We start from the raw sequence: 57,671 nt of genomic DNA, 5'->3' as shown, positions 1-57,671 counted from the left end.
AGATCGGCTCGCATTGGCAAGCGATTTGGAATGGTCAGTACGATAAAGGCAATACCCAATATGATGATATCTATGCATCGGGTTCTGCCGATGAGTCTGACTATGAAAATTACCTGTGGAACCTAGCGGGTCAGTACAACAATGACAAATTTACCAGTAAGTTAGCCCTGAGTCAGTCTCGGGATTATAACGAAAACTTCCGTGGTGACGATGCAAGCGTTGCCATTGCAGAATTCGAAACTACGCGGGATCAAGTTAACTGGAGTAACCAGTATTTAGCGGCCGATGACCTTACCTTAACTGGCGGCATCGATTGGTCTAGCGAGCAGGTAAAAGGCGATTATGCTCAAGATCAGCGCGATATCTTCGCAGCCTATGCATTAGTCCAAAAGCAGTGGAGTAAGCTGCTAGCCGAAGTCGCTGTGCGTTACGATGACGTGGAAAACATCGATAGCGAAGTTTCCTATAATGCCAGCCTAGCCTATCAGTTTAATGAGCAATGGCGTCTAGCTGCGACAACGGGCACAGCATTTAAAGCGCCAACCTTTAACGATCTGTATTGGCCTGATTCAGGTAATCCAGATCTGATCTCGGAAACCGCTGAAAGTTACGACTTAACTCTGCATTTTGATAGCCAAGCAGTTCGTGCCTATATCAGTGTGTTCCAAAATAAGATTGATAATTTGATCGCCTGGGCTCCAACGGGTGAAAAAGATGACTTTGGTTGGGATATTTGGAAGCCAGCCAACATCAATGAAGCTAAGATCACTGGCGTAGAATTGTCGGCTCATTATCAGCTTTTAGGGCTTGATCATCAGCTTGGCTATACCTATCTGGATGCCGAGAACACCCAGACAGGAGAGCAATTAATTGGTCGCAGTGAGAACGAGTTTAGCTATTTATTGAGCTATACTTGGCAGCAGTTCGATCTGCTCGCTAACTATCATTATCAGGGCAAACGCTATGCTGGTAGTGAGCAGTTCTTAGAGGCTTACCATAAGTTAGATCTAAGCCTTGGCTACCAAATTGATGACGCTTGGAGTCTAAGGTTAAAAGCTAACAACCTGTTTGACGAAGAGATTATCTCGGATCAAAACTACTTTAGCCCAGGTCGAGAGCTGTTCTTTAGTGTTAGCTACCAAGCATTTTAACTTAATGGATTAACACGTTAAGCCAGACCTTGAGTCTGGCTTTTTTTATGCTATTTTGGCTAATACCAATTTGAACTTTAAGCGATAAGGATGACTCATGAAGCCGCTTTTCTCCAATAGTCGTGCAGTTGGCTTATTACGCCTATTGGTTATTGTGCCTTTTCTATTGTTGCAAGCTTGTTCAGGACCTAGCCTTCCACCGTTAACTGAAAATGCGCGGGTGCTGGCCTTTGGCGATAGCCTGACCTACGGCGTTGGGGCTAGCAAGGGGTTGGATTACCCGAGTCAGCTTGCGGGGATCAGTGGTTATGAGGTGATAAATGCCGGGATCTCAGGGGAAACCACATCCGCTGGCAAGCAGCGCTTAGGTGCATTGTTGGAACGCCATGATCCAGAGCTATTGATCTTACTTGAAGGCGGCAATGACTTTCTTCGCAATCAGCCACAGGATAAGACTAAGGCGAATTTGGCTAATATGATTGAACAGGCTCAGGCAAAGCAGATCCCTGTGTTACTGGTGGCAGTACCACAAAAGAGTTTGTTCCTCTCTCCCTCCCCCATTTACGCCGAATTAGCCGAAGAGTATGAGCTGGTTTTAATAGAGGATACCTTAAGTAGTCTGTTGAAGAGCCCTAGCAAAAAGTCTGACGCAATACACTTAAATGATGCTGGTTATTTGGAGCTCGCTCAGGCAATTTACCAAGCGATATAGTTACAGTCGTTACTGATAGCGCGTGAGGTAAAGGGCTATTTCTATGGTTAGTTTGTAGGCTTAATCACAGTTTTGTTTGACTTAGTTAAATTAATACGCCGAAAACATTAGAAACTTGATAAGGTAATGGCGTATATGGCTTGACCTTTAGCCTCAAATTATGGGTTAATTTATACAGAGTTGGTTCAGATAAAACCAAGCTACTTTTGTCGTCCCCTGTAAGGAGCGTTAAGTAGTTTGCGGATCATTATTAGAAGAATAAGGTTTAACGTTTCCCATGACAGATCTTGAGCAGCAGGTATTTACTCAAGTACGTGCCATTATCAGCAATGAAGAGCAGGTAATTGGTCGTAGAGGGATCCTTATCCCTTTGAAGAAGGCTATCATCGCAGACGGCGACATTCGCAATGTTATCGACATCGTCTCGTCAGACCCCGCCTTATCTGCTCACCTGTTATGGCGTAGCAGCAGCGCAGATCACGCGACGCCTCAGTCGACAAAAAATCGTTCATTAAAAGATGCTCTAGTGCGATTAGGGCAGGTCAATATCTACCGTTATGCGTTTACTTTTTACTTGAAAGAGCGCCTAGATGAGTTGGAGCAGCCTTATAAGAAGCTGGTTCAGGGATATTGGACATTAACCGAGTCGATTGCTGTCGATGCTGTCGATGAACTTCATCAATTGAACAATGTACAGGTTAACCCAGATGAGGTGCAGACCTTAGCGCTGTTTAGTGTATTTGGTGAGATTATCGCCCTTACGGCATTTGCTTATCTCAACGCTGAGCTTAAAGAGCCTTATCCGTTAAGCGTGCTCAAGTCTGTGATTGAAGATAAGCAGCTGACGCTCACCGTTGAAGCGTTCGAGTCTCTAGGGTTAGATGAAGAGCTACGCGATGAGTTTATGGTGGCCCATAACTTACGCCAATCCCATGACATTAATTCTCCCGGTCTGGTACTAAGAGGCGTGTTGGCTAAGAAGAATTTGCTGCTTAGAGCTGCATAAATTTAACCTATCCAAGAAAGGGACAGGAATGTCATATAAAAAGCCTGCAAATCTGCAGGCTTTGTTGTTTCATTTAGGTCAGTTCAGCCTCTGCTTTGCTAAACCTTCCTTTGCTACCAACTCCAGCCAGTGCTGAGCTAGACGTGCATTAGCACCATTACGACGATAGGCACCAAACAGTGGGCGTTTGAGTCCTTCAGGCCCGAGTTTTACACTAGTTAGACTTAAGCCATGGGCTTCGCTAATCGACCAGCTTGGTAGCGCGGCTATACCATCTTTACAGGCGATTCGTTGTAGTAACATCATGGTCAGATCGCACTTTACTTGCGGCCCTGCTTGTATGCCCGCAGGCTCTAAGAAGTGACGATAGAGATCTAAGCGCTCAAGCGATACTGGATAGCTTAAAATAGATAAGTTTTCCAGCTGCTTAGGGGTAACGTATTCCTGCTGCGCTAAAGGGTGATCACTGGCGATCACTAATCTCACTTCAAAATCGAATAGGTGCTGGTAGGCAATCGATTGACCCGGTACGGGATCGGACGTTAGCACCACATCGAGTTCACCTTGCTCAAGGGCATTGATAGAATCGAAAAGGTGGCGGCTAGAGAGATCTAGATCGGCTTGAGGGTATTGCTGCCTAAACTCTTCCATCACTGGCATTAACCAACGAAAACAGCTGTGACATTCGATGCCTACGCCTAGGTGGTTGTCACCATCCTCTAAGCCTCTTTTCAGATCAAATTCGGTTTCGATCACTTTTGGCAGAATATCTTCAGCAAGGTTGAGTAGTCTTGTGCCTTCTTGTGTGAAAGAGAGCGGTTTGCTCTTACGCACAAAAATAGCTGAGTTAATACGGGTCTCTAATTCCTTGATCTGATGCGACAGTGCCGACTGAGTGACGAAGCGTTTTTTTGCAGCCCCAGCGAGGCTGCCGCTTTCCTTTAGGGCAACTAACGTACGTAAATGTCTAAGCTCTATCATATTATCCTCACATGAAATTCGCTCATGTAGCGCTTGAATTCGTTTCGATTGCGAATACTAAGGCTATCACAATAAACTTCTAGACGTCCAGACGCCCATTGTTATGTTTCGTTATATGTCATTCAGAAGGGCGCCAACTCTGAATTTTACTCATCTTAACATCAAAAGGTATACAATATGCAATTAAATAATTTAGGTTTTCCACGAATAGGTCGTCAACGAGAGCTAAAGTTTGCCCTAGAGAAGTATTGGCGTGGTGAGATTACTCAGGCTCAGCTTATTGATATATCAAGAGAGTTACGTCAAACACACTGGCGCTGGCAGGCCAATGCTGGGGTGGCGTTACTGCCTGTTGGCGACTTTGCTTTCTATGATCAGGTGCTGACCTTGAGCGCAACCCTAGATGTGATCCCTAAGCGTCACCGTGGAGAGACGCCAACGGATCTTGATACTCTATTCCGTATCGGCCGTGGCCGAGCACCGAGTGGCCAAGATGCACCAGCCGCCGAGATGACCAAATTTTTCAATACAAATTACCACTATATCGTTCCGGAGCTCACCGAAGACCAGCGTTTCGACATAGGTTATCAGCAGCTGTTTGATGAAGTGAGTGAAGCCCAGAGTTTAGGCTATCAGCCAAAGCCGGTGCTCTTAGGGCCAGTCTCTTTTCTGTATCTGTCTAAAACGGTTGAGAGTGAATTTGATAAGTTAAGCTTACTGCCAAGACTGATTAAGGCGTATCAAAAACTGTTGCAGCGTTTTGTTAGCCAAGGGGTCGAGTGGGTGCAGCTCGATGAACCCGTTTTGGCATTGGAGCTAGAGGAAGATTGGCAAGCGGCGATTAGCCAAGCCTATCGTGAGCTTGAACACAGTAACATAAGGATATTGCTAGCCAGTTATTACGGAAGCATAGCTCACCATCATCATCTCGTGGCCAACTTACCCGTTGCAGGCCTGCATTTAGACTTAGTGACGGCCCCGGAGCAGTTGCAAACCTTTCTCCCCAGTTTAGGTGAAGAGCAAGTATTATCGGCGGGCGTGATAAACGGCCGTAATGTATGGGCTGCAGAGCTTGACGAGCTCGCCGAGGCATTATCGAGTGTCGCGGGGGATCTTAAGCAGCGCTTATGGTTGTCACCATCTTGTTCTTTACTGCATAGCCCAGTGGACTTAGAGATAGAAACGAACCTTGCACCAGAGATTAAGCAGCAACTTTCTTTTGCCAAACAAAAGCTGGTTGAACTCACTAAGCTCAAACTGTTACTCACAGAGCCTAATTCAGCCGAGGCCAATGCCATTGTTCTCGAGTGCCAAGCAAGGCGTGATGCTCGTGCTAATGCGGCGAATCAACAGGTGATCGCTCGTGTCGATGCACTAACAGAGCAAGATTATCAACGCGATGATACTTTTGCTGTCAGACAAGCTGCTCAACGAAACAAGTATCGTCTGCCCTTGCTGCCAACCACTACCATAGGCAGTTTTCCCCAAACTCCTGCCATTCGTGGTTTGCGCAGTCGCTGGCGCAGAGGGGAAATGAGCCTTGAGCAGTATGAGCAGCAGTTGCGTCTGGTGACACAAGACACTATTGAACGTCAATTAAAGTTGGGGATCGATGTTTTGGTTCATGGTGAAGCTGAGCGCAACGATATGGTGGAATACTTTGGTGAGCAGTTAGAAGGGGTTGGGTTTACTCAATTTGGTTGGGTACAGAGTTATGGCTCTCGCTGCGTTAAACCGCCGCTAATTTATGGTGATGTATCACGACCAACTGCCATGACGGTCAAGTGGGCTAAGTTTGCGCAGAGCCTTACCGAGAAACCAGTTAAAGGCATGCTCACAGGGCCTGTGACGATCCTGCATTGGTCATTTGCCCGCGAAGATATTAGCCGTGAGCAGATAGCTACTCAAATCGCGCTCGCCATTCGTGATGAGGTCGTGGAACTGCAAGATGCAGGTATTGGGATCATTCAAATCGACGAGCCAGCCTTTCGAGAAGGCTTGCCGCTAAAAAAGAGCGATTGGCAGCATTATCTTAGCTGGGCGGTTAATGGGTTTAAGCTCAGCGCTGCTGGGGCCACCAACGAAACGCAGATCCACACTCATATGTGCTACAGCGAGTTTAATGAGACCATATCGGCGATTGCCGCGATGGACGCCGATGTGATCACCATAGAGACCTCGCGATCTAGGATGGAGCTGCTTAATGCATTTGAAGACTTTAATTACCCTAACGAGATAGGGCCTGGGGTGTATGATATTCATTCACCTAATACGCCAACGGTGGAGGAGATCCTAGACTTGATGCAAAAGGCCGCGACCAAGCTCCCTGTTAAGCAACTATGGGTGAATCCAGACTGTGGCCTTAAAACCCGCACATGGGATGAAGTTGAGCCTGCGCTAGTTAACTTAGTTGAGGCGACAAAGCAGTTAAGGCGCACGCTAGGTTAGGGGCGGCTTGCTATGAGTGATAAGCTCTGCTGCGAGTGATGAACTATTTTGTCATTTCTCCGGTCTTACTCTGTTTATAGGTATGACATATTCATCTTAGGTTCGCGATATGATTCGCGTAATGAAGGCAGCGATGACAGAAAAACAGCCCACATTTAAACAACGTCTTGGCTATTGGCTCAAGCAGTTATTGATTTTGCTTGTCTTGGTGAGCAGCGTCGCTTGGGTGATGGACAAGTGGCGCAGCCGAAACTTAGAGGTCGACAATTTTCCTGCCATTAGTGGTGTGGCTCTCGGTGGCGAGAAAATTGATGTCTCCACCTTGAGTGCTAATGAGCCTGTTTTGGTTTATTTCTGGGGCACATGGTGCCCAGTTTGTCGCTCGGTGAGTCCGTCAGTTGAGTCGATTTCGGCATCATTTCCGGTGGTGAGCGTTGCGATAGCATCGGGTTCTAATACTGAAATTGGCGAATATATGCAGGAATATGGTTATCACTTTTCGGTGATTAATGATGCCGATAATCGCAGCGCACGCGACTGGTCGGTACATGTCACACCAACCTTGATGATCATCAAAGAGGGAAAGGTGGTGTCCTATACCACAGGCTTTACCAGTTTGCCGGGGATCTGGTGGCGTATGTTATGGGCCTCTTAGTGGCGATTGGCCATGCTTGTTGACATGGATGCTGGTCATAAAGTTAGAGAGATAAGACCAGATAGTCGATAAACGCACGGACGGCAGGGCGCATATGTTTTCCTCCACGGTAAAGGGCATAGATATCGCCGCTCGAGTGTTCAGATAGTGACGGCGTCCATTCGGGTAAGCAGCGGACTAAATTCCCCTTTTGGATTAAATCATCCATCATCCAGCTCGACAGTTGCACTATGCCGCCATGATGTATGGCGGCTTCTAATATTGGTGTTCCGCCTCTTGAGGTTAAGTTGCCGGATACTGGAACTTTTTTGTATTGTTTTTCTTTACGAAAATGCCAGTAGGTACGTTGTCGGTCGCGATCCAGTAGCAGGCAGTTGTGTCGCTGTAGATCTTCAGGTTTTTTGGGCGTACCAAACTGTTTTAAATAGTTGGCGCTAGCACAGAGCGAAGTCTGGTTTGCCATCAACATTCTGCCATGTAAGCTAGAGTCGGCGGGCTTACCAATACGAATTGCGATATCGACGTTTTCCGAGTGAAGGTCAACCAGTCGATTGTCGAGATCTATCTCAATCTTCACCTTAGGATATTGGGTTAGAAACCTAGGCAGGATCGGGCAGATTTTGACTCGACCAAAACCTTCGAATACAGAAATCCTTAATGTACCTTCGGGCTGCTTATCTTGCTCTGAGAGCGATATCTTTAATCTCTCTTCATCATCAACCAGCTTACGTGCGCCCTCTAAGAATTGCTCCCCGGCTTCGGTGAGTAGCAGTTGTCGGGTGCTACGCTTTAACAGCAGGGCATTGAAGTCCTGCTCTAGAGCATCGATATTTCGTGCAACGCTCGATGGTGCCATATTGAGTACGTTAGCGGCTTTGGAGAAGCTACCTAGCTCAACAACTTTGATGAAGATCCGCATCGCATTTAGCATGGTGAGTCTCAAATCTATCTTTGCATTTTATGCAAAGGTAAAGCAGTTTTGATGGGGATTCCAGCTTTTTTGTGGCTATGGATAATAGGTGTTGTTCCACTAACTTACTTTATCCAGAAGGTACATAAGATGACTCAGGCAACTAATCAAAAGCTTTCAATTACCGCAGCCCTAGGCAGTAGCGATATCGCTAGCGGCGTGATGGGCTGTATGCTAAAGACCGAAAATCATGTCAACAGTTGTGGTATTGACCTCACTCTACTCGAGCTTATTCGTTACCGAGTATCACTAATCAACGGCTGTGCATATTGTATCGATATGCACTTTAAAGAAGCACTGGCAGCAGGCGAAACCGCCCAGAGAATGACCTCCTTATCTATCTGGCGTGAAGCGCCTTATTACACAGATAAAGAGCGAGTTGTCCTTAATTGGGCCGAAGCGCTGACGGATCTACCTCATGCAGGGCTGACCCATGAAGAGAACCGTTTAGTTGAGGCGACAAAAGCGCTGAAGGATTATTTCTCGGCTAAAGAGATAAGTGAGCTGACACTGGTGGTGATTCAAATTAATGCTTGGAATCGCTTGGCGAAGACCTTTGATTTTGGTGTGGGTAGTTTCCAAGTGACTAACTAAATGGGCCGCTAAATGAGTCACTGAGTCAGCCGAGTTTTCAAGCTGACTTCAGCTTATCGTCTTGGTGATTAGCACTCGATAAGCGAGGCGCAAACAGCCAGTCTATTAGATTAACAGTTTACTCTGTCATAGCATCCGACTAATCCAGATGTTGTTCTATACTGATTAAGATCACCCTTAAACACAATTGGAGTCACTATGAGCCACACCTATAAGATTATTGAACTAACGGGATCGTCTCCAATCAGCTCAGATGAAGCCATTAAAAATGCAATCGCAACGGCCAATGAGTCTTTGAAGCACCTTAGGTGGTTTCAAGTGGTGGAAACTCGAGGGCACTTAGAGGAGGGCTTAATCGCTCACTGGCAGGTAACAGTGAAGGTAGGCTTCACCCTAGATCAACATGCATAACGATTACTAATAATGGGTTATACAGATTGTAATGATTAGGCCTACGCGTCCCGCGGTAGGCCTTTTTCTACGCTGCGAATAATTCTTTGAGTCTTGCGGCTGAGGCTTTGGTCAAGAGTATGACCATTTTGCGGAGTCCGTTTCTGATGTTGCTGACTAAGAGCCCAGTCGATATGTTCGCTTACCATCTCATCCACTTCACTTGATGACTTACGTGCTTCAAGCGCTTCGATGATCGCTTCATTATAGGGCGCATTGCCTAATGCCACGGCGATATTCCTTAACCAGCGACTATGGCCGATCCGGCGAATAGGGCTACCCTCGGTGAGCTTTAAGAACTCGGCTTCACTCCAGTTAAATAGTTCGAGTAACTGCGGTTGCTTGAGTGACGGACGAGTATGGAAGTCGCTTTCTTCGGTCAGAGGTGCCTTAGCATTAACCGGGCAAACCAGTTGGCAATCATCACAACCGTAGATCCGATTGCCGATAGCCTGTCTAAACTCCACAGGGATAGCGCCCTGCAGCTCAATGGTTAAATAGGAGATGCAGCGACTGCCGTCAACCACATAAGGCTCGACGATAGCATTGGTTGGGCACGACTTAATGCAGGCCACGCAGGTGTTACAACCTTCGGCAACAGGAATATCTACGGGCAGTGGCAGATCAATTAACAGCTCGCCTAAGAAGAACCAACTGCCAGCGTCTTGGTTGAGCAATAAGCTGTGTTTGCCAGTCCAGCCCAGACCCGCCTTATCGGCTAAGGGACGCTCTAAAATTGGTGCCGAGTCGACAAAGGGACGTGAGTTAGGTTTATCGATGCCAAGCTGTTTTAACTCTGCTTCGATTCTATCACCCAGTTTCTTAAGACGATTACGGATCATTTTATGATAATCACGGCCGCCTGCGTAACGGGAGATGTAGCCAAGATAGGGATCTTTTAGATTACAGGCAAACCCAGCCTCTGGTGGCAGATAATTCATCCGTGCTGTGATGACCCGTACAGTGCCAGGATGCAGCTCATGGGGACGAGCTCGCATCATGCCATGGTTGGCCATGTAGCCCATCTCACCGTGATACCCCATCTCTAACCACTGCTGCAGCTTAGGTTCTTCTGCACTTAAGTCTGTATCGCAAATGCCTATTTGCGCGAAGCCGAGCTCCTGACCCCAAGTTTTAATGTTGAGGGCTAATTCACCAAGTTGAGTTGGCGTTAAGCTATCGATTGCAGCGAGTTGTGAAGGAGTGTCAGACATAGATCTTATAAAGGTTTAAGGTAAGATTTAATGATACCAGCAATTGGTAGTAAATAGGTATGTCTCTAACCTTAAGGTTTAACTTCCCTTGGCCTGATTGCGTCCTTGGCTCTTAGCTTGGTAGAGGGCGTCATCGGCTCTTTTGAGCAGTTGCGATAGTTTACTGTCTTCAGCTCTCATGCTGGCAACGCCGGCGCTGATGGTCATAGTAAAACCCTGTGGGAAAGCGCTAAAGTTACTCTCGCTTACCCTTTTTACCAAGGCCTGTGCAATCTCATAGGCCTGCGCCATATCTGAATCGGCTAGCAGAATTAAAAACTCTTCACCGCCTACCCTCGCTGCTTGATGCTTGTGGCTAAGTAAATTGCGGCAAGTCTGTGCTAATAGCACAAGAGCCTGATCGCCAACTTCGTGACCATGTTTGTCATTAATCAGTTTAAAGTAGTCGGCATCGAACAGTATGACCGACAGAGGCTGCTGCGTTCTTTGAGCCTCTTCGAAACGACTCTGAGCCTTGGCATAGATGTAACGGCGGTTGGGCAGTTGGGTGAGATCATCGGTGAGGGCTAAGGCCGACAGTAAGCGGTTTTTTTGGATCTGCTTATAGGCAAATACCGAAATGATAAGCATCAAAAAGCTGCCAAGTATAATAATGATCCATTGCTGTAGCTTGTTTTGCTCAAGCATCGCCAGCTCTAATTCTTTAAGCTGCTGGTTTTCAATCAGGTGACGGTTTTCCTCTTCGATCTGATTGGCATTGAAGCGAGTACGCATCTCGGTGGTGTAACTCGAGAGCTGCTTGGCATCTAACTCGTTACGCAGTTTCACATATTCACTCAACGCATAGTAAGCTTGTTTCCATCGACCTTCTTGAAGAAAGGCTTGGCTCTCAACCAGTTGCAGCTGAGCCAATCCCCTTAAGTTTTTCACACGACTAAAGGCGCTGCGTGCATAGGCGATGCTCTTATGAGTTTGCGGCAGTAGGCCATAGCCGAGATAGATCTGTGCTCGAAACAGATGCATAAAGCTATAGAAGGCTTCATCTGTTGGCAGGATAAAAGGCTCTGCCTCATCAAGATATTGACTGGCTTGCTTAAACTCGCCAAGTTTGATTAAGGTGCCAGCGATATTGACTGCCACCGTCGCTTGCTCTAATTCTCGGTTATTGTTTTTCCAATGGTGATAACCTTGCTCGAATAGGAGTTTGGCGCGGTCTAAATTCCCCAGCTCCTCTTCGGCAATGGCGATGGCAACAGTTATTGCGTTAGCACCATCTAAGTTGTTGCTCTTAAGATAACTTTTTTCCAGCTTCTTAAAATAACGAATCGCACTTTTTTGATCGCCAAGGCGACGATAAATGGTGGCGATCTCATACAGGCTGGTACGAGCCCAAGCCGATAAGTCAAGGCTCTGATATAGTGCGTGAGAGGTGAGTAAGTCCTCTAGCCCTTGAGTGAAGTTGCCTTGATAGGAGTGTAGGTAGCCGCGCATGCCTCTCGCATCGGCGACTAAGCGCAAGTCCTCTAATGCATAGGCTTGAGTAATCGCTGCGTTATAACCTGCGAGCGCTAAATCCACATCGCCGTCTTGTTCGGTCAGCCAAGCTTGGCAAAGCTCGAGATCTAACTTGTCATTAGGGGAATTGGCTAAATTTGGATTGTTCAATGCCTGCTGCGCAAATGCCAATCCCTTACTCACTTGCCCTTCTTCGAACACATTAAACGCCCAGCAACGAGCTCGAGTTAATCGCAACTGTCTTTGAATATCTGTAGCGGAAATGAGTGAGTTGAGTTCATCTAAGTAGGCTTGGGTGGTTGCGTTTTTCTCAATGGTGCCGCTATCAAGCAGTTTAAAAATTGCATCGGCCTTATCATTATAACTTTGTTCTGCGTAGCCTAAGGCGCTTACCGAAGGTAAGCCTAGCAATAGAATGATTTTTATTAACAAAAACGGCTTGGGCATTTAGCGTTAGCTTTGTCTTAAAGTCATTAAAATTCATGCACAAGCATACACTATAAACTATTTTTTTTACGCTATTTTTTACCCGCACGAGATATGCCGTAAAAGTTAGTCTAGACAAGTCTTTGCATTTGTTTCGAGGTGTCTGTATAACAACGCCCTTTAAAGGGCTCATGATAAAGGTCACTGGAATGAAAAAGTTTTTTGCCTGTTTGCTTTTGCTGACAACTTGGCCAACTTATGCGACATCGAACTTGGAAGAATCTGGCGATGTGTTGCACCTTTTACTGCCTGCAGCTGCTCTGGGTGGAAGCCTTATCTATGAAGATGGTTACGAAGGTGCATGGCAGCTAGCTAAAACCGGCGTGGTGTCGCGTCTTGTGGTCGAAGGGCTTAAGTACACGGTTGATAAAGACAGACCCGATGGTTCAGGTGATGATTCGTTTCCATCAGGCCATACCGCCGACAGCTTTGCTGCAGCGACTTTTGTGCAGCAAAGATACGGTTGGGAGTGGGCTATCCCTGCTTATATTGGTGCCGCTTACGTGGGTTACACCCGGGTTGAAAGCGACAAGCACCATGTTGAAGACGTACTCGCTGGCGCAGCAATCGGTATTCTATCTGGGCTATACTTTACCGATCCCTATAAAGGCATCACCGTTACGCCGATCGCAGGCAATGGCAATTATGGCCTCTATGTTAGCGGCAAATTCTAACGCGCGAGTTAACCGTTAACGTTAATAAAATCGAATCAGTAACAAGATTGACAGTAATTTTAGAGAGAAACAGATGACAGAAGTAACCCAAGCTTACAAAGAGCGCGCCGAGCAAGTGGCACTGAACGTATGCAACACCGTTATGCCGATGAACGACATTCCTAAGGATTTGTTTGAAGCCTATGCAAACCTTTGCAATGAGCTAATCGAAGACACAGATCTTAAGTTCAGCTCAGGTTGGGACGCACTGCCAGCCAGTGCTAAGAGCCTACTGCCTAAAGAGGACTTCCACGGCTTCTACATCGCTAATGCTTGGTTCCAACTCAGCCGCGTAGCACAAGACATCGCAGAGATGGCGGATACCGATGATGAGATCGCCGAGAAAGAGTACAACGGTATCTTCACCCGTTTGTCTGACGCTTCGCTTAAAGAGAGTGTTCGTAAGTTGAAGAAAGCCCGAACAGACCGTTCGATGCTTAATAGCATCAAGTCTGTGATTGCTGGCAAGTAATCATTGAGGTTTAGGCTGTTATAACAGGCTAAAAGAGAAGGCTATGGGAAACCATAGCCTTTTTTATTGCAGTGCAGAACCTTGGTAATACTAATAAGGTCAAACTTTGGTGACGGCGATGACGTGACTTTGTCGCGTTAACCCTAGGTTGGCGGGGGAATTGTGACCATTTACCAGAAAATAATATTTTTTACGTGATATATGTCTAAAAGATAGGTGATTTCACCTTCTAAATTTTCCGAGTCACGACAATAATATAACTCAAAGAAAATGTCTTAATTTTGTTAAGCTTTATCTTAAATCTGCTCGTTTATATCGATGAGTCCACAGGGGTTAACTCCCCTGAAAAGCGACGTTAAATATTAGGCCTCATCTACAACTCAGTGCTGTAAGCACTTGCCAGTGCGTTATATCAAAACGACTAAGTGAGATAATGATTATCTTGCGAAGTCAGGGAGCAATGATTCCACCTCTGTAGCGATCAACTTATTTGCTACATACCTTTTCGATCACAAATTTTAGTTGTGATCGGATCTAAATCACAACTCGTCACATGTGATTCACATCTAAATACATCTGATTTATTGATCTTAATCATGCTTTGTTTGATTGGCGCAGGCGTAGTATGCGTACAGCCGGCTTCTCTTCGTATAAAAAATAATTTCTTTTAAATCTGATGTTTACAAGTGTGGAAAGAGAGGTAAGAACATGTTGTCTCGCCGCGATTTTTTGGCAAAAGGTAGCGCCTTTTGCGCTATAACAGTTTATGCCCCCGGAACGTTAGGGGCGCAAAGTAAAATATTAACACCAGCGACGCCATTTATTAAAGAAATAAACAGTATCTGCGAAATGTGTTCAACTCGGTGTCCCATTACCGTTGAAAGCAGACTGGACAAGTTGTTCATTCGGGGGAACCTGAATGCCAAGAGCTTTGGCGGTAAGGTATGCGCAAGAGGCACATCAGGTAGCAAGCTCCTATATGATCCTCACCGGTTGGTAAAACCGATTAAGCGAACCGGACCTCGAGGCTCGGGCCAGTGGCAGGAAATTGAGTGGGAAGAAGCATATCAACTTATTGCGGATAACCTAAACCAAGTGCGTGACCAATACGGGCCAGAAGCAATCGCAGTCTCGAGTAAATCTGGCTCATTATCAAATCATGCCTTTCACTTTGGTAAAGCCATTGGCACCCCAAATATTTTTTCACATGGCTCAACATGCCCAATCTCCTATGCTGTTGCAGCTAGGGTGATGTTCGGCAATGAGCTTAAACTCGATTTAGAAAACAGCAAATACATACTCAACTTCGGTCATAACCTGTACGAAGGGGTCAATATGTCAATGACTCGCGCCCTGTTGGCGGCACAGGAGAAAGGGACTGTTAAGGTTGTGGTGTTTGAGCCCAGGTTATCGGTGATGGCAGACAAAGCGGATGAGTGGCATGCCATTAAACCCGGCACAGACATTGCCGTTGTACTTGCTCTAAGTCATGTATTAATAGAAGAGCAGTTGTACGATAAATCTTTTGTTCAGCAATATGTGAGTGGATTTGAGGATTTTTCGGCTTCGATGGCACAATACAGCCCTGAATGGGCAAGTGAGGTGTGCGGGATTTCAGCAGGCGACATTCGTCGTATCGCTCGAGAACTCGCCGCAGCCGCCCCTGCTGCAATAGCCGACCATGGCCATCGCTGTACCTTTACACCTGAAGAGTTTGATCTCCGGCGCGGTATTTATGCCATAAACGTGCTGCTGGGTAACATTGAACGTAAAGGAGGAGTGTACTTTGCTAAGAACTCTAAGCTGTACAACAAACTCGCCGGCAAAGTGGTAGCCCCTTCACTGGAAAAAATAAAAGTAGAAGGTTTACCAACCCCAGTCTTGCCGCGTATCGATTTAGCCGATCCTCAATTTAAGTATGCTGCCAAAGCGGGAGGGCTTTATCACTCCATTATCCCAGCAGCCTTGCTGCAACACCCCTACGCGATAAAGGCATGGGTGATGTCACGTTCCAACCCAATGCAAACCGTTACAGATAGAAGCCAAGTTCAAAAAGCATTTGAGGCGATGGATTTTGTTGTTGCCTGTGACGTATATATCAGCGAGAGTGCGGCCTATGCTGATGTTGTTCTGCCTGAGTCCACTTATCTTGAGCGTGACGAAGACATCAGTGATTACTCCGCCAAGAATCCTGCCTATGCCTTGCGTCAGCGAGTAACTGATACCATAGGTGACACACGACCAAGTTGGCAAATATTTAAAGAGATGGCTGACGCAATGTCGCTGGGGCACTATTTCCCTTGGCGAGATATTTCTGATTATCAACAGCGCCAGGTTAAAACAAATCCCGAATTATTGTCGCAATTAAAAGGTGATGGCTTCCTCTCTTTTGGTGTGCCGTTGTTGATGCGAGAACCTGAGATGGTTGCGAAGTTTTGCCAGAATTACCCGAATGCATTGCCTGTCTCAGAGCGTGGCGACTACGGTCATCAGCTTCAATTCATGACTCCCAGTGGCAAGATTGAATTGAGCTCTCCTAGTATCGAGAAAATTGCCCCAGGTCGCAGTGTGATTCGCTACCGTCCCGTGGTGTTAAAGCAGCGAGGTGAGCTGTACTTCATTCAGGGAAAGTCTGCATTGCACACCAATGCTGCTACTCAAAATATTCCGCTGCTTTACGATTTGCAGCCGGATAACCCAGTCTGGATCCATCCAGACACAGCTGCCGAACTTGGGATAAATGATGGTGAAGCAATCTTCATAACTAGCCTAGTGGGAGAGGAGCAAGGCACTGCTAAGGTAACGCCTGGGATCCGCAAAGATACCGTTTTCGCACATATGGGATTTGGCAGTAAGAACCAAGAACTCACACGGGCTTTCGGTAAAGGAGTGCATTGTGGCGCCTTGTTACCCCATGCTACCGCAGCCATTACAGGCAGTAATATTCATACCACGGGCGTCACTATCAGACCTGTGTGATGTGTAACTAGTTTAACTAACAAGGAGCTACTTTACTTCAACAAAGGCAACGGCAGGTGTTGTTGTAGAGTAGGGAACACCTAATGAACGAAAAATATGTACTCATTCATGATGAAAATCGCTGTATAGGCTGTCATGCCTGTACCGCCGCTTGTAATACATCTAACGAGTTGGCCGACTATCAAAACAGAGCCTCAATTGATGTAAAAGGCCCCTATTTTATCGATGGTGAACTGCACTATCGTTATCTGCGAGTATCTTGTGAACAGTGTGACAGACCTGCCTGTATCAGGGCTTGCCCTTATGGGGCCATCAGCCAAACAACTGATGGTGTTGTGTCATTTAATCATGACCGCTGCAAAGGTTGCTTAATGTGTGTTGCGGCCTGTCCGTTGGGAGGGTGTTTCTATAACAAACAAGTTAAAGCCACTGATAACTGCGATTTCTGCATGAAAAGCCGTGTTGCAGAGGGATTACAGCCAGCCTGTGTTACGGTATGTCCAGCCGATGCACTTATTTTTGGTAATGCCAATGATCCTAGCAGTGAAGTACATAAGCACCTGTCAACGGTACTCACTTATAACCGTTCCATTGGCTATAACAATAAACCTAAGCTCTACCGAGTAGCCAGCCAAGTTGCAAGTGAGCGAAGACCAGTTTAGCTTAGTTGTTGAGGTTTAGTGTAGACACCAAAGCAAAAGGCTATGGGAGTGTTCCCATAGCCTTTTTTGTTTGGTTTTGATGGTGTTAGTAGATATCGCAATTATCTATCCAGCGTAGGGCAATCAAACTTCGTTTGATAAAGGTCGTGAGCTTCCAGCTCACACTCGGCCAAAAGGGGGTCAACAGCAACCCCCTCTTGGATCACCCTGCCGCCCCAGACGAAGTTGTCATCCTCATGCTTATGGATAAATTGCTAACGCTTCCGATGGGGCATCCTGCCCCGCGAAAGCTACGCCGACATCCATGTCGGCATCACGCAATTGATTCCAACGCACTTCGGCAACTCCGATGGGGAACAGGTATTTTCTGTCAGCCAGAGTTGTCGGTTAGTTTTAACGTTATGGTTAAAGGGAAACGTGTTTAGTTTACTCTGACCCCACATATTGTAGTTTGATGAAGGTCGTGAGCTTCCAGCTCACACTTGGCCAAGAGGGGGACAAGCGCTTTCCCCCTTGGCTCGGGTGCGGGCGAAGCGCCGCGACGTTAGTCAAGCGCAGCTTAATATGTGGCATAGCCACTGATGTTAACTGTTAGACGAAGTCTCACCTAAATTTCAGGCGTAGCCTGATAGCAAACCAACTATTGGATAACGCTAAAGCTCAAAAACAAAAAAGCAGCCAAATATGACTGCTTTTGATTTAGACCGTTAGCGAAGCGCTCGTCTTTGCTTGAACCGTCTATGCTTTTCCGTTTTAGCTTTATCGAAAAAACTAGAAAGAAGTTCGTTTATAACGTCGATACTCTGCTGTCCAGAAATTATCCTCAATCGACTGATTGAGCAGCTCCTCGGTTGTCGGCAAGGCATGACCTTCCTCAATCGCCACTTTCGCCACGGCAAAGGCAATATGCTTACTCACCTTATGGATATCTTCAAGCTTAGGCAGCAAAGACCCTTCGCCATTTACCGCAAGCGGTGAACACTCGGCCAGTGCGCGGCTCGATGCCATCAACATGGCGTCGCTGACACGCTTGGCACCTGAGGCAAGCACGCCAAGGCCGATGCCAGGGAAAATATAACTGTTGTTACACTGGGCGATTTCATAAGTAGTGTCATCGACAACCACTGGCTCAAACGGGCTACCGGTTGCCACAAGGGCTTGGCCTTGAGTCCAGTGCAGAATATCTTTCGGTGTGGCTTCGACGCGACTGGTTGGGTTCGACAGTGGGAACACAATAGGGCGCTTACAATGGCTGTGCATCGCCTTGATGATCTCTTCGGTAAACAGCCCCGGCGCGCCTGATACGCCAATCAATACTGTTGGCTTGGCATTGTTGACCACATCGAGTAGTGAGATGTTGTCACTGAAGTTATCCCAGTTGGCGACATCTTCACACTGCTGAGCTAGCTTTTGCTGGAATGGCAGTAGATTTGGCATATTCGCCTGCAACATGCCCCAGCGGTCAACCATGAATACTTGCTTACGGGCCTGAGTCTCACTAATGCCCTCAGACACCATCTGCGCCACGATAGCCTCGGCGATACCGCAGCCTGCAGAGCCAGCTCCTAAGAAGGTGATGCGTTGTTCGCTCAGCTTAGTATTGGCTGCCTTACACGCTGCCAATAATGAGCCTACGGTGACTGCAGCCGTGCCTTGAATGTCATCGTTAAAGCAGCAGTATTGATCTTTATAGCGCTCTAGCAGTGGCATGGCGTTCTTCTGGGCGAAGTCTTCAAACTGAATGAGTGCATCGGGCCAGCGGCGGTGAACTGCCTGCATAAAGGCTTCGACAAATTCTGTGTACTCTTCGCCGCCAATGCGCTGGTTACGCCAGCCCATATACATAGGATCTTCTAGCAGGTGTGGGTTATCGGTACCCACATCTAAGGTTATCGGCAGGGTATAGGCTGGGCTGATGCCACCACAGCTGGTGTAAAGTGACAGCTTACCAATTGGGATCCCCATGCCGCCGATGCCCTGATCGCCAAGGCCTAAAATGCGTTCACCATCGGTGACTACGATGATCTTCACTTTTTGGCGGGTGGAGTTGTTGAGGATGTCGTCGATACGGTCTTTATTGGCGTAGGAGATAAATAGACCACGGTTACGGCGATAATCCTTGGAGAAGCGCTCACATGCCATGCCCACAGTTGGGGTGTAGATGATGGGCATCATCTCGGTGATATGGTTCTGCACTAGGCGGTAATAAAGCGTCTCGTTGGTATCTTGAATGTTTCTTAAGTAGATATGCTTATCGAGATCGTTGGTGAAGTTTTTGTATTGATCGTAAGCCCGTGAGGCTTGCTCTTCGATAGTCTCGATAACGTGGGGCAGTAGGCCTTCAAGATTGAAAAAGATCCTTTCCTCTTCGGTAAAAGCACTGCCTTTGTTGATCAAAGGGGCTTCTAGAATCGCGGGACCAGCAAAAGGAAGATAGAGCGGGCGTTTGTTATCGTCCATTGGAAACCTTTACGTTATTTTTGTTAGTTAGGATTACAGGTGATGCTAATCACGGAAGACTAACATAAAGCGTGATCTTTGTTTTGCTTTGTCGGAGGATTTTTTTATTGAGATGGGAAAAGAAGGTGCTAGTTGCTAGGCAAAGAAGGTGCTAGGAAAGGCAAAAAGCCAAGACGATTAAAGCCGAGACGAGAAAAGCCGATTAAAAGCAGGGAGAAGCGGTGTTTGTTGTAGGTCGGGCTTTAGCCCGTCTAGCTTTTGCTTTTCCTAGCAGGGCGTAGCCCGCTCTAGAAGCGCAGCGCCCTAGGATCTAGCCGCTTCTTTTAAAGCCAAGACGATTAAAGCCGGTTAAAAGCAGGAAGAAGTGGTGTTTGTAGTAGCCCGTCATGCTTTTGCTTTTCTTAGCAGGGCCTCTCTGCACAAGCAGGCCGTCCTAGAAGCGTAGCGCCCTAGAATCTAGAGCCCTCTTTTTGACCTAGCACCTTCTTTTAAAAAAAGCACCGCCATTGGCAGTGCTTTTATCACTTACATATAAAATGCGGGTGAGAGTTAGTTCGCGTTTTCTGGACGGTGCTTAATTGACAAACCCATCAGGAAGTTACGTAGAACTTGGTCGCCACAAGGCTTGTAATGCTTATGGCCAGGTTTTCTAAATAGTGCGCCTAGCTCAGACTTGCTCATGTTGAACTCAGCAAGCTCTAACGCCTCAATAATATCTTCTTCGCGTAACTCAAATGCCACCCTTAGCTTCTTGAAGATAAGGTTGTTGGTCAGTTGAGATAGTGGCTCTGGCGCTTCTGCGCCTGGCTTTAGGCCGCGCTTGTAGATCACTAGACCGTCCAAGAAACGACACATATTTTTGTCGTTAAGCGGTGCGTAACCTTCTTCATGCTCTTTCTTTAGCATGTTGATGATCTGCTCTTGAGTCACTTCGTGCTTAGTTTTAGCAAAAATGCGGATCATTTTTGCGTTGCTTAAGTCGAGGATATAGCGAACTTTACGTAAAATATCATTGTTAATCATGAGTTTGATTTCTTCTAACTATAGGACCGCGCGGCTGCGCGATCATCGAAAGCGATTATAGCAGAAGTTAGCGTTTGAGTAGTAATTACTCTGTTACCTTAGATACCGCATTAGTCGGTGCCATTGCACTCTCTACGGCGCTGACTCCAGCCTGATATAACTTAGCTACAGGGCGGTCTTCGAGCGCAATCAGTCTGCTGCGAATACTGCTGCGTATGGCGTCATGCAGTCCAAATGTGCGTTCGCGGTCGCTAAGATCCCAAGAGGTATTTTCTAAAATCACTAAGCTGACTTTAGACTTTGGATAATATGCCGCTAGGCTCACGTAACCGGGTAGGTAGCCACTGTGGCTGTATTCAACTAATTGTTCATCTCGGCTGATCTGCGTGCCATAGCCATATTCTAATGCTCCCCACCTATGTTCACGGGTGGCATGTGGTGAGATCATTAAGCTTAAACTCTTAGGGGTTAATAGCTTGCCGTTATAGAGCGAATCTTGAAAGCGGCCATAAGCTTCAACCGATGCAGCCATACCGCCAAACGCGATCATAGATTTATCAATGCTGAGCTCCACAGGACTTAGGTGTGATTGATTGTGACCTTCAGAGTCTTGGACTAAGGTTTCGGTATTGCCTAGGATGAAATTGTTATGGGCTGATTTGATACTCGCTATGTTGCCTGTTTGCGCATATAAACCATCGAGCTGATTTTGTTGGTTTAATCGCTTAACTTGCTCGTCAATGGGGAGTTGGTAAACCACTTCGAGTATGTCACCGAGTAGCGCATAGCCATAATTTGAATATTGAAATTGACTGCCAGGTTTAAAAAGTGGCGTTTCGCCCATTTTGACTAAACCTGAGGTGTGGCTCAGCAATTGCGATACGGTCACGCTTGGTGGCACATAAGCACGGGGTTTATTGCCATCTTTTAGTAAGTAATGACTCACACTTTTATCTAAATCGATTAGGCCTTCATCGACGGCTCTCAAGATAAGGGTAGCGGTCACTTGTTTTGACAGTGACCCAATTAAAAAGCTGGAGTTTTTGTCAATATTGTTGCCTGAGATATAAGCAAACACAGGTTGGTTATCTTGCTTAACCATTACCACGCCACTAAAGGGGCGCTTAGCTTGATTGATAATGGTGGGAAGCTGTTTGGCTATGTCACTGTTTGCGACCCTATTAGCACTGGCTTTGTTTGCAGCCCAAAGGCAACAGCCAACAACGACTGAGCCTATAAGCGTTTTTGTTATTAGGTGCATTGAGATCTAGGTGTCCGTTTACGTTATTTTTTCGCATCCAATAGGTAAAGAGCGTGGTAAAACTCATTAGGTTAGTTATTCCTAACCACTACAGGCCCTTATGGCGCTACCATACTCGCCTGCCGACAAGAGTGCTGTGCTGAGCATCAACTTATTGTTAAGCCAAGTAATAATCATTGTCATCATGAGGCGATAATCATAACAAATTCAAGCGGGATAACTAGCACTTTAAAAAATCTATATGCTAGTTAATACAGGAGCCGCCTAGTGTTCATTGTTGGCCTCGCGGTGATTTTAGTGCTGATATTGTCAATATAGCGATGAGTGAAGCGGCGGCCTATTGGGAAATATAGCTGAAATCGGACAATCGCTGAGATAGAGAGTTGCAGGCGATGGAAAAGGAAGCCTGCTTGAAAGCGTTATGTTTTGAAACAATGTGATGCTTTTAATTGTTGGCTCTTCACAGTAGCTTATGGGGTTAGCTAATTCATGTTAAGTAAGGAAGCGTCAGATGATTACATTATTTGGGATCCCTCGCAGTCGCTCATTGCGAGTGTCATGGACTTTAGAAGAGCTTGGACTCGATTGGCAATATCGCTATATCAATTTTGCGAAGGGTGATGGACGAGATCCTGCGTTTTTAGCGGTTAACCCTTGTGGCAAGGTGCCTGCACTAGTGGAGGATGGTTTTGCCATTACTGAGTCTGCAGCCATAGTGTTATATCTCGCCGAGAAATATGGCGCAGGTAAGCTATTGCCAAAGGTGGGAAGTCATGAGTCGGCACTGCATCATAAGTGGGTCAGCTTCATCACCTGTGAGCTTGAGCAGCCGCTGTGGAGCATAGGTAAACATAAATTTGCCTTGCCAGAGGAGCAGCGTCTGCCTGAGATGTTATCGGTGGCTAAGTGGGAATTTGATAAAGCTGCCGCGATAGCGGAGCAATGGTTACCCGACAGTGAGTTTTTGCTCGGTGATGAACTGACTATTGCTGATATTTTACTGGGGCACACCTTGCTGTGGGCAACACGATTTGAGCAAGATATTCCACCAAAACTGACGGCTTACCGCGATCGAATTACCGCTCGGCCAGCCATGGCTAGGGGCCTTGCTAAAGAGGAAGCGGGGGCGGCTTAATACAGGAGCTAGGTTCTAGATGCTAGAGCGCTTCGCTTCGAGGGCGGGCTTCGCCCTGCGAGGAAAAGCAACAGCGTGACGGGCTAAAGCCCGACCTACAACAATAGAGCCGCTTTTCCGTTATTTTCCGTAAGCGCAGCGTTCTATAGTGACCTAGTCACGTTCGTAAGGCCGTAGGCCGTTCGGCTCTTACCGTCTTAGCTTTAAAAGAAGGACCTAGGCCCTTTCTTTGCCTTTCCTAGAGCCTAGAACCTAGGGGCTAGGATCTAGGATCTAGAACTTATAACTGGGCTTTAGCCCATTTCGCGCGGTTTTCGCGGCTCTCTTTCAAGCCCTCTTTTTCGCGGAATGCTTTGTAAGATTCAGAGTCTAGCGCGACCAGTACCACGTCAACCTCAAGCATTAGCTTACACTCTTTCTTGATGCGGTATGCTGAAACGTTATAAAGCTCTGCTAGTGGCAGTGTGCCTAGAAACTCTGGATTGTACTGAGCGTATAGCGCTTGAGTTGGGTAAACTACAAAGCTAAGAGTGCGCTTTGGTTCAGTTTTAAATAGCTCTTCGATGCCATCACAAGTGTTTAGTACCTGCATCTCAATCGCTTCATCGATCTCAAGTAGTTTCTTCTGTACTGGCATGTGCGCTGGCTTCTCGCCTGCTTCCCAAGCGATAACATCGGCTTCGCTCACTTTACCAATTTCGGCAACTTGGGCTGTGGTTAACGCCAATGAGTGACGAAGGTACTGCATTTCAATGGCATTCAAACCAAGTTCTTTAGACATGATATTTCCTTAGTAAATTTTGTTGTGACGGCGTGTGCTTATACCTAAGGTATTAGCTGCGCATCCACACATCTTCAGCCCAATCCCAGAAAGACTCCCATGAGTCATCCTCGTAGATCTCATCATCTTGCCAAAGCTGAATTTGACCTTCTTGGCTAATGAAGAAAAAGCTATCGCCTTGCTGACAGATTGGAATGAACTCACGTGGCAGGCCAATTGACCAAGCATAGGCCGCTACCTCTGGTAGATAGGTATGCGAGTTAGGATCGCTGGCGGTCACAGGCTCAAGGCTGCCACAAATAACATCACTGGCGTAAAGTAAGTATTCTTTGAGCTCCATAGGTAGCGGAATAAGGATCTCCTCTTCCACTTCAACAATTTGTTCAAAGGTTGCTAGCTCTAACGGTACTGGAACCGTCTCGCTCATTTCTTGGAGTTGCTCAATGACATCATTCATAATTTGGCTGGATCTGGCTATATAGACTATTGGGCGGGAGTATAGACAATTATTGCTTAAGTCACAAAAGGCTTTGTGGTGGTATGAGGTAAAAAGTCGTAATAAAAAAGGACCCAATAAAATGGGTCCTTTAAACATGCTTTGTCTGTATTAAGCTACGGCGCTAAAAGTATTTTCTTGATCACTGCGTTTATATTTTAGCCACGCTTTGTGGTACAGCTTATGGGACTCTTGGCGGAGCCGAGTGATTTTAGCTGTTTCAATGTCGCTTAAGTCTCGTTGTTCCTGCATCGCTGAGGCCTGAATCGTTTGTACCTGTTCATACACTTGGTGTTCGGCGCCACTTTTAATCTCGGCGATATCGGCAAGGTGCAACTGCACTTCGGCGATCATCTGTGATTGAGGTAGTTTGACCAAAAGGTTTAGATCGCGATATCCCGATTCTTTGGGGGCGGCAAAGCGGTTCTTAACTTGGATCAATTCGCTGTCAGACTTAAGCAAGGCAAAGGCCTGCATCAAGTTGTGAATATCGTGGCTAACGATACTGGCTCTGACGATGTCGGTCAGTTGGCTGGCATCATTATCAAGTTTATTCTGCACTTTAGCCTGCGCTCTTTCACGACTCTTAATGTCGGCTAATACAGATTGAGTATGAGACTGGGCTGTGATCCTGCTTAGCAGCTCGGCTAACTCTTGTTGTGCATCGTTGGCTTGGCTATAGAGAGTATCGAGATCGGCACTGGTCTGTCTCGGCACCTGATATTGCATAGACTGAATGGCTGTCAGGCCATCGAGATTTTTGGAGAAGGCCTGTTTGGCGGCGTAACTGCCGTTATTCTTAGTATTGCTTTGTCCATGATCGACATTATGGGCAAAGGCTGAACGGGTCGACAGTAACAGTAAGAAAATGAAAAATGTCCGTAATATCCGGTTCATAGCAGTCCTAGTTTGTGGCTGTGACTGTAATCTAACTGGGAAATGCTTAAGCTAGGCTGAATGACAAATTAACATTTGTTCATAGTGTGAGCTGTAGTGCGCGAAGGGCTGTAATAAACAAAAAGCCGTTGATGAAATGAGACATCAACGGCTTTTTAGATTTTTAATTTTAAGGAACTAGGAACTAGGAACTAGGTACTAGGTACTAGGGCGCTACGCTGCGAGGACGGGCTGCGCCCTGCTAGGAAAACCAAAAGCGTGACGGACTAAAGTCCGACCTACAACAAACACAGCTTTCCGGCTTTTCCCGTCTCGGCTTTAATCGTCTTTGCTTTTTGCATTTCCTAGAACCTAGAACCTAGAACCTAGGGCCTAACGTTTGATTACCAGATCTTTACGCGCTTCTCTGGTGCGATGTACATGGCATCGCCAGGTTTAACATCGTAAGTGCTGTAAAACTCAGGCATGTTTGATAACGCACCAACTGCACGGAACTCAGCAGGAGAGTGTGGATCGGTAGCTACGCGGTTACGCATAGACTCTTCCTTGATCTTTGCACGCCAGATCTGAGTGAATCCGATGAAGAAACGTTGATCGCCCGTTAGGCCGTCGATAACTGGCGCCTCTTTACCGTTAAGTGACTTCTTATACGCACGGTAGGCAATAGTGACACCAGAAAGGTCGCCAATGTTTTCGCCAAGAGTTAGCTCACCGTTTACGTTGAGGTCATCAAATACGGCGTAGTCGTTGTATTGGTCGACTAATGCCTTACCACGTGCGGCAAACTCAGTTAAGTCTTGTTCGGTCCACCAGTCACGCATGTTACCTTCGCCATCAAACTTCGCGCCTTGGTCGTCAAAACCATGGCCCATTTCGTGGCCGATTACCGCACCAATGCCGCCATAGTTTACGGCATCGTCAGCAGCCATATTAAAGAATGGTGGCTGTAAAATTGCTGCAGGGAACACGATCTCATTCATAGTTGGGTTGTAGTACGCGTTCACGGTCTGTGGCGTCATGTGCCACTCCCACTTACGGATTGGGCTACCGAGTTTTTCCAACTCTTTTGCATGGCTCAGTTCGCTTGCGCGTAGGTTGTTACCATATAGGTCATCGGCTTTGATGGTGAGTTTGCTGTAGTCTTCCCAGCGATCAGGATAACCAATCTTTGGATCAAACTTGGCAAGCTTATCTTTGGCCGCGACTTTAGTGTCTGCGCTCATCCACTCCAGTGAGTCGATACTATCGCCATAGGCACCACGTAGGTTTTCAACCAGTACCTGCATGCGCTCTTTTGCTTCAGGCTTGAAGTGACGTTTAACGTACACCTTACCAACAACTTCACCCAAGAGTCCGTTTACCGTTGATACGCCGCGCTTCCAACGTGGCTGCTGCTCTTGTTGGCCGTTTAGTGTCTTGGCAAAAAACTCGAAGTTTTCGGTATCCAGAGCTTCGCTCAAGCTGCCTGCTGCATGGGTAAGGACTTGCCACTGCATATAGGTTTTCCAAGTCGCAAGGTCGGTATCTTTTATGACCTCGTTGAGCCCTTGAATATAGCTAGGTTGGTTGATGATGATGTCGGCTTGCTTGTCGGCATCGAGGGCGGCTAAGTAACCAGCCCAGTTAATGTCTGGTGCCAGTGTCGGTAAATCTTTTACTTGGTACTTATTGTAAGTTTTAGTGCTGTCGCGAGTTTCCACTACGTCCCAGTGCTTTTTAGCTATCTCAGTTTCCAATGCCAGAATCGCCTCTGCGCTGGCTTTTGGATTCGGCAGGCCTGCTAAGGTGTACATCTTTTCGATGTGCTCAACATAGGCCTTACGAATATTAACGAAGCGCTCATCTTGGTTCAGGTAGTAGTCTTTTTCAGGCAGGCTAAGGCCGTATTGCCAGATATGGGTTGCATAGCGGCTTGAGTCTTTGGCATCGACATTGATGTAAAACGCCATAGGCGTGCCGCTGCCGATAATTTGGCTGCGAGCGAAGTAAGTCACTAGTTCATCTTTAGAGTTAATCGCATTAACACGTTCGAGTTCGCTCTGGATCGGCGTTACACCCAATTTGTTGAGGGTGTCAACATCCATGAATGAGTTGTATAGGTCGGCCACCTTCTGCTCATCGGTTCCGGTTTTTAAGTTGGGGGTGGCTGCTACTTCTTCGATAATGGCTTTAACATCGTCTCGTGATTTTTCACGTAGGTCGTAAAATGCACCTGTGCTGGTGCGATCGCCTGGAATAACCGTGTCTTTAATCCAAGTGCCGTTCACATAAGAGTAGAAGTTATCTTGTGGACGAACTGATTTGTCGAAATTAGCAAAGTCGATACCTGAAGTCAGTGCTTTTTCAACGGCAACGGCGGCTTCGGTTTTATCTGTGACAGGCTGTTTTACGTCAGTCGGTTCGCTGTTACATGCACTGAGGCCAACGATAAGGGAAGCGCATAAGCCCCCAACGAGTACTTTTTTCATTTTTCTTCCTTAATCTATATCGTCAATTTATTCTTGCTTTTGAGTCGAGCGAGTTGTTTTTTCTTAAAGTTCAATTGGCGTATTTATACTTTATACCTAGGCAGGTATAGAGAACGCATAAATTACATTGAGATACGCATGTTAAGGTTTTTGATGTGCTGTGAACAAGTCTGGTGCGTAAACTTATCTGTATATTCCCCCTTTCATGTGTAAGAAAAGGTTTCCTTAACTAAAAAGTGAGCAATCTTTAGTTAAAAGTGACATCGACTATAGGCTTTTTATCACTTTGGCAGGATTGCCTGCTACCACTTGTCTTGCGCTAACATCCTTAGTGACTACTGAGCCTGCTGCTATCACTGCTTCATCACCAATGGTGACGCCGGGTAAAATGATGGCGCCACCGCCTATCCAAGCTCGGTTACCGATTGTCACGGCTTTGGCGGTTTCTATGCCTCGGCAGCGTTCATCGGCATCCAATGGATGACTTGCTGTGTAGATTTGTACGTTTGGCCCAAGCATGGTTTGCGAGCCTATATTAATCGGGGCATTGTCGTGCAAAGTTGAGTTGGCATTAATAAAGGCTTTTTCGCCTAGCTTGATATTGATGCCATAACTCACGTTAAAAGGTTGCACAATGACAGCGCTTTTAGCGATATGGGGCAGTAACTCATAATCGATTTGGCCGTTAATATTCATTTTCTGGTTACGCATTTGCTGCTGATGCCAGAACTGATTGAGGGCTGGATCTAGACATTGGTAAGGAACACCTGACAGCATTTTGGCATATTCATCAATTTGTTGCGCCTTGGCTTCTAACGCACTTTTTGCTACTTGGCCTGTGCTAGGTGATTGATTCATATCTTATCTCCATGAAAATGGCTTTCCACGATACGCTTGGGGTTGCTGTTGATTCAAGCAAAACTTTGCCCTTTGGCGGCACTGGCCTCATAATGTCGTCCATTATGGTTATATAAGCTGAGTTCCTCCTGTGCGTTTAGATAAATTTATTTGTGAATCAACTTCACACTCTCGGGTTTCTGCCAAGAAAGCCCTACATCGTGGTGATGTGACTTGTAATGGCGAAGTGGTTAAAAACTCGGGCTTTAAAGTCACCGATGAGCATGAGATCCGTCTCGATGGTGAGGTGCTAACGATAATCGGCCCGCGCTTTATCATGCTAAACAAACCAGTCGATACTATCTGTTCAACCATAGATGAAGAGTATCCATCGGTGATCAGCTTGCTGGATGTGATTCGTCCTGAAGACTTACATATTGCTGGTCGTTTAGATGCCGATACCACAGGTCTGGTGTTGATCACCACTGATGGCCAATGGTCCCACAAGATCACCTCGCCTAAGAAAGAGTGTGGTAAGCGGTACCTACTGGAAACGGCAGACCCATTGAGCGAAGAGCTAGTGCAGCAATTTGCCGATGGTCTACAGCTCAATAATGAAGATGGTTTAACCAAACCGGCAGAGCTTGAGATTTTAGGCTCGAACCAAGCACGTTTGACGATTACCGAAGGTAAGTATCATCAAGTTAAGCGTATGCTGGCCGCGGTTGGTAACAAGGTCACTAAGCTTCATCGTGAGAGCGTGGGTGCGATAGAACTCGACCCTAGCCTAGAGTTGGGTGAGTGGCGATACCTTACCGATGCCGAAATTAAGTCGGTTAAGTAAATCTGTTAAATAAAGTCATGCTGATTTAAATACTGCAAAAAAAGGGCCCTCATATGAGGGCCCAAAAACAAGGTTAAGCGTTGTGAAAACAATTGGAGCAGTTACTTAACCTCAATGCTCGTTAAAGCGTTTGGTCTAACTGCGATTTTAGTGCAGCTTTCTACGACCAGCTGCGAATAAGCCTAGTAGTGCAAGACCTAGGAAGCCTAAGCTACCACCGCTCGAGTCGGTATCTTGCTCTTCAACATCTGGAGTCTCTTCCGCTGGTGGCGGAGTCGGCTCTGTGCCATCTGAGTTTACCGTGAGAGTGAAGCTAGTTTGCACTGCGTCATTAGGGAAGGCTAAGTCATGGGCCGTTACGGTCACCGTGGTGTCGCCATGCCAATCTGCGTCAGGAGTCAGTGTCACCATACTGCCTTCAACTACTGCAGTTACATGCTCTGCAGACACTTGAATGCCGTTGGCTGTGTTTTCTTTATCCTGAACCATCACTTCAAAGCTGATGCTTTCATTCTCATCAACACTCATGTCATTTAAGGCACCAATCGCAAGATTTGAAGGCACTTTTAGCACTGATGTTGTGGTGATGCTGTCGCTGCCTGTGTAATCACTGTCTACAGAGATCTGTAGATCTTGGCCTACACCCGCCGCGGCAACACGTGCAGAGAATGACACTTCAATAGCTGATTGCTCGGGGCCAAAGTAGTTAGCACAAACCACTAGACCCTCAGAGACTTTCTCATCAACATCGTTGAAGGAGTAGCTGTCACCGGTGTAGCCATAAGCTGGACCGAAGGTGCCACGTGGGCCATGGAAACCATGCAGACCAATAGAACCTAAGTGCGACTTCTTACCTGTGATCTTATCGTAAGCGAAGATAAACTCATGTTCGCCTGCAGAGAAGTTCAGCTCAGTTGATGCAATAAGCTCGAAGCTATAGCGTGCATCGTAGTCAGGGTCAAAGTTAACACCGAAGGCAAACTCTTGGCGCATGTTATCCCACTCGACAATCAGGTAGCGACCATCTGTGGTCGATGCGAGAGATACACCATCATAAGCTTCTGTCTCCATATCGAAGCCCGGTAGCATAAATCCATCACCACGCCAAAGCGGTGCAATCACTGTATCTGGGAAGAACTGTTCATCCATTGGGAAGTGCAGGGGCCAGAATAGCGGCATACTATCAAGTTGAATGAAACCCGCTGGCGAGATAGTCAGCGTGTCTTTCTCCATGTAGTCTGGATTGTTGTTGTAAAGTGGGATCCTATCGACACCGAAGATACTTAATGGCACGGTAATGGTTTCATTCGCGCGGCCACCAATGGCAAATTCAGGCTCGATGTAGGCTTCGCCATATAGGTCGAGGTAGTATGGGTTTGAACCAACAGGAACACGACAAGTCATATCATCTTCACTGGTCGTAAACTGATACTCACGTGCCTGGCTATTGCTGGCCTGCTGCATTGTAGCAAGACTGATTTGATTGCCTTCAACGGTAAGTGCATCGGCCAAGTCTTGGTTGCTGCTGCTTGCCGTTACTGAGTCAGCAATAAGCTGTAAACCTTCTGGCAGGTTTAGCTGCATGTTCACATCACGTTCTAGGCCAACCATGTTAGGTGCCATCTGAACATTAACTTGAACAATATCACCCTCTTTAGCTTGCTGCTGACTGGTGTTAATCATCACATCGTCACCAGCATGGACTAAGTTGAGCGCCATCTTGCCAAGGTTGCCCACATTGTCAGCACTATTTCCGACTTCGACTAATCCATAGAAACGATCGCCTTTAGCTGCGCCTTCTAGAGACCAGTTCATGGCTAAGTTATAGGGCTCTAAACCGTTAGTCGTTTGCGGACCAGTCACGCTTAAGTCACCATTATCCATACTTGGAATAATCGCTAAGCTTGTGGTGATGGTATCTAGTGTATCTTCTTCATCGCCCCAAGGACGTTTAAAGTTACCTAGCATCGCCCAGTAGCGACCTGGAACAGGGTTGTTGATTGCACAGTAGTCTTGTACATCGGTAAACGAATAACAGATCGCCTCGTCATACCATTCAACTAGACCATTTTCATTAAGATCCATACCGATATCGAGGGATGAAGCTGCCGCTTTATCTTCTGATACCTGCTCCCAAACGATACGTGCTGTACCTTCTGGTACGTCAAAAAAGTGCACTTTGATACCAGGGTTATCTACCATGGTTTCAGGATCTTCGAAGTTGACATAGGCCGCGCTTAGCTGGCTTTCAACCACATCACCTGCCGTTAAGCCGTGAACTTTAACATTGAGTTCTGCAATCTCTTTTGTCATTAGCTCTGGTGTCAACAAGGTACCGTTATCACGGTGGATAAGGCCCGATACGATTTCAGGAAGGTTTGAACCGCTAAAGCTTGCGATAACCGGTAGGTATTGATTCGGAACCGATTTATCTGCAGGTGTTAGGTGAACCTTACCGAACAGATCAAGGTTAGCTGAACTCGCGTTCACCGAGGTCACATCTAGCACTTTGGCCGTTACCATGATGCTTTGAGTTTCACCGGCTTTAACCATAAAGGTCTTTGGATGCACGTCTAGCTCTAAGAACGGTGCGCCGTCCATTTCAAGTACTTCTGAATCAACGGTCCACTCACCATCTTGTGTTGCGGTAAAGGTACGCATCCAAGTACAGGTGCTTTTACACTCAGCATTGACTAGATAAGGTACGTTAAGCGCTGTTACATCACCGCCTTCCATTGGGTTAGCTGCGCGGTAGTTGTCACCGTTCTCATCCATGACAAGACCCGCTTTTACCGCTCTAGCCACATTGATGACGCCGCTACCCATTTGATGGAAACTGGCAGTTTCCAGTGTTGGTGGATAATCATTGTTATAGGCTTTGCCTGATTGTGCCGTCATCATCAATGCTGACTGGATCATCGCTGGCGTCCATTGTGGATGCGCCTGTGTTAGCAAGGCCAGTGCACCCGCAACATGAGGACCTGACATCGAGGTACCGCTGATTGCCACATAGTCGCTTGGTGCTGGATACAGGCTAAATGGCATTTCATCTGAGTAGGCGGCAAAAACATCGACACCCGGCGCAGATACGTTAGGCACCATAGTATTTGGGTTCGTTGTGCTTGGCCCACGAGATGAGAAGTTAGCTAAGATATCGGCTTCACGTTCTGTGGTGGTGATTTCAGATGCGTAGATACTGAGCTGAGGTGCTGTCTCTGAGTTTGCTACCCAGTCCACAAGCGCATTACCCGATGCCATATCGATGTGCATACCTGGGATTGGGAATGGGTTTAAGTTAAGACTATTACCGCCTCGACCATCATCCCAAGAGATAGCGTTATAAAGGATTACACCGCCAGCGCCGCCTTCGGCAACGTTAACGCCTTTTTGTACGCGGGCAATATCACCACGCTTACATAGGACAATATCGTCACTTTCAAAGGTGCCTTCTGCAAACGGCTCTAAACACAGTTCATCGCCAAAATCTGCTGCATCGACTAAATTACCGGTAAAGTCGCCTGTGATCCCGTAACCTTCGATATCTTCAGGTGCATTGGCACCCACATAGTCACTGATGCGACCCGCAACAGGCTCAATTTGACGGCCATGGGTACTTGCAGCAACAGAGGTTAACCAAGGTGATACGTGGTCGATATAAGATGGACCATATTGGCCCCAGTTACCTGCCGATGCAGCAACTGAAATACCGGCTTCACGTGCAGATAGGAATGCCATTTCAATGGCATCGTACCAAGGTAAGCTTTCAAGACCACCAATTGAGAAGTTAATAACGTCCACGCCATCAACAATCGCATCTTCAATTGCCGCAACAAGTGCATCACCAGGACAACCACCATAGGTCTCACCAAATGAGCCACCACCAGGGTAACAGACTTGGTAGGCAATAATGTTGGCGCGAGGGGCAACACCAGAGATCTCTGGGAAGACTAATGGGGTATCGAAACCATCAGACTTCTCTGTGATCCCTGCTAGCTGAAAGGCGACATCGTGTAGAACGTTACCGGCAACAGTACCTGCAGTGTGTGAGCCGTGGCCGTTGTAATCTTCACCGTTTGGTGCTCGTTTATAATCAACTTCCCACTCTGGAATATCGGGTTGGAATACTGGGTCTTTAAAGGTATCAGTAATGATATCGTATGAGCGTACACCGATAAGTTTGCTATTACACATGTTTGGATATTCAACACAGTCACCGACGAAATTGCCTTCGCCGAGTGGATTGCTATGAACGTAACCATCGCCAGAAACGGCCGCAAAAGAAGGGTGATCTGAGTTAATACCGGTATCGATAATACCGGCAACGATACCTTCACCGCGCATCTCTACGCCATCGGGTACTCCGTTACCTTGCCAAACCATATCTGCGCCAATGTGCTTAGGGCCGACATCGGTAAAGAGTTTGTATTCTTTAGCGCGAGTCACAGCTTTCACACCAGCCAGCTCGGCAACTTTAGCTGCTTCTTGTTGGCTTAGAGTCATAGTCATGCCGTTTAGCGCAACGTTAAAGCGGCGCTTGATCTCGGCACGTGGTGCGACCGCTCTGATCTTGCTTGCGGTTAAGTCTTGAGTCTCAGTTAAGAAGTTACGGTAGCTCTTAACGGCTTGGCTCTTAACATCGAGTGTACCGAAGCGCTCACTGCTACGCATCGATGGTTGCTGACTACGTGGAGAGGTTGCTGCAAACTCAGGTCGCTCACCTTGATACAGTGCAATAGGCGCATCCATTAACTGAATAATGTAGGTGTGTTCGCCTTCAATTTCATCTTCCCATACAAACGGGGCTTTATGGCTGCTGCCTTTGGCGGCACGGTGCACGTTCATACCGACTTGGCCTGGACGGTTTGCTTGATTGACACCAGGGTGTTTTGGCTTGTTTTTATATTGTTCGATTTGCTCTGGTGTAAGCTTTATGCCGATGAGTTCACTATTACCACCATTGGTGGTGTCTATGGATAGAGGGTTCGCGACTAGCGTCCCTAACCCAGTAGCATATAACGCAGCCATGGTGACTACGCTAATTTTCTTGAGTTTCATGTTCCATTCCTTGTTGTTTGTTGTTGCAAAGTTGTTAATTTTGCACTTTGTTTTTACGGTAGCTAGCTGTTAACGGCTAATGTGTTATACGTATGCTTCGATACGCATTCTGTATACATCTATGAGGGAGCCATTCTTTATTTTATGTATAACAACGGGTTATGTTTTTTATGGTTGTTTGCTTTTTTTAGGCTTATCGATACAAGTTGTAACAGCCGCTTACTTGTCCATTATTTTTAACCTGAGTATGTTGTTAATCTGTTAATGGATGACTTTCGGATGAGTCTTGATTGAATTTAGACATTTAAAAAATTTTACTGTGTTAGCCAGAGAGGGGAATTACCAAAAGGCGGCGCAGCGACTGAACCTAGCACAGCCGTCACTGACTCGGAGTATTCAGCGTTTGGAAGGGTTGCTTGGGACAGAGCTGTTAATCCGTGGTCATCAAGCGATGTCGTTGACGCCATCGGGTGAGCTGGTGCTCAATCATAGTGAAAGCATCATTCAAGGTGTCGACACCTTGCGAAAAGAGTTGCAGTACCTGCAGGGAAAAAGCAGTGGACACCTTGCGATAGGGACGAGTCCAGTTCCTGCGAACACCATACTTGGGCCTGCCATAGGCCGTTTTATCGATCGCTACCCCGATGTGCATGTTGAATTGGGAGAGGGGACTTGGCAGGCTAACTTAGTCAAATTGCTTCAGGGAAAATTATCTCTGTTGGTGACAGATGTTAGAGGAGAGGAGATAGGCCACGAAGCCTTAGTTCAATGTTTTAACCTACCCACCTATAACGCCGTTTTCTGTGCCAGAAAAGATCACCCCCTTGCACAGCGTGATAGCTTGAGTTTAGAGGATATTCGCCAATACCCCATCGCCATACCGAGGAATTTACCCGCAGGCGTTGTTGATATGTTTGGTGATCTCTTGTTTGAGTATCGAAGTGATTTTGCAGGGCTTTTACATTATGACGCTTTTCCGCCGATTAAGGCGGCCATGCAGCATTCGCAGATGTTAGCCCTAACCCCTCAGGTGGCGTTATTCGATGAAGCGGTAGCGGATGAGTTACATATTTTTAAACCCGTCGATATGCCACAGTTGGATGTGTGTTTTAGTGTGGTGATGCTACGAAGTCAGGCGAGCGTTGCGGCTAAGCGTTTTTTACAGTTGATGCTTGAGAATGGAAATGGGTATATAAAAAAACAAAGTAACCCGTTTTGTAACCAGCCTTAGGTCAATATTCATAATTAGATATTTCGAAAAAAGGGCCCGCAAGGGCCCTTTTGATGACTTCCATTTATTTTTATTACGTAAGCCTATTGATACTTTCTGCGACCCGCAGCTAGCACTCCGAGTAAGGCTAGCGCTAAGAAGCCTAAGCTACCACCACTTGAATCTGACTCTGGTTGCTCATCTGGCGACTCTTCTGCTGGTGGCGGAGTAGGCTCTACCCCATCAGAATTTACCGTTAGCATAAAGCGGGTTGACGCTTGATCCGAAGGGTAAGCCATATCATGCACCGTAACGGTAACTTCAGTTGTGCCATGCCAATCGTTGTCAGGCGTGATAGCAAAGCTGTCACCGTTAATCGTTGCTGTGATATTTTCACCGCTAACTATGATGCCGTTTGCAGTTCCTTTCACATCGTTGTACATCACGGTTATGCCTTCAAGCGTGGTATTTTCCTCCATTGTCATATCAGCTATAGGTGCAAGTGTAATATTACTTGGCGCAGCCAAGTTATGGGTGATAGTGAGTAACTCCGAGTCTGCATATTGGCTTGCGACTATCAGTGAGTTTTCGTTACCAATAGCGGATGCCGATACACGAGCAGAGAACTTAAGTGATACAGCTGTCTGCTCTGGACCACGGTAGTCGGCGCAGACAACCGTGCCCGCCGACACTTTTTCGTTTACATCTTTGTAGGCAAACCCATCGTTAAGCCATCCAAAGGCAGGCCCCATGCTTGCGCGCTCGCCCCAATATCCGTGCAGACCGATAGAGCCGAGGTGATCGTTGTTAGACTCTAGTGTCTTGTATGCAAAAATAATTTCAGGGGTTTCAGCATCGAAGCTGATATCTGTTGCAATAATGGTTTGCACATTGAACTTGGCATCAGGATCCGGGTTCGAGTTTCCGCTCAAGAATGCGCTCCATTCTTCACCACCATCCCACTGGAAAATATAGTGCTTATCTGTAATGGCACCATAAACGACATGCTCATAGCGGAAAGTCTCCCAGTTTAATCTTGGCTCGGGCATTCTCACATCACCACGCCACAGAGGAGCGACCATGGTATCGGGGAAGGTTTGGAAATCGTCATCGAACGGCAGATTCATATTCCAGAAGTCAGGCATAGGATCAAACTGTACATAACCAAAGGGCGAAATCGCGAGAATATCTTGACCAAACACTTCTGGATTACCGTAAAGCGGTACATGGGGTAAGCCGCTCTCACTCAGTGGGATGAATACCGTTTGATTCGACAGGCCTGAAATTCCCATATGATTGAAACCCTGCATAGGCAGATCATAGAAGGTCTCATCGTCACCATAAGGTACCTTACAGGTGGCATCGCTAAGGTTAGTGGTAAACACATAGTGGCGTGGCATGTCACTTGATGAAGGTTGAGTGGCATTCACGCTAATGTCATTGCCTTCGACCATGAGTCCATCTGTGTAGTTACCGACACCACCCACACTGACTGAGTCTGTGATCAGTTGCATGCCATCACTTAAGCTCGCATTTAGACTAAACTCCCTTTCTCCTGCCAGTAAGTTGGGGGCTAAATTAACCACAAAGTCGACAATATCCCCTTCTTTAGCGGCAGTTTGCGAGGCGCTAACTTCTGTGTCCGTACCAAAGTGTTGTAGCTTAACGGCAAAGTCACCCAAGTTTGTGGCGTTGTACTCGTCACTGCCCATCGCAACCACGCCGTAGTAGGTATCGCCTTCAACGGCTCCTGGGAGGTTATAGTTGAGCTTGACTTGATAGGGCGTTAAGCCATCGTTGGTTGCAGGACCTTCGGCACTAAGGTTGCCGTCATCTTCTCCTCCAACTATGCCTAAGCTTAGTGCAAACTCATCGGCAAGATTTTTTTCATCCTCATAGTCAAACTTCCAGTTTGCGGCAATGGCCCAGTATCTGCCAGGAACTGGGTTGTTGATGGCACAGAAGTCACCATTATCGGTCCATGAATAACATAGAGCTTCATCTAGCCATTGAATATCTTCGTCGCCATTTACATCCATACCTAAGTCAATAGAGGTATAGGCATGTTTAGGCGCTGAAAGCACTTCCCAGACGACACGTTTTGTCCCTTCTGGCACATCGAAGAATATGACTTTAGCACCACCATCTTCGATCTCTTGGCGTGTGAAACCGTCTGAGTACATTCTGACTTCGGCACGTTGAAGCTCTGCATCGTGACGCTCACCTTTACTTAGACCAAAGACTTGGGAATTAAATGACTGGATTTCTGCGGTATTAAGCATTGGCGTTAGGGTGTGCCCTTGTTCTCTATGGATAATGCCTGAAACCTCAGAGGGAAGGGTGTCGCCGCTATAACGCACACCGACAGGAAGGTGCTGATTAGGTAAGGCGCTATTACTCGGTGTCAAGGATACAGCCCCTGATAGCTGAATGACTGAGGAGTTAGCTCCGATAGCTTCAATTTGTAACACTTTTGCTTTTAAGCTGATTGTCTGAGACTCGCCGGCTTGCAGAGTAAATTGCTTTGGCGAAACCTCGAGCTCTAGCATTGGTGCGCCGTCGATTTCAAGTGGGTTGGCATCCACACTCCAAGTACCGTCTTGGGTTGCGGTAACCGTCCGCATCCAACTACAAGTGCCTGGGCAGCTATCATGATAGAAGTAAGGCAGGTTGAGAGTATGGATGTTACCGCCATTATTTGGATTCGCAGCGCGGTAATTTTCGGCTGTCTCATCGAGTAGTAATCCAGCTTGATTAGCTCGTGAAACATTAATGACGCCGCTACCAGCATCGCTATGACCTGCATCGACAGGATCGAATGGGTAGCCATCACGTGAACGGGTTACTCCTTCTAGTGAGGCGGTCGTCATTAGAGCGGACTGGATCTGAGCGGGTGTCCAATTAGGATGTGATTGACTTAGTAATGCCATAGCGCCGGCAACATGTGGCGCAGCCATCGAGGTACCGCTAATGGCGGCGTAATCGGCTGGCATACCATACATGCTAAAGGGCATTTCATCGGCCCATGCGGCATACACATCGACACCGGGTGCAGCTACGTTGGGTGACATGACATCGGGCGCTTCTAGGTTAGGGCCACGGGATGAGAAATCGGCCACATAGTCGGCATTCCGCTGACTAAGGAACACTTCAGAAGCGGTAATCGTTAACGAGTGATCGCTTCCAGAGGCTAGCCAATCCTGTAGTCCAAAATAACCATTAGCATAGTTACCAGCGTAATTACCGTTATCTATGTTAATGCCTGGGATTGCGTAAGGGTCGTTATGAACGGGATCTGCGTAACTCGCATTCCAGAGAATAAAGCCTCCTGCACCACCGGATTGAACATTAGTCGCCTTGGTCACCCGGGGGATATCACCGCGCTTACACACAACGATAGGGGCTGTTGAGAAAGGTGTGCCTTGTGGATCGGTGTCGAAGAAACCTTCTGGGAAGGGATCATTACACTTTTCATATTCGTTGCCGTAGGCTTTAGCTTCTATCACTGGGCCTGTATATTCCCCAGAGATCCCCGCCCCCTCTAGATCTGGAAGAGGCTGGTCGCCCCCCGTAGCAGCAGTAATCATCTTGCCTTCAACGCTAATCTCTCGCCCGTGGGTACTTGCGGCGACAGAGGTTAACCAAGGAGAGAAGTGATCGATTGCGCCACGTGCTTGGCTAGCATATTGTGGTGCGTAGGAGTTCCCCGCCGATGCGGAAACAGAGATTCCCGCTTCACGAGCCGCAAGAAAACCAAGCTCCATAGGATCATCCCACGGGAAAGTACCAAAGGTGCTGCCTATCGAGTAGTTAATAACGTCAACACCATCAGCTACCGCATCTTCAATACCTGCAAGTAGTGCAGAGCCCGGACAACCGCCATAGCCATCACCATAGCTGCCATCGCCTGGATAGCAGACTTGATACATGATGATATTCGCTCTTGGAGCCACCCCTGAAAGATGCTCAAATTGCAAGCCGGTTGAGACCCCATCTCCTGTCTCACCTGGTGTTCCTAAGACATGGTCAACATTAAATAGCTCGTTACCCGCTGCGGTCGATGCGGTATGAGAACCATGGCCATTGTAGTCTTCACCATTTTGCGGACGCTTAGGTTCGGTAATATTCCAAGAGGGTTGATCTGGCTGGAATGCGCCGTCCATGTAACTGTCGGTGATACTTTCATAGGAGCGAATGCCGATAAGCTTGTCGTTACACATGTTAACAAACTCGGCTTTCTCACAATCGCCTAAATAGTGGTTATAACGTGTAGGCATTTGATGGATGTAACCGTCACCAGCCACCGCTGCAAAGGAGGGATGGTCACTATTGATACCCGTATCGAGGACGCCGATAACTATGCCTTCACCTTTGTATTTATCATCTGCAGCAGAGCCCGTCCACAATCCATCTGCTGCGATATGCTTTGGCCCTGTATCACTATGAAGTTCATAGCGCTTTTCTAGACTCACATTACGTACACCTGGCTCCTGAGCTAGTCTTGCCGCTTGCTCTTGCGTCATTTTTATGGCCATACCGTTAAAGGCCAAGGTATAGCGGTTTTTGAGTTCTGCCTGCCCAGATATCAAGGCTAAAACAGAGTCTTGCTTTTCGGTGAGGTAACGACTGTAGCTCTTAACTGCACTGCTTTGTACATCTAGCTTATTGTGTGCTCTGGCATTAAGCATGACTGGCACACTATTCATCGTGGGAGAGGTTGCTTGATAATGTGCAGTCCCTCCTCGATATAGAGAGACGGGTTTATCGCTTAGCTCTACAATGTAGGTTTGTTCGCCGATTAGCCCGGCTTGGTATTGAAACGGAACCTTCCTATCTGTCGATGTTGCTATGGCACGATGAACGTTTTTGCCCATGTTGTTTCTGGCTGCATCGATACTGCCATTACGTTGCTTACGGTTTTTTATATCCTCATTATATTTAAGTATCGCATCGGTGATCTCGATACTGCGTATATTGTCATCAGTGCTTGAGCTGGCCGCCGCCCCAGCACTGGCGGCATAAATCGCCGCTAGGGTCATCAAACTTATTTTTTTTATTTTCATTGTTCTGCCTTTTGGTTGTATTTGTGCAACCCAATTGTTAATCGTTTGTTGTTTTTATGGCCAATAGTCAGAATGAATGCAGTGATAGCTAATAGGTATTTCAGTTTTTTTTATGAAGAATATGTTCAGTTTTTGGTTGAGTTATCTTCGCCTGTGTTTGCAAAAACGTCTCGCTATCGAGTTTGTGGTATTGAAATATCGATGTTTTATGCCGTTGAAATGGCCTAAGTCTGGGATGGTTACAATTGATACAAGTTGTAACACTTTGGCGAGGCAAAGCTTGAGTTGATGTTATATCTGGAATAGTTTGTTAGGGCTGCTGGGTTAAGTTGGCTTAATCGAGGGTTAACCTTCAACTGGTATGATCTATTTATTAGCTGAAGCTAATGACGCGTTTGAGTTTATTTAGATTAACGAATTTTTGTTGGGTGAGTATATGGAGTTAAGGCATATAAAACACTTTGTGGCGCTGGCTGAATGTAAGAGCTTCAGTGTTGCTGCAGATAAGTTAGCCATTACTCAACCCTCTTTGACACGCAGTATTCAGAAGATGGAGCAGAACCTTGGGGTGCAGCTATTTACTCGTGACTCACGTCATGTCAAGTTAACCTTTCATGGGGATCTAGTCTTAAAGCATAGTGATAAGATATTGAGTGGTGTACACCTACTTGAATCTGATATTAGAGTTAATAGTGGTAAATCAATCGGTAAGTTGGTTATTGGTGGTGGCACGCTAGCTTCAAGTAATATATTGAGTGAGATCCTTAGTGAGTTTTCAAGATACTCTCCGTCGATCAGTGTTGAGTTACGAACGAGAGACGTTAGTGAGTTGAGTGAATTGCTTTCTAGAGGGGAGTTGGACCTGTTTGTTTCTGAAACTAAAGTTACAGGCTTCGATAAACGAGATGATTTAGAAGTGATTAACTATTGTCACTCTCACGGTGTTTTTTGTTGTAGGCCTGAGCACCCACTCATTAGAGAGGTGAACCTTTATACACCGAGATTAAAAGACTTCCCAATTGCCTTGCCTCGCTCTACCACCCATGAAATAGAAAACCAGTTTGGCGATCTATTTGATTCAAGTCGGCAGGCTTTCTCTGGTCTACTGAGATTCGAGATGTTTCAATCTATACGGTTGCTGCTTTATAACAGCGATATGATAGGTCTTTTACCTCAAGTGACTATTGAGGACGAGTTAGAAGCTGGACGGTTAGTGCTATTAAACGTCAAAGATATGCCTCATATAAATGTGGATTATGGTGCCGTTTATTTAAAGTCTCGTGCTTTAACTCCTGCAGCAAAGGAATTTCTCTCCTTTATTGGCACCGCGGCCAGTTAGACTAGGCGCCTCTTTTCTGGCAAAGCTCTAAAGAAAAAAAAGGCTGCAACTCATAGTGGTTGCAGCCTTTGTTATTTGCATGAAGAAGTAAAGCTTGTATTTATTGGAACCTGTATAACTTTAATCGTTTACTTCAGTAACTCAATTTTACCGCTAATAGTAGAAGCATTGAGTTCGGCACGAGCATCACCGGTTTGGAACTTTAAGTAGCTTTGGGGCGAGTATTTCTCTTTTGTCACCTTATCGTCGGTTAACTTATTATTGATCTTGCCACTGGGGCCGCCGTTAATATTGAAGCTCACATCGATATCGCCAAGAAATCGCATTTCGATATCACCACTGACACTGCCCAATTTGGCGCGGTTTTGTAAGCTTTTGAGTGAGAGTTCTAAATCCCCGCTTACAGTCTTGACTGATAGTGTATCAACACTGCCTAGTGCAATAGTCGCATCCCCTGAAACAGATTCAATTGTCACTTTATTTGCCTTAGTGTCTGCTGTTAGCTCACCGCTTACCATTTGATAGCTTAATGTGCCTGTGCTTTGGGTATCTTTGATGTCACCAGAAACCGTTTGCAGCTGACTCTTGCCTGTTAAACCTCGAGTCAAAATATCACCAGATACGGTTTGCAACATGGTCTTGTCACTAAGAGTTGTGGCTTTGATATTGCCGCTGACGGAGCTTACCTCTAATGCGCCTTGGAGGTTATCTAGACTGTAGTTTGCCGATACGCCCTCTGCTTCAAGCTTAAGCTTACGAGGAAGAGTGATGACTAACTCTGAGCCCTGCTTGTTATTGCCACTGTATTGACGGGGCAGGGTGTCCTCAATGGTGACATTGTTACCTTTGACTGAAAAGGTGAAGCCTTCGCTGAGGTCGTCCAGTGTACCTTTTACGGTGATCTCATTTTTGTCCCAAGATTTAAAGCTGACGTTACCTCGCTGCACTTTTACTTTTACTTTTGGATTCGCCTCGACCGTTTGCTGTTGCTCGATGGCCTCTCCAGCAATGGCGATATGACTTAATAAAAGTGCACCTGCCATCAGCGTGCTGTTCAATAATGGTTTCATAATTAAGCTCCTTGGGGAAATGGGTTAACTGGTAGAGTCTGGCCTTGTTGGAGTAACTCAATTTCTCGCTGTTGAGTCCAAAGCCATAGCTGCCAAAGTTCCTTGTCATTAGGGGTTTGCTGCAGGGCTTGATAGATCTGCTCTGCGGCTTTTCTGAGTTGTTCGATACCTTTGTCTAGCGGTAAGCCCAACTCGCTGGCTTGCCAGTTGGTAAGGTGTTGCTGCTGGCTTAACAGTTCGACCTGTAGCTGATGTTGCTGCTTTATCTCTGTTAATGTGGCTAATAGGGGCGATGGCTTGGTCGACGTTGAAAACTCACCATTGTGTTGCCAAATATTCATGCCTAATAACCCCACTAGCAGAACGATGCTGGCAACAGCAAGACGACTAAATACCGATGTTTTCGGGCTGTGAGTCTGCTCAAGCTCGGCTTTATCTAGCTGACGTTCAATGCCGTCCCACAGATCTTTTTGTGGTGCGAGCTCTTGCGGTGCCTGATTAATTAACTGGGTCAGTTTAGCGTTAGCATCATTCATTACGGCCTCCTATATCGACTTGGCCTTGCTCTATAAGTGCCTCAAGTAACTTTTGCGCTCTGTGGTATTGCGCCTTACTTGTACCGGGCGCGATCCCCATCAGTTGAGCGACCTCTTCATGCTTGTAACCTTCTAGCGCGTGGAGGACAAAGACGATACGCGCCCTTTCTGGCAGTTTGAGTAAAATTTTATCTAAGTCTTCATATTCATCACTGACACTTTGCAGATCGGTATCACTGCTAACAAACCGTGACCAGAATGAGCGGTGCTTCTTCAGGCATGATAAGGCTTGATTGACACTCAGGCTGTGTAGCCAAGTAGTGAATTGACTCTCACCACGAAATAGCGGCAACTTCTGCCAAAGCCTGACAAAGCAGTCTTGGGTTGCTTCCTCGGCCAGTGATACCTGGCCAGTGATCCTTAGGCAAAGCGCATATACACGCTGGTGGTGTAGCTGATAGAGCTGCTTAAAAGCGGACTTATCACCTAGCTTTGCCTTATCTATAAGTTCAGGTTCTAGAAGCGGCCTTGGCTCCATTACCCGTATTTTTGCCGTCACTCAACTTTCCTTGTGCGCTTGTGATACTAATAAGACATAGCCAACAGATAAAAAGGTTTAAATGCAATAGAAATTATTTTTCGCAGAAAACGAGTAGAGGATTTTGAAGGCGGGTTTAATAAAGGTGTGAAGTGTAAGAGTAATAAGAAAGAGGAGCCTCATTGGCTCCTCTTCTTTAAGGCTAAACCGCTGTTACTTTAGCTTAGAGAAGACCAGTTGGGCGCCGACAAGATCGGCCAATGCTGTACCGACAGTCTTGAAGATGGTGATTTCATCATTGCTAGTACGACCTTTAATTTGTGCGGTACAAAGCTGGCCCAACTCCCCCTTAACTTGATCGAGAGAGAAGGCCCCCTCTTCAATTGGCAGGAGCAGTTCGCCCGCTTCCGCAAACACGTTGATTTTTGAATCGACAAATACCGAAGACTTGCAGATCAACTTGGTGTCGAACTCACGTCTGTCATGGTTATGGTTACCCACAAAGTCGGTATGGGTGCCCGGTTGTACCCAATCACCATCAAACAGCGGAGTCGGGCTTCCTGTTGCGCAGCTAATGATATCGGCCTCACGTACGCTCTGCTCAAGATCTGTGCATAGCATGACTTCGATATCTGGGCGTTTATTGCGGATAAGTTCTATCGTCTTACGCGCCTTTTCATCACTGCGTCCCCAAACACTGATTTGAGTGATTGGGCGCACGCTAGCATGAGCAAGTGCCATAAAGGAGGCTAAGTTACCTGTGCCGCAAACCAGCAGTTTGCTTGAGTCCTCTCGGGAGAGATATCTGCTGCCTAATGCCGAGATGGCCGCTGTGCGCCAAAAGGTGACGCTGGTGCCATCGACCAGCGCTTGTGGCTCACCAGTTTCACGGCTAAAGATTAAAATTTTGGAATATAAGCTAGCAAGTGCTGGGTCTTTTTTCGGGTTGCCAGGGAAGTAAGTAAAGGCTTTTACGGCTATCGCCTTGTCATTCCAAGAGGGTAATACCGCAAATGCATCATGGTGCTCACCTGAGTCATCAAGACCGAAGACTTGACGCTGTGGCATGCCTGCGGGACGAGAGAATGTCTCATCTAGGGCATTGATTAGATCGGGAAAATTAAGTGATTGATGAACTGACTCTGCATTGATGACTAACATGAAAACCTCCATTTAAGTATATTTTATACTATTTACAGGTTTTGTTTGAGTCAATGGGCTTTTAGTTGTTGAACTATATTTCAACTTAATAATTAGAATGTTAGTTATAGTTTGCTGTTTTTGGCCTTTTTTGTAGCTAAATCTACTATATAATCGGCCGATAAGCTAAGTGACAGCCTTGGTCAAACGCTGCTTGCGTTAGCTAAGGGAGGCAAGTTGATAATAAATAGAGATGTAAAATGCTAATACGTTACAAGTTACTGTTAAGTGCTGGAGTGTCGATTACGGCGTTAGGCGCTATGTTTGGTCTTCAAGTTTATTTTAGTCAAGTGCAAACGGAATTAGCACAAGCATCGCAAGATATCTCGGGGCTTAAAAATGAGATTTTAATGCTACGTAAAGATGAAAAGGATTTTCTGGCAAGAAAGGATCTTAAGTATGTCGAGCAGCATATCTCTGACAATCGAGAGGCTCAGGAAAGAGTCGCCAAGTTAACGGAAGTATTCGATAAATACTCTATTCCAACAGCAAGCTTAAGCCAGTTCAGCCAAGAACTCGGCCGTTATGAATCTGCTTTCAGCAATGTGGTTAGTCTAAATAAGCAGATAGGTCTCACGCCTAAAACCGGTTTATATGGCACTTTACGAAGCGCGGTGCATCAAGTTGAAAGTTTGGTTGAGCAATATGATGAACCACAACTGATGGCTCAGATGCTGCAGCTCAGACGTGCCGAGAAAGACTTTATGCTGAGACGTAGCGAACGCTATGTGGCTAAATTTGATAATAATCTTGAGAAGTTTATCGATATAACGAATATGTCTCAGCTAGATGGACAAGCTAAGCTGCAGGTATTGAATAATATCCAACAATATAACGCTGACTTTAAAGCCTTAGTACAGAAGGAGAAGCAACTTGGCCTCACGATTTCTGAAGGTGAGCGAGGCCTATTGCGCCAAGCGGTTGCTAATACCGATAGTGCACTCAAGCAGCTTGAGTCTTTAGCCATAGAGGCGATTAGCGATAAAGAGAGTTCGGCATTTATTTTTGGCCTTGCGCTTGCCGTCTTAATTGCTTTCGCGCTGGCGATAACGACCTTGATGATTATTCGTAGCATCATTGAACCGGTTAAACGTATAACCGATGTGATTACGCATATTGAGGAAAACAAAGATCTTTCGATGCGTTGTGATGCCAGCAGCGACGATGAGCTTGGTCAGATCGCCAAGCACTTCAACAGCATGGTAGAAAGTTTCCAGCAGCTTATCCACCAGGTGACGCAGTCGGTTGAGACCATGAACCAATCTTGCCAAGAGCTTTCTGGCAATGTGGCACGGGCCTCACAGGGCGCGGAAAATCAGCTAAATGAAACTGACATGGTGGCAACGGCGATCACAGAGATGGGAGCAACCATCGATGAGATTGCCAAGAACACTGAACTTGCAGCCAATAAAGCCAATATGACCCACGAAAATGCTCAGACCGGGCAAGTTGGTGTGCAGCAGACAATTGATAAAATTGAGTTGCTGGCCCAGCAGATCAATGAGTCTGCAGCCGTAGTGGCCGATCTTGAACAAGATAGTGAAACTATAGGCAGTGTACTCGATGTGATCCGTGGTATTGCCGAGCAGACAAATTTATTGGCATTAAATGCAGCGATTGAAGCGGCTCGAGCAGGGGAACAGGGGAGAGGTTTCGCCGTTGTTGCCGATGAGGTACGGAGTTTGGCAATGCGAACTCAAGAATCGACAGAAGAAATTGCTGCGATCATTCAGACACTACAGTCTCGTACTCACTCAATCGTTAAGTTGATGCAATCTAGTCGTGAGCAGGGTAACGAAAGTGCTGAACAAGCAGCATCGGCTGGTACACTGCTGGAGCAGATCAACGGTGACGTGACCAATATTATGGATATGAGCACGCAAATAGCTGCTGCCATTGAAGAGCAGAGTATGGTGGCCGCTGAGGTGAATCAAAATGTGGTGGTGATCCGTGATATCGCTCAGGAGACTGCAGAGGTTGCGACTCAGAACTCCAGCGCGACCGAAGAGGTCCGTGAGCGTGCCGAGTATCTGCAAGATGCGGTGAGTAAGTTTAAGGTCTAGCTCAAAAAACCAGGCTTTAGGCCTCGAGTTTTCTCGGGGCTTTTTAGTTTGCTAGTGAGCGTATTGATTGGCATTAAATTTCAGGCATAAAAAAACCTCGCAGTGCGAGGTTTAGTATAGTGACTTAAGGTCTTAATTTGCCTTGTCACTGGTTTAGCTGTTGCAACACCTAAACTGAATATTGGTGCCCGAACCCGGAATCGAACCAGGGACACGAGGATTTTCAATCCTCTGCTCTACCGACTGAGCTATTCGGGCAACGGGCGCTATTAAAAGGCTTTTACGGTTTTGAGTCAACCCATTTCTGCAAATAAGTGAGTTTTTTTGCTTGTCCGTTGAATAATTAGACATTTAGCTATAGAAGTAAGCAATAATAGTAAATCAATAACTTAATCTTGGAGCCTTGCGTCGAATATCGCGAGGGGCTTGGTTCGAGGCTCAGATTCATTCGCCGCATATTGAAGGAGTAAGTGGTTGGATTATCTGCTTAGGAGCATTTGGCGTATTCAAAGGCATCCCATAATGTTGTTTTTGCTGATCACGGCCATGTTGCTGTTGAGTGTGATGGGCCTCCCTCGACTCAGTCTGGATATGGACTTCAATGATTATTTTGCGCCATCGGATCCACGATTTGCAGCATTCAATCGTATGATGGATAAATTTGAGCGTCATGACCAACTCTGGCTATTGCTAGAAACAGATTTGGATTGGCGAGATAAGGGATCACAGGCGCAATTAGTGACTTTTCTCGGTCAGCTTAACGCCAACCAAGATATTGCAAGTATTCAAGGTTACAACCAGTTTGTTGAAGGTCGCGCCAACCAAGATAAGCTTTTGACCTATAAAACTCACCCAAGATTAGCCACGGTACTGTCTCAAGATGGTAGGGCGCTATTGCTGCAGTTACAGCTCAGCTCCCATAGAGCACAAGATTTTAGCACTCAGAGTTTATGGTTAAATGATGTATTGCAAACGGTGGATAGCGAGACTCGAGCGTATTGGAAACCTTTAGGCGTTACGAGTTATTTAAATGGTACTCATGCGCTTAATTGGCAATATGGCAAGGTGTTAATTCATGACTTAACTTGGTTTGCTCCCGCGTTATTAGGCATTATCTTTTTAATGGCGTTGCTGTTTATTCGGCAGAGGTTATGGGTCTTTGCGCTGAGTCTTAATAATATTATCACCTTAGTCTTAACCGCTGGGGTAGCGGCTTGGCTAAAATTGACACTTGCGGCAATTACCGCCTTTGTGCCTGTGATAATTGTTACCCTAGGTTTTGCTTATGCATCTCACCTGTATTTTGGATGGCGAACTGAGATTAATCGTGGTCAAACAAATGAGCAGGCACTAAGACATACGGTAAAGATTAATCAGGGGCCTCTGTTTTACTCTAGCGTCACCACGATATTTGGCTTTAGCCTATTGATGCTCAGTCCATCTCCTCCGATCCAAAGTTTTGGTTTGCTGGTGGGCTTTGCGGTGCTATGCAATTACCTGCTGACTCTCACTAGTCTTATCTTTTTTGCTCGTTATTCCAAAGTCTCATCGAGTAAGGGCCTAGACTTTTCGGCTGTCATTCATGTTGCGAAGCTCAATGCCAAGCGGCCTTTAGCAGTGATGACGGGAATCGTTTTGATAAGTGCTCTGGCGCTGGTCAGTGTGTCAAAGTTGACCCTAAATGACGATCCATTAAGTTACTTTGAACCCACAAACCCTTTTGTCCTCTCTAGTCAGAAAATGACTCAATACTTCAGTGGCATCAACCTGCAGCATTATGTGGTGACTTCAGCGAGTGATGAGCAGCTTGCTAAGACCGAGATCAGTTTCATCTATAAATTCAGTCGTTTCTTAAAACGCCAACCTGAAGTTATAAAGGTACAGCACATCGGCGACTGGATTAAAAGTGCGGGGATTGGACAGAATCAGTTTAAACAGATCTTGACGAATAACTCGGCGGAAGAGCTTGGGCTCTCCAGTGAGCTGTCGGCAGATAAGCAGTCGAGTCTGGTGACCTTATACTTGCAGCCAATGACGGCTATGGAGTTGATTAGCTTTGAACAGAGGGTCGATATCTGGCTCTTAGAGCATTCCGGTGTTGTTAAGGTAAGCCCCCCAGTTGCCAGTAATTTAATGTTCGCTCATCTAAGTGTCGATAATGCCAATAATATGCTGCTGTCATTTGCAGTGGCATTAATGGCTTTGGCGATTCTATTGATTTTACTTAAGCGTTCAGCTTTGTTTGGTTTGATGGGGCTATTACTTAACTTCCTGCCGCTACTATGGGTGTTTGCACTTTGGCAGCTCAATGGCGGCTTTATTAGTTTGGGGACGGCGGTGGTTCTTGGCATGATGCTAGGAATTATCGTCGATGATACGCTGCATTTGATGTTAAAGCTGCCCGATAGCAAAGCATTAACTGTGACGTCTATGTGGCAGAGCCTACACACGGTGTTGCCGGTCATTAGCTTTACCACACTGACCATTGCACTGGGGTTTTCCGTTGGTTTATTGTCTGCATTTACGCCTATTGCTCAGCTGAGCCTACTCTCATGCTTAGTCGTGGTATTTGCTTGGGGCTTTGATGTGTTGATGTTACCCGTACTTTATCGGCGCTGGGTCATACCTAAGCAGTAAGCCGATAAGTGTCACTGATAGAGAAGGGGTTAATCTAACTGGTAAGTTGTTCGCGAGGAAGCAGTCTGGGTATTAATTTTAGTCTGCAGCTATAGTGAAAAACCTTAACTAGGGCTAATTAGTTTAGAGAGTGTTGAAAATTGAGCAAAAAATAAAGGCCTCTGAAAGAGGCCTTTATTTATCGTCAAATATGCAGAGCTAACGGATTATTTAGCCACTAATTTATTATCAGGATAGTTGGCTTTCATCACCATGAGTACATGATCTTTAAGCTTTTCTTGGCCAAGTTCCCCATAGGCAGTAGACATGATCTCTAATGCTTTTTCAGTTGATGGTGTACCAGGGTAGGTCTCCAAAACTGACTGGGCGCGGATTGCTGCAGCGCTCCATGCATTCATTTTTATGTAGTATTCAGCTACCTTGATCGAGTAAAGTGCCAATCTATTTTTTAGGTGCTGCATGCGTTTTTGTGCATCTGCTGCATACTTACTGTTTGGATAAGACTTAATTAGTCTATCGAAATCTTTGAATGCATCTTGCGCAGCCTTTGGATCACGGTCAGAACGATCGATATTTAGCATATCGTGAAACAGGTATCGATCAGACTGCATATTAACTAGGCCGCGCATGTAATAAACATAATCAATATCTTTATGAGTTGGGTTTAAGCGAATAAAGCGATCGATATTCGCAATACCTGACGCTGGATCGTCAAGTTTGTAATAGGCATAAATAAGATCAAGTTGAACCTGAGTCTTGTGCGGACCAAAAGGAAAGCGCGAGTCCAAGGCTTCTAGAGAGCGGACAGCTTTGCTGTAATTACCTAGTTCCATAGAGGTTCTTGCTTGAGAATAGAGCACTTCTGGAGAGCTCTTTGTCATCGCAGGGTCTTCGCCCTGTTTACTACTACAGGCCGTAGCTGCAAGTGTGATAAGGACTACAGCGACACTTTTGGCAATTTTATGCATACTTGAATTCGATTCTTTTAAAGTTATTGTTAAGAATTTTTCCATTTCACGATAAAATAGAAACAATCCGATTGTAACAGATAGTAAACATTTTTGGACCCAGAAAAGTGGGTACGGTTCATATGACACAAGAGATTAATCTAAAAAGCGAGATCACAGCAACACAAACCGGGCAAAGATTAGACCAGACTCTGGCCGAATTGTTCCCGGATTACTCGCGCACACGTATTAAAGAGTGGATTTTATCAGGTTCAGTCTTTATTGATGGCGAGGTTTCTGACAAGCCTAGAACTAAGGTGCTAGAAGGTCAGGATGTAACCGTAAACGCCACACTGGAAGAAGAAACTAAAGCTGAAGCCGAAGCGATTGATCTAGATATCGTCTATGAAGATGACCATATTTTGGTGATCAACAAGCAAGCGGGTTTAGTGGTTCATCCTGGTGCGGGTAACCAAAGCGGTACCTTGATGAATGCATTGTTGCATCATTGCCCAGGTATTGAGTTAGTGCCACGTGCTGGTATTGTGCATCGATTAGATAAAGACACCACTGGTTTGATGGTGGTGGCTAAAACCGTTGAAGCGCAAACCCACTTAGTGGCAGCGCTACAGGCGCGTGATATTACCCGTGAATATGAAGCTATTGTCACTGGTACTATTATTGCTGGTGGTACAGTCGATGAGCCAATCGACCGTCACCCGACTAAGCGTACGCATATGGCGGTAGTCCATAATGGTAAGCCTGCGATGACTCACTACCGCGTAGCGGAAAAGTTTAGAGCGCATACACGTCTAAGACTGCGTCTAGAGTCGGGCCGTACTCACCAAATTCGTGTACATATGGCACACATTGGTCATGTATTGGTTGGTGACCCTGTTTATGCGGGACGCCCACGTCCACCAAAAGGTGCTGCGCCGGATTTCTTCGAGACTTACATGGGCTTTAAGCGTCAAGCACTGCACGCGGTAAGGCTTGAGCTAGCACACCCATTTACCTGCGAAATCATGAGCTGGCAAGCGCCAATCCCTGAGGATATGGTGAAGCTGACTAAAGCGCTGCGTAAAGACACTGAAGAAAATCCGTCAAACTACTAATGATGACGAAAATAGAAAATTCATCATGGTTTATCCCATCTGGGGTAAACCTGGCTTTTTCTACTCGAGAAGGTGGCTGCAGCTTGCCACCTTTTGCTAGCCTTAATCTCGGGCTGCATGTTGGCGATGACCCGCAAAAGGTATTAGCTAACCGTCAGCTTATTGAGCAGCAACTCTCTCTTCCTGCAACCCCTGCTTGGCTTGAACAAATTCACAGTATCGATGTCATCGATGCGGATAACTCCCGTGTTCACCATGCGGATGGCAGTTATACCCGCCGTTCTGATCAAGTGTGTGTGGTAATGACGGCCGATTGCTTGCCAGTATTATTGTGCGATGAAAATGGTACCGAAGTCGCAGCTGTACATGCCGGCTGGCGCGGATTATGCGATGGCATTATTGAAGCGGCTATCGATAAGTTTGCTCATCAGCCAACTGAATTAGTGGCTTATTTAGGGCCTGCGATTGGGCCAGGCAAATTCGAAGTAGGCGCTGAGGTTAAGGCCCAGTTTGAGGCCAAGCATCCACAAGTCGCGAGATTTTTTACGCCACATACTGATGCTAATGGTCAGGTTAAGTTCCTAGCAGATATTCAAGGCCTTGCAGAATTTAGATTGGCTTTGTTAGGGGTTAATCGTGTTTTTAAAGATCAACGCTGCACCGTTTCTGATGAAAGCAACTTCTTTTCCTATCGCCGCGATGGCGTTACTGGCCGTATGGCATCGTTTATTTGGCTCAATCGCTAACATTATTAGTCGGTGTTGACTTGATTTTGTTCAAATAGCCCCCATCTTTTAAGTAACAAAGATTCTGCGCTTATAGCAGAGTCACCTTTTCTTATGTGAATAGAAGTGCGAATGGATTGATATCGTTCAATAAGTGGCGTTATTAGTGCCGTCCAATTCGGTTTCTCGAAGCAGATATGCAATGTTCATTGCCTTTTATTGACTAATTTTAATGAGTTATCGGAGGATTTATGCGACTCGATCGTATGACCAATAAATTCCAGATTGCTATCTCGGATGCTCAGTCATTGGCACTAGGCCGAGATCATCAATTTATCGAACCGTCACACCTGATGATGGCACTGCTAAATCAAGATGGTGGTTCAATTCACCCTCTACTGACTCAAGCGGGGATCCAAGTGAGTACCTTGCGCTCTTTATTGAGTCAAGATTTAGAGCAAAGACCGCAAGTCGAAGGGACGGGCGGTGATGTGCAGCTATCTCAAGCATTAATTCGCCTACTTAATTTATGCGACAAGCTAGCGCAGAAGCGTAAAGACAAATTTATCTCTAGCGAACTGTTTGTATTAGCGGCACTCGAAGGCAATGATCCTTTAGCGCAAGCGCTGAAGCAGTCTGGTGCGACAAAAGAGTTAATGGAGTCGACCATTGAACAGATCCGCAATGGCCAAAACGTTGATGATCCTAATGCTGAAGATCAACGCCAAGCGCTGAAGAAGTTCACTGTCGATCTCACCGAACGAGCGGAGCAGGGTAAGTTAGACCCGGTTATTGGTCGTGACGATGAAATTCGCCGTACTATCCAAGTGCTGCAGCGTCGTAGTAAGAATAACCCCGTGCTGATTGGTGAACCTGGTGTGGGTAAAACGGCGATTGTTGAAGGACTCGCTCAGCGGATCATTAACAATGAGGTTCCTGAAGGTATTAAGAATAAACGTGTTTTGTCATTAGACATGGGCGCGTTAGTGGCTGGTGCTAAATATCGTGGTGAATTTGAGGAACGTTTAAAGGCGGTGCTCAATGAGCTTTCTCAAGAAGAGGGACAAGTGATCCTCTTTATTGACGAGCTGCATACCATGGTCGGTGCGGGTAAGTCCGATGGGGCGATGGATGCAGGTAATATGCTTAAACCTGCTCTGGCACGTGGTGATTTACACTGCGTAGGTGCCACAACACTGGATGAGTATCGTCAGTACATCGAGAAAGATGCGGCTCTTGAGCGTCGTTTCCAGAAAGTCTTGGTTGACGAGCCAAGTGTTGAAGACACTATCGCCATTTTGCGTGGTCTTAAAGAGCGTTATGAGTTACACCATCACGTTGAGATTACCGATCCTGCTATCGTGGCGGCGGCGAGTATGTCGCACCGTTATATTTCAGATCGTAAATTGCCTGATAAGGCGATCGACCTGATTGATGAGGCGGCATCGAGTATCCGTATTCAGATTGACTCTAAGCCAGAATCTTTAGACAGATTAGAGCGTCGTGCTATTCAGTTAAAACTGGAAGAGCAGGCGGTAAGCAAAGAGGAAGATGAAGCGAGTTTACGCCGTTTAGAAGTGTTGCGCAGTGAGCTGAAAGATATCGAAGCAAAAGCGGCAGAGCTAAACGAGATTTGGCATACCGAAAAAGCGGCATTAGCGGGAACTCAACATATTAAGGCCGATCTTGAGCAAGCTAGAATGGATATGGAGGTGGCTAAGCGTGCAGGTGACTTAACTCGTATGTCAGAGTTGCAGTATGGCCGTATTCCAGAGCTAGAAAAGCAGCTGGATCTAGCTTCGCAAGCTGAGATGCAAGATATGACGCTATTGCGTAATAAGGTCACCGATGTTGAGATTGCCGAAGTGCTATCTAAGGCCACAGGTATTCCTGTGTCTAAGATGCTTGAAGGTGAGCGCGACAAATTGCTTAAGATGGAAGATGCGTTGCATGAGAGGGTGATTGGCCAAAATGAAGCGGTTGATTCGGTTTCCAATGCTATTCGTCGTAGTCGCGCAGGTTTAGCCGATCCTAATCGCCCAATTGGTTCGTTCCTGTTCTTAGGCCCGACTGGTGTGGGTAAGACTGAGCTGTGTAAGTCGCTGGCTAAGTTCCTATTCGATACCGAGTCGGCATTAGTGCGAATCGACATGTCTGAATTTATGGAGAAGCATTCGGTATCGCGTCTAGTCGGTGCCCCTCCAGGATATGTGGGCTATGAAGAGGGCGGTTACTTAACTGAAGCCGTGCGACGTAAGCCCTATTCGGTGATTTTGCTTGATGAGGTTGAGAAGGCACACCCAGATGTATTTAATATCTTGCTACAGGTATTAGATGATGGTCGCCTTACCGATGGTCAGGGGCGTACGGTAGATTTTAGAAACACCGTTGTGATCATGACCTCGAATTTAGGTTCCGATCTTATTCAGCTTGGTTTCGGTACTCAGTCCTATGATGAGATGAAGTCAGATGTCATGCAGGTAGTGACGCAAAACTTCAGGCCAGAGTTCTTGAACCGTATTGATGAGGCTGTTGTGTTCCACCCATTGGATGAGCAAAACATCGCCCATATTGCCGCGATTCAGATTGAAGGCCTTAAGAAGCGTCTTGCCGAGAAAGACTACGGACTAGAAATGACTGATGAGGCACTATCACTGATTGCACGAGCGGGATTTGATCCTATCTATGGTGCAAGACCGCTTAAGAGAGCCTTGCAGCAAGAGGTTGAAAACCCATTGGCACAGCAGATCCTCAGCGGTGAACTCTTACCTGGTAAGGATATTAAGGTTTCGGTTGCTGATGATGCCTTGGTCTTTGTGCAATAAGTTAGAACCTAAGCATTAGCTGTTTAATGGAAGGCTTCAACCTAGGTTGAAGCCTTTTTTGTCTGAAAAAATTAACCATAACACATCGTTGATAATGTATATTCGGGGTGGGTGGCGATTAATTAACCTAAACCTATTTGCTTTCAATAGTTAACTTTTACCGTTTGGTTATTTAGTTGAGTTGGTAATATTTGAGTAATGGACAATACTCAACGATAGCGTTGAATAATGTATTTTGACACTTTATATGGACACGGAGCAGAGCATCATGAAAAAACAATTAGCCCTTATCGCATTAGCTTCCTTAAGCGTGATTGGCTGTACAAGTTCTAATTATGAGAAAGAGCAGACGTCCGCGCCATATATTGGCGAAGGTAATAAGGAATATGAGAGTCTCTATCATTATGGTTATTACCGCGGCTGCAAGAATGCCTATGTGATGAAACAGCAAAAAACCGAATTATATGACTCGATAAAGAAAGATACTGCACTTGATGGAATTGACCGCTTCGACTCAGGTTGGGATGCAGGCCTTAAAGCGTGTGAAGATGGAGTGCCTCGCTCTATGTATAACTTACAAGCGAATAAGTAGCGTGACTCGATAAGAAAACAGACTCAATCGAGTCTGTTTTCTTCGGTAAAATTCAAGAGCCGATGAGGCGTTAATGAACTCTATTTCACGCAAAAGAGTTTAATCTTCTGCTTATGCTCGGCGATTGCTGCTTGTCTTTGCTCTTCCGTCATCGCAACAACCTTACCTGACTCTGCATCTTTCTTATTTAATTTACTGTGAGTTGTAAGCACATTAAGGCTATGTTGAGCATTCTTACAGATCCCTTCCGCTTGTTTTTTGTCGTTCTGGGTAATGGCTGCAGCTTTCTTTTCTAAATCTGTTGGAGCCTTATCTGCTACCGATGCGGATGGCGCTACTGTGCCTATCTGCTTGGGCTCGATATCTTCACTATAGAGTTTATCTGGATTGCTTTGTTCTTGAGTATTTTCAGGCGGCTGTTGACTATAGTGGGTAACACCTTTGTCATCGACCCAGGTGTAGATAACATTAGCTAGGACAGGTGAGGATGAGAGTGCAATAGCCAGAAATGCGCTAACCAATGCATTTGCGCAATTTGGTATCGAAACGTTCGTGCTACCTATTTTTATTGTTTTAGTCATTTTGCTATCCATAGTTAAAATGAATCATCACTAATAAAGTGGGGAGATCTTATGCTTCATGCTAGCGTGAATACTTTAGAATGCCAATATGACATTCGACTATACAAAAAGTAGCACTATATAAGAGGTGGCAATAGATTTTGGAAAAGCCCCAAGGTAATGGAGTTGCTTCTTAACTGGCGGCCAGAAACTGCCAAGCCTCCCTTAGATAGGAGCAGAGCTAGGCTCTTATCTATCTTGAACTAAGTGCTTTTGCTGGATTAAACCGCATAGTGGCTCATTAATGTTCGTTTAGTTAAGTTATTTAGATTTTATTGAAAAAGCCCCTTGCGCTCGTCTTAAATCTCCCTATAATGCGCATCCACTGACACGGCACAGCAGGCTAACTAGACTAACGCTTAAGATTAGAAATAGTCGTAAACGCTAGATAGAACGGAACTTGCAGCGCAATCAGTACTTCTTTTCTCTTTGTGAAAAAGAATAGAGGTTGGATTCAAAAATCGAAAGAGATTTGAATCTGGTGACAAGCGGTTTAAGAGCTTCATTTGATGGTTGTTAATACGAGAGTGTATAAAGAATCATCGCTTGAAAAACTTCTTAAAATAAACGCTTGACGCCAACAACGGGAAGTGTAGAATACGCAGCCCTAGCCACTTGAAGCGGTTCGTAAGAACGCCAAGCAGGCAACGCTCTTTAACAATATGACAAGCAAATCTGTGTGGACACTCACAGGTGTTGAGTTAATCGAAATTACATCTTAGATGTAATCAAAATTTTCTCGATGAACCACTGAGTGACCATAGCAATATGTAAACTTCATTAGCCTTAAGGTTGATGAAAAACAGTATAATTCATTGAGCAGGTCTTCGGACCATCAAAACTTTAATTGAAGAGTTTGATCATGGCTCAGATTGAACGCTGGCGGCAGGCCTAACACATGCAAGTCGAGCGGTAACACAAGGGAG

Annotated in this window: 41 protein-coding genes, 1 tRNA gene and 1 rRNA gene (1 of these 43 running past the window's edge); 22 read left to right on the top strand and 21 right to left on the bottom strand. The window is 46.2% G+C overall.

The features are described from left to right. The 3 genes from K5Q92_RS04760 to K5Q92_RS04750 all read left to right on the top strand — a co-directional run. Positions 1-1,151, top strand: partial view of a TonB-dependent receptor domain-containing protein gene (locus tag K5Q92_RS04760; RefSeq protein WP_220767907.1) — the 3' portion only. Its footprint begins 703 nt before the window's first position; the window shows 1,151 of its 1,854 coding nt (coding positions 704-1,854); its start codon lies beyond the left edge, outside the window; its stop codon occupies positions 1,149-1,151. Positions 1,152-1,248: 97 nt separating this feature from the next. After that, the gene (locus K5Q92_RS04755) at positions 1,249-1,863 is read left to right on the top strand and encodes an arylesterase (RefSeq protein ID WP_220767906.1); all 615 of its coding nucleotides are present in this window, start codon (positions 1,249-1,251) and stop codon (positions 1,861-1,863) included. A gap of 277 nt (positions 1,864-2,140) precedes the next feature. Beyond that, positions 2,141-2,869 (top strand): HDOD domain-containing protein, encoded by a 729-nt coding sequence (locus K5Q92_RS04750; protein ID WP_220767905.1) that lies wholly within the window; start codon positions 2,141-2,143, stop codon positions 2,867-2,869. Between the two features lie 78 nt (positions 2,870-2,947). Here the strand turns inward: K5Q92_RS04750 and K5Q92_RS04745 are convergent, their stop codons facing one another. Continuing rightward, complete coding sequence (locus K5Q92_RS04745) at positions 2,948-3,850, bottom strand: LysR family transcriptional regulator (RefSeq protein WP_220767904.1); 903 nt, start codon at positions 3,848-3,850, stop codon at positions 2,948-2,950. Between the two features lie 177 nt (positions 3,851-4,027). Between K5Q92_RS04745 and metE the strand changes: the two genes are divergently transcribed. Together metE and K5Q92_RS04735 are read left to right on the top strand one after the other, a co-directional pair. Beyond that, complete coding sequence (gene metE / locus K5Q92_RS04740; protein ID WP_220767903.1) at positions 4,028-6,298, top strand: 5-methyltetrahydropteroyltriglutamate--homocysteine S-methyltransferase; 2,271 nt, start codon at positions 4,028-4,030, stop codon at positions 6,296-6,298. Positions 6,299-6,407: 109 nt separating this feature from the next. Beyond that, a complete protein-coding gene (locus K5Q92_RS04735) occupies positions 6,408-6,953 on the top strand; it encodes a protein disulfide oxidoreductase (protein WP_259649495.1) in 546 nt (181 codons plus the stop codon). Positions 6,954-6,996: 43 nt separating this feature from the next. Here K5Q92_RS04735 and K5Q92_RS04730 read toward each other — a convergent pair whose 3' ends face one another. After that, entirely contained in the window at positions 6,997-7,884 is an 888-nt protein-coding gene (locus K5Q92_RS04730) for a LysR family transcriptional regulator (RefSeq protein WP_220767944.1), read from the bottom strand. A gap of 129 nt (positions 7,885-8,013) precedes the next feature. On the opposite strand from K5Q92_RS04730, the gene K5Q92_RS04725 reads away from it, so the two are divergent. Both K5Q92_RS04725 and K5Q92_RS04720 read left to right on the top strand, forming a co-directional pair. After that, entirely contained in the window at positions 8,014-8,517 is a 504-nt protein-coding gene (locus tag K5Q92_RS04725; protein WP_220767902.1) for a carboxymuconolactone decarboxylase family protein, read from the top strand. A gap of 198 nt (positions 8,518-8,715) precedes the next feature. Further along, positions 8,716-8,928: a dodecin gene (locus tag K5Q92_RS04720; protein ID WP_220767901.1), complete on the top strand. Its 213-nt coding sequence runs from the start codon at positions 8,716-8,718 to the stop codon at positions 8,926-8,928. Between the two features lie 41 nt (positions 8,929-8,969). Here the strand turns inward: K5Q92_RS04720 and queG are convergent, their stop codons facing one another. Both queG and K5Q92_RS04710 read right to left on the bottom strand, forming a co-directional pair. Beyond that, positions 8,970-10,181, bottom strand: coding sequence for a tRNA epoxyqueuosine(34) reductase QueG (gene queG / locus K5Q92_RS04715; protein ID WP_220767900.1), 1,212 nt, complete (start codon positions 10,179-10,181; stop codon positions 8,970-8,972). 78 nt (positions 10,182-10,259) lie between these two features. Beyond that, positions 10,260-12,143: a tetratricopeptide repeat-containing diguanylate cyclase gene (locus K5Q92_RS04710; protein ID WP_220767899.1), complete on the bottom strand. Its 1,884-nt coding sequence runs from the start codon at positions 12,141-12,143 to the stop codon at positions 10,260-10,262. Positions 12,144-12,331: 188 nt separating this feature from the next. Between K5Q92_RS04710 and K5Q92_RS04705 the strand changes: the two genes are divergently transcribed. The 4 genes from K5Q92_RS04705 to K5Q92_RS04690 all read left to right on the top strand — a co-directional run bounded on the left by K5Q92_RS04705 (position 12,332) and on the right by K5Q92_RS04690 (position 17,008). Continuing rightward, entirely contained in the window at positions 12,332-12,856 is a 525-nt protein-coding gene (locus tag K5Q92_RS04705) for a phosphatase PAP2 family protein (RefSeq protein WP_220767898.1), read from the top strand. Between the two features lie 73 nt (positions 12,857-12,929). Beyond that, on the top strand, positions 12,930-13,367 hold the full coding sequence (locus tag K5Q92_RS04700; protein WP_220767897.1) for a DUF3069 domain-containing protein: 438 nt from the start codon (positions 12,930-12,932) through the stop codon (positions 13,365-13,367). Between the two features lie 708 nt (positions 13,368-14,075). Beyond that, positions 14,076-16,346, top strand: a complete 2,271-nt coding sequence (gene phsA, locus K5Q92_RS04695) for a thiosulfate reductase PhsA (protein ID WP_220767896.1) — start codon at positions 14,076-14,078, stop codon at positions 16,344-16,346. Between the two features lie 83 nt (positions 16,347-16,429). Next, on the top strand, positions 16,430-17,008 hold the full coding sequence (locus tag K5Q92_RS04690; RefSeq protein ID WP_220767895.1) for a 4Fe-4S dicluster domain-containing protein: 579 nt from the start codon (positions 16,430-16,432) through the stop codon (positions 17,006-17,008). A gap of 771 nt (positions 17,009-17,779) precedes the next feature. On the opposite strand, the gene K5Q92_RS04685 is transcribed toward K5Q92_RS04690, so the two are convergent. The 3 genes from K5Q92_RS04685 to K5Q92_RS04675 all read right to left on the bottom strand — a co-directional run bounded on the left by K5Q92_RS04685 (position 17,780) and on the right by K5Q92_RS04675 (position 21,752). After that, a complete protein-coding gene (locus K5Q92_RS04685) occupies positions 17,780-19,468 on the bottom strand; it encodes an NAD-dependent malic enzyme (protein ID WP_220767894.1) in 1,689 nt (562 codons plus the stop codon). A 549-nt stretch (positions 19,469-20,017) separates the two neighbouring features. Further along, entirely contained in the window at positions 20,018-20,491 is a 474-nt protein-coding gene (locus tag K5Q92_RS04680) for a DUF1456 family protein (RefSeq protein WP_220767893.1), read from the bottom strand. Positions 20,492-20,576: 85 nt separating this feature from the next. After that, positions 20,577-21,752, bottom strand: a complete 1,176-nt coding sequence (locus tag K5Q92_RS04675) for a serine hydrolase (RefSeq protein ID WP_220767892.1) — start codon at positions 21,750-21,752, stop codon at positions 20,577-20,579. Between the two features lie 511 nt (positions 21,753-22,263). Between K5Q92_RS04675 and K5Q92_RS04670 the strand changes: the two genes are divergently transcribed. Next, positions 22,264-22,887 carry a glutathione S-transferase family protein gene (locus K5Q92_RS04670; RefSeq protein ID WP_220767891.1) on the top strand — a complete coding sequence of 208 codons (624 nt, stop codon included), beginning with the start codon at positions 22,264-22,266 and terminating at the stop codon, positions 22,885-22,887. A 280-nt stretch (positions 22,888-23,167) separates the two neighbouring features. Here K5Q92_RS04670 and K5Q92_RS04665 read toward each other — a convergent pair whose 3' ends face one another. The 5 genes from K5Q92_RS04665 to K5Q92_RS04645 form a co-directional block, all read right to left on the bottom strand. After that, positions 23,168-23,668, bottom strand: a complete 501-nt coding sequence (locus K5Q92_RS04665) for a DUF4447 family protein (RefSeq protein ID WP_220767890.1) — start codon at positions 23,666-23,668, stop codon at positions 23,168-23,170. Positions 23,669-23,720: 52 nt separating this feature from the next. Next, positions 23,721-24,125, bottom strand: coding sequence for an SMI1/KNR4 family protein (locus tag K5Q92_RS04660; protein ID WP_220767889.1), 405 nt, complete (start codon positions 24,123-24,125; stop codon positions 23,721-23,723). Positions 24,126-24,275: 150 nt separating this feature from the next. Beyond that, positions 24,276-25,061 carry a RelA/SpoT domain-containing protein gene (locus K5Q92_RS04655; RefSeq protein WP_220767888.1) on the bottom strand — a complete coding sequence of 262 codons (786 nt, stop codon included), beginning with the start codon at positions 25,059-25,061 and terminating at the stop codon, positions 24,276-24,278. A 383-nt stretch (positions 25,062-25,444) separates the two neighbouring features. Continuing rightward, positions 25,445-27,529 (bottom strand): M13 family metallopeptidase, encoded by a 2,085-nt coding sequence (locus tag K5Q92_RS04650; protein WP_220767887.1) that lies wholly within the window; start codon positions 27,527-27,529, stop codon positions 25,445-25,447. A gap of 267 nt (positions 27,530-27,796) precedes the next feature. Beyond that, on the bottom strand, positions 27,797-28,324 hold the full coding sequence (locus K5Q92_RS04645) for a sugar O-acetyltransferase (RefSeq protein WP_259649499.1): 528 nt from the start codon (positions 28,322-28,324) through the stop codon (positions 27,797-27,799). Between the two features lie 193 nt (positions 28,325-28,517). Here K5Q92_RS04645 and rsuA point away from each other — a divergent pair, with 193 nt between their 5' ends. After that, positions 28,518-29,210, top strand: a complete 693-nt coding sequence (rsuA, locus tag K5Q92_RS04640; protein WP_220767886.1) for a 16S rRNA pseudouridine(516) synthase RsuA — start codon at positions 28,518-28,520, stop codon at positions 29,208-29,210. A 147-nt stretch (positions 29,211-29,357) separates the two neighbouring features. Here the strand turns inward: rsuA and K5Q92_RS24445 are convergent, their stop codons facing one another. Then, positions 29,358-34,265 (bottom strand): S8 family serine peptidase, encoded by a 4,908-nt coding sequence (locus K5Q92_RS24445; protein WP_220767885.1) that lies wholly within the window; start codon positions 34,263-34,265, stop codon positions 29,358-29,360. 286 nt (positions 34,266-34,551) lie between these two features. Between K5Q92_RS24445 and K5Q92_RS04630 the strand changes: the two genes are divergently transcribed. Next, the gene (locus K5Q92_RS04630) at positions 34,552-35,496 is read left to right on the top strand and encodes a LysR family transcriptional regulator (RefSeq protein ID WP_220767884.1); all 945 of its coding nucleotides are present in this window, start codon (positions 34,552-34,554) and stop codon (positions 35,494-35,496) included. A gap of 83 nt (positions 35,497-35,579) precedes the next feature. Here the strand turns inward: K5Q92_RS04630 and K5Q92_RS04625 are convergent, their stop codons facing one another. Next, positions 35,580-40,538: a S8 family serine peptidase gene (locus K5Q92_RS04625; protein ID WP_220767883.1), complete on the bottom strand. Its 4,959-nt coding sequence runs from the start codon at positions 40,536-40,538 to the stop codon at positions 35,580-35,582. A gap of 436 nt (positions 40,539-40,974) precedes the next feature. On the opposite strand from K5Q92_RS04625, the gene K5Q92_RS04620 reads away from it, so the two are divergent. Further along, positions 40,975-41,877, top strand: a complete 903-nt coding sequence (locus K5Q92_RS04620) for a LysR family transcriptional regulator (protein WP_220767882.1) — start codon at positions 40,975-40,977, stop codon at positions 41,875-41,877. A gap of 128 nt (positions 41,878-42,005) precedes the next feature. Here the strand turns inward: K5Q92_RS04620 and K5Q92_RS04615 are convergent, their stop codons facing one another. The 4 genes from K5Q92_RS04615 to K5Q92_RS04600 all read right to left on the bottom strand — a co-directional run bounded on the left by K5Q92_RS04615 (position 42,006) and on the right by K5Q92_RS04600 (position 45,182). Continuing rightward, positions 42,006-42,947 (bottom strand): DUF4097 family beta strand repeat-containing protein, encoded by a 942-nt coding sequence (locus K5Q92_RS04615; protein WP_220767881.1) that lies wholly within the window; start codon positions 42,945-42,947, stop codon positions 42,006-42,008. A 2-nt stretch (positions 42,948-42,949) separates the two neighbouring features. Beyond that, entirely contained in the window at positions 42,950-43,483 is a 534-nt protein-coding gene (locus K5Q92_RS04610; protein WP_220767880.1) for a hypothetical protein, read from the bottom strand. Next, positions 43,476-44,021 carry an RNA polymerase sigma factor gene (locus tag K5Q92_RS04605; protein WP_220767942.1) on the bottom strand — a complete coding sequence of 182 codons (546 nt, stop codon included), beginning with the start codon at positions 44,019-44,021 and terminating at the stop codon, positions 43,476-43,478. Before K5Q92_RS04605 ends, K5Q92_RS04610 begins: the two co-directional genes overlap by 8 nt. 213 nt (positions 44,022-44,234) lie before the next feature. Continuing rightward, positions 44,235-45,182 (bottom strand): ornithine cyclodeaminase family protein, encoded by a 948-nt coding sequence (locus K5Q92_RS04600; RefSeq protein ID WP_220767879.1) that lies wholly within the window; start codon positions 45,180-45,182, stop codon positions 44,235-44,237. A 239-nt stretch (positions 45,183-45,421) separates the two neighbouring features. Here K5Q92_RS04600 and K5Q92_RS04595 point away from each other — a divergent pair, with 239 nt between their 5' ends. Continuing rightward, positions 45,422-47,284, top strand: coding sequence for a methyl-accepting chemotaxis protein (locus K5Q92_RS04595; protein ID WP_220767878.1), 1,863 nt, complete (start codon positions 45,422-45,424; stop codon positions 47,282-47,284). A 182-nt stretch (positions 47,285-47,466) separates the two neighbouring features. Here the strand turns inward: K5Q92_RS04595 and K5Q92_RS04590 are convergent. Beyond that, a tRNA-Phe gene (locus K5Q92_RS04590) sits at positions 47,467-47,542 on the bottom strand. A gap of 264 nt (positions 47,543-47,806) precedes the next feature. Here K5Q92_RS04590 and K5Q92_RS04585 point away from each other — a divergent pair. Further along, the gene (locus tag K5Q92_RS04585; RefSeq protein WP_259649494.1) at positions 47,807-49,921 is read left to right on the top strand and encodes an RND family transporter; all 2,115 of its coding nucleotides are present in this window, start codon (positions 47,807-47,809) and stop codon (positions 49,919-49,921) included. Between the two features lie 206 nt (positions 49,922-50,127). Here K5Q92_RS04585 and K5Q92_RS04580 read toward each other — a convergent pair whose 3' ends face one another. Beyond that, positions 50,128-50,889, bottom strand: coding sequence for an outer membrane protein assembly factor BamD (locus tag K5Q92_RS04580; protein ID WP_202722506.1), 762 nt, complete (start codon positions 50,887-50,889; stop codon positions 50,128-50,130). A gap of 122 nt (positions 50,890-51,011) precedes the next feature. On the opposite strand from K5Q92_RS04580, the gene rluD reads away from it, so the two are divergent. From rluD to K5Q92_RS04560, 4 genes are all read left to right on the top strand, one after another. Then, positions 51,012-51,983, top strand: coding sequence for a 23S rRNA pseudouridine(1911/1915/1917) synthase RluD (rluD, locus tag K5Q92_RS04575; protein ID WP_220767877.1), 972 nt, complete (start codon positions 51,012-51,014; stop codon positions 51,981-51,983). Continuing rightward, on the top strand, positions 51,983-52,729 hold the full coding sequence (gene pgeF, locus K5Q92_RS04570) for a peptidoglycan editing factor PgeF (protein ID WP_220767876.1): 747 nt from the start codon (positions 51,983-51,985) through the stop codon (positions 52,727-52,729). The genes rluD and pgeF overlap by 1 nt, the downstream gene beginning before the upstream one ends. A 230-nt stretch (positions 52,730-52,959) precedes the next feature. Continuing rightward, on the top strand, positions 52,960-55,533 hold the full coding sequence (gene clpB, locus K5Q92_RS04565; protein WP_220767875.1) for an ATP-dependent chaperone ClpB: 2,574 nt from the start codon (positions 52,960-52,962) through the stop codon (positions 55,531-55,533). Positions 55,534-55,801: 268 nt separating this feature from the next. After that, on the top strand, positions 55,802-56,125 hold the full coding sequence (locus K5Q92_RS04560) for a hypothetical protein (protein WP_259649493.1): 324 nt from the start codon (positions 55,802-55,804) through the stop codon (positions 56,123-56,125). Positions 56,126-56,205: 80 nt separating this feature from the next. Here the strand turns inward: K5Q92_RS04560 and K5Q92_RS04555 are convergent, their stop codons facing one another. Further along, entirely contained in the window at positions 56,206-56,706 is a 501-nt protein-coding gene (locus tag K5Q92_RS04555; RefSeq protein WP_259649492.1) for a DUF4124 domain-containing protein, read from the bottom strand. 883 nt (positions 56,707-57,589) lie between these two features. Between K5Q92_RS04555 and K5Q92_RS04550 the strand changes: the two genes are divergently transcribed. Then, positions 57,590-57,671, top strand: a 16S ribosomal RNA gene (locus K5Q92_RS04550); the annotation flags it as partial.

Origin of the sequence: Shewanella sp. MBTL60-007 (assembly GCF_019654915.1) — a bacterium.
GTDB lineage: Bacteria > Pseudomonadota > Gammaproteobacteria > Enterobacterales > Shewanellaceae > Shewanella.
This window is presented reverse-complemented; position numbering and strand designations above follow the sequence as displayed.

Bases quoted from the DNA above. Each gene is read 5' to 3' on its own strand.
- K5Q92_RS04750 (WP_220767905.1), top strand. From the start codon at position 2,141: ATGACAGATCTTGAGCAGCAGGTATTTACTCAAGTACGTGCCATTATC.
- K5Q92_RS04730 (WP_220767944.1), bottom strand. From the start codon at position 7,884: ATGCTAAATGCGATGCGGATCTTCATCAAAGTTGTTGAGCTAGGTAGC.
- K5Q92_RS04660 (WP_220767889.1), bottom strand. From the start codon at position 24,125: ATGAATGATGTCATTGAGCAACTCCAAGAAATGAGCGAGACGGTTCCA.
- clpB (WP_220767875.1), top strand. From the start codon at position 52,960: ATGCGACTCGATCGTATGACCAATAAATTCCAGATTGCTATCTCGGAT.
- K5Q92_RS04685 (WP_220767894.1), bottom strand. From the start codon at position 19,468: ATGGACGATAACAAACGCCCGCTCTATCTTCCTTTTGCTGGTCCCGCG.
- K5Q92_RS04625 (WP_220767883.1), bottom strand. From the start codon at position 40,538: ATGAAAATAAAAAAAATAAGTTTGATGACCCTAGCGGCGATTTATGCC.
- K5Q92_RS04620 (WP_220767882.1), top strand. From the start codon at position 40,975: ATGGAGTTAAGGCATATAAAACACTTTGTGGCGCTGGCTGAATGTAAG.
- K5Q92_RS04615 (WP_220767881.1), bottom strand. From the start codon at position 42,947: ATGAAACCATTATTGAACAGCACGCTGATGGCAGGTGCACTTTTATTA.
- K5Q92_RS04600 (WP_220767879.1), bottom strand. From the start codon at position 45,182: ATGTTAGTCATCAATGCAGAGTCAGTTCATCAATCACTTAATTTTCCC.
- K5Q92_RS04555 (WP_259649492.1), bottom strand. From the start codon at position 56,706: ATGACTAAAACAATAAAAATAGGTAGCACGAACGTTTCGATACCAAAT.
- K5Q92_RS04665 (WP_220767890.1), bottom strand. From the start codon at position 23,668: ATGTCTAAAGAACTTGGTTTGAATGCCATTGAAATGCAGTACCTTCGT.
- K5Q92_RS04735 (WP_259649495.1), top strand. From the start codon at position 6,408: ATGATTCGCGTAATGAAGGCAGCGATGACAGAAAAACAGCCCACATTT.
- K5Q92_RS04725 (WP_220767902.1), top strand. From the start codon at position 8,014: ATGACTCAGGCAACTAATCAAAAGCTTTCAATTACCGCAGCCCTAGGC.
- K5Q92_RS04650 (WP_220767887.1), bottom strand. From the start codon at position 27,529: ATGAAAAAAGTACTCGTTGGGGGCTTATGCGCTTCCCTTATCGTTGGC.
- K5Q92_RS04710 (WP_220767899.1), bottom strand. From the start codon at position 12,143: ATGCCCAAGCCGTTTTTGTTAATAAAAATCATTCTATTGCTAGGCTTA.
- K5Q92_RS24445 (WP_220767885.1), bottom strand. From the start codon at position 34,265: ATGAAACTCAAGAAAATTAGCGTAGTCACCATGGCTGCGTTATATGCT.
- queG (WP_220767900.1), bottom strand. From the start codon at position 10,181: ATGTCTGACACTCCTTCACAACTCGCTGCAATCGATAGCTTAACGCCA.
- K5Q92_RS04670 (WP_220767891.1), top strand. From the start codon at position 22,264: ATGATTACATTATTTGGGATCCCTCGCAGTCGCTCATTGCGAGTGTCA.
- K5Q92_RS04705 (WP_220767898.1), top strand. From the start codon at position 12,332: ATGAAAAAGTTTTTTGCCTGTTTGCTTTTGCTGACAACTTGGCCAACT.
- K5Q92_RS04755 (WP_220767906.1), top strand. From the start codon at position 1,249: ATGAAGCCGCTTTTCTCCAATAGTCGTGCAGTTGGCTTATTACGCCTA.
- K5Q92_RS04595 (WP_220767878.1), top strand. From the start codon at position 45,422: ATGCTAATACGTTACAAGTTACTGTTAAGTGCTGGAGTGTCGATTACG.
- K5Q92_RS04605 (WP_220767942.1), bottom strand. From the start codon at position 44,021: ATGGAGCCAAGGCCGCTTCTAGAACCTGAACTTATAGATAAGGCAAAG.
- K5Q92_RS04690 (WP_220767895.1), top strand. From the start codon at position 16,430: ATGAACGAAAAATATGTACTCATTCATGATGAAAATCGCTGTATAGGC.
- rluD (WP_220767877.1), top strand. From the start codon at position 51,012: ATGACACAAGAGATTAATCTAAAAAGCGAGATCACAGCAACACAAACC.
- K5Q92_RS04675 (WP_220767892.1), bottom strand. From the start codon at position 21,752: ATGCACCTAATAACAAAAACGCTTATAGGCTCAGTCGTTGTTGGCTGT.
- K5Q92_RS04585 (WP_259649494.1), top strand. From the start codon at position 47,807: ATGTTGTTTTTGCTGATCACGGCCATGTTGCTGTTGAGTGTGATGGGC.
- K5Q92_RS04560 (WP_259649493.1), top strand. From the start codon at position 55,802: ATGAAAAAACAATTAGCCCTTATCGCATTAGCTTCCTTAAGCGTGATT.
- K5Q92_RS04655 (WP_220767888.1), bottom strand. From the start codon at position 25,061: ATGAACCGGATATTACGGACATTTTTCATTTTCTTACTGTTACTGTCG.
- K5Q92_RS04720 (WP_220767901.1), top strand. From the start codon at position 8,716: ATGAGCCACACCTATAAGATTATTGAACTAACGGGATCGTCTCCAATC.
- pgeF (WP_220767876.1), top strand. From the start codon at position 51,983: ATGATGACGAAAATAGAAAATTCATCATGGTTTATCCCATCTGGGGTA.
- K5Q92_RS04610 (WP_220767880.1), bottom strand. From the start codon at position 43,483: ATGAATGATGCTAACGCTAAACTGACCCAGTTAATTAATCAGGCACCG.
- metE (WP_220767903.1), top strand. From the start codon at position 4,028: ATGCAATTAAATAATTTAGGTTTTCCACGAATAGGTCGTCAACGAGAG.
- K5Q92_RS04700 (WP_220767897.1), top strand. From the start codon at position 12,930: ATGACAGAAGTAACCCAAGCTTACAAAGAGCGCGCCGAGCAAGTGGCA.
- K5Q92_RS04680 (WP_220767893.1), bottom strand. From the start codon at position 20,491: ATGATTAACAATGATATTTTACGTAAAGTTCGCTATATCCTCGACTTA.
- phsA (WP_220767896.1), top strand. From the start codon at position 14,076: ATGTTGTCTCGCCGCGATTTTTTGGCAAAAGGTAGCGCCTTTTGCGCT.
- K5Q92_RS04745 (WP_220767904.1), bottom strand. From the start codon at position 3,850: ATGATAGAGCTTAGACATTTACGTACGTTAGTTGCCCTAAAGGAAAGC.
- K5Q92_RS04580 (WP_202722506.1), bottom strand. From the start codon at position 50,889: ATGCATAAAATTGCCAAAAGTGTCGCTGTAGTCCTTATCACACTTGCA.